Genomic DNA, 57,671 nt, shown 5'->3' with positions numbered 1-57,671 from the left:
CTGGCCCTGGCCCCGGTGCTGCCCGACCACGCGGTCGCCGGCTCCTCGGCGGCGCTGTGCGCGATCGCCTACTCCGGCCTCGCCGAGGACGGGGAGTCCTACTGGGTCTACATCGAGATCAACGAGGGCTCCTACGGCGGCCGCAACGGCCGCGACGGCATGGACGCCGTCGACGCCCTGATGGCGAACACCCGCAACAACCCGATCGAGGAGCTGGAGCTCAACCACGCGATGCGGGCGCTGCGCTACGAGCTGCGCGACGAGCCGCCGGCACCGGGCAAGTGGCGAGGGGGCATCGGCAGCGTGCGGCACTGGCTGATGGAGACCGACACCTTCCTCGGCTCCGAGGCGGACAACCGCTCGGACGCCCCGGCCGGTGTCCTCGGCGGCGCCGACGGCGTGTCGGGCTCGTTCGTCCGCAACGCCGGCACCGACCGCGAGGAGGTGCTGTACTCGAAGGTCACCCAGGAGATGATCAAGAGCGGGGACACCCTCGAGATCAAGATGCCGTCCGGTGGCGGGTTCGGCGACCCGTTCGAGCGCGACGCGTTCGCGGTGCTCTCCGACGTCTGGGACGAGTACCTCACCGCCGAGGACGCGGCGCGCGACTACGGCGTCGTCGTCGACACCGAGGCCTGGATCGTGGACGAGGAGGCCACCACCCGGCTGCGAGCGGCGCGGGCGGGGGCCTGAGCAGTCACGGGGGAGGGAGCCCGCAGCGGGCTCCCTCCCCGCAGGACCTGCGCGTCGAGGAGGTCCTCCACAGCGTGATCTCGTGGGTTCCTCCGGTCCGGAGCGACCGGGGACCGGTCGCGGGGCCGCTGGCCGGCCTGACGGCCGGTGTCAAGGACAACATCGAGGTCGCCGGCGTCCGCTCGACGTGCGCCTCGGAGTTCTTCGCGGACCGGGTCGCCGACGCGGACGCGACGGTCGTACGCCGGCTGCGGGCGGCGGGGGCCGACGTCGTCGCGACGCTGAACCTGGCGGAGTTCGCCGTCGGGGTGACCTCGCAGAACTCCGCCGCCGGCGGGGCCCGCAACCCGTGGGACCCCCGGCGGGTGCCGGCCGGCTCCAGCGGGGGCTCCGGCGCCGCGGTCGCCGCCGGCCTGGTCGACGTCGCCCTCGGCACCGACAGCGGGGGATCGGTGCGGCTGCCGGCCTCGGCCTGCGGCGTCGTCGGCCTGCGCCCGACCCCGGGGCTCGTCGACGTCACCGGGGTGTTCCCGGTCAGCGCCGACTTCGACACGGTCGGACCGATGGCCCGCTCGGTCGACCTGGTCGCGCGGGTCTTCGACGTGCTGACCGATCAGCCGCGCCGCCCGCGGGCGGCGCCGGTCCGGATCGGGGTGCCCCGACGCTTCGTCACCGACGACGTCGACCCGGCGATCGCGGCAGCGGTCCGGGCCTGCACCGCCACGCTGGCCGACATCGGGTTCGAGGTCGTCGAGGTGGAGGTCCCGCACGCCGAGGACGCGCAGGACCACGTGTACACGCTGCTGTACGCCGACGTCGCCGAGATCCACCGGGAGCGGCTGCACCGGGCGCCGGAGCGGTTCCAGCCGGCCACCCTGCAGCGGATCCGCCAGGGGCTGGACATCGGGCCCGCCGCGCGGCGGGCCGCCGCGCACGCGCGCAGCGACTTCCGGGCCGGGCTGCGCGGAGTCTTCGAGGAGGTCGAGGTGGTGGTGACCCCGACGCTGCCGGTCGACGTGCCGCTCGCGGCCGACTGCGGGTCGGTGCTGGACCAGTCCCGGCGCCTCGGGCAGCTGTCCTACCCCTGGTCCCTGCACAACGGGCCCACGCTGTCGCTGCCGGTCGGCTTCCACCCGTCCTCGGGGATGCCGGTCGGGGCGCAGCTCAGCGCGGCCCGTGCCGACGAGGAGGCGCTCTTCGCGGTGGGCCGTGCCTACCAGGCCGCGACGGACTGGCACACCCGCCGGCCGCCGGTCCGGCGCTGAGCGCCGGCCGGGCTCAGTCGGCGTCCGGCTCCGGGTCCAGCGTGCGCAGCAGGTCCATCTGCTTGTAGGCGTCGCCGATCCGGTCCAGGTGCCGGCGCATCTGCGTCATGGCCGCCATCGAGTCCTGCTCCTCGATGGCGGTCAGGATGCGGCGGTGGTCGTCCTGGGAGGTCTCCCAGAAGCGGCTCCCGGTCCGCTCGCTGACGAACCGGCCGCTCAGCACGCCGAAGACCGGGGCGCACACCAGCTCCAGCATCGGGTTCCCGGCGGCGTGGAGCACCAGCATGTGGAACTCCTGGTTCGCCTCGTAGGTCGCGGTCGCGTCCGGCTCCTCGACGCTGCAGCGCATCTGGGTCAGCTGCTCCTCGGTGCGCAGGTGCGCCGCGGTCCCGGCGGCGTGCACCTCGGTGAGCGTCCGCACGTCCATGAGCTGGTCGACGGTGACGGCGTTGGCCGCCGCCATCAGCGCCACGCTGTGCTCGACGCGCGCGGTGATCCGGGCGATGTCCGGGACCGCCACGAACGTGCCGCCGGTGGTCCCGCGGGTCGTGTAGACGAGGTTCTCGCTGGCGAGGGTCCGCATCGCCTCGCGGATCGTGCTCCGGCTGAACCCGAAGTCCTCGATGAGCTCGGCCTCGCTCGGCAGCCGCTGACCGGGCCGCAGCTCGCCGGCGAGGATGCGCCGGCGCACGCCGGCGGCCACCGCCTCGTAGGCCGGCACCTTCACCGAGTCAGACATGGGGCCCCTTCGCATCGCCGAGAAGTCAACCAGTCTGGCGGCTGTGGGGCGGCACGCCGTCCCGCGCTCAGCCAGCGAGCCGGGACCGGACGTCGAGCAGCGCCGATCCCAGCCCGGCCACCGGGTCGGTGAACAGCGGCTCCAGGGCGCTCTCGGCGGCACCCATCAGCACCGAGTCGGTCCCGAGTCCGGGCAGCGCGAGCGTGACCGACTCCAGCGGGGCGGGCAGCGCCCGGTCGGCCAGTCCGGCGTTCACCTCGGCGCGCACCATCGTGTAGAGCGAGCGGAAGTAGCCGCCGAGCACGACCATCCGCGGGTTGAACGCGTTGACGATGCTGGCCAGGCCATGGCCCAGGGCGGTGCCGGTGGCCCGCAGCTCCCGGGGGGTCTCGACGAACGCGTCGAGGACCTCGCCGAGCTGGGCCACCCGGTCGGCGGGGCAGCGGATCGCCTCCGCGATCGCGAGCGCGCCCACCTCGGTCTCCCAGCAGCCCAGGTTGCCGCAGTGGCAGGGCCGCCCCGCCGGGTTGAAGCGCAGGTGGCCCACCTCCCCGGCGTACCCGCTGGCGCCCTCGAGCCGGTGCCCGCCGGTGATCACCCCCGCGCCGACGCCGACGTTGCCGGAGACGTAGATCAGGTCGTCGATCCCCACGCCCGCGCCGCGCTCGTGCTCGGCCAGGGCGCCGAGGTCGGCGTCGTTGGCCAGCGAGACCGGCACGTCCAGCCCGAGGGCCGCCAGCACGATCGAGCCGAACGACACGTCGTGCCAGCCGAGGTTCGGGGCCAGCCGGACCAGTCCGTCGCTGCGCCGCACCAGGCCGGGGACGCTGATGCCGATGCCGACCAGCGCCGCGCTGGCCGGGGCGTCGGCGACCACCCGGCGCACCAGGGCGGCGACCGAGGCGCCCACCTGCCACGCCTCGGCCTGCGGGTCGATCGTGCAGGCGGCTCGCTCGGCGATCTGGCCGCCGAGGCCCACCCGGGCCACGACGGTGCGGTCGACCCCGAGGTCGACGGCGACGACGAACGGCCCGCACGGAGCCACCTGCACCCCGGCCGAGGGGCGGCCGGCCCCCTGGCGGGCTCCGGACGGCGACGCGTGCTCGATCAGCCCGAGCAGCTCCAGCTCGCCCACCAGCCCCGCGATCGTGCTGCGGTTCAGACCCATCCGGGTGGTGAGGTCGGCGCGGGAGAGCACGCCGGCCCGGTGGACGTGGCGCAGCAGGGTGCCGAGGTTGTGCCGCCGCACGGCCTCCTGGTTGGCACCCAGGCCGGTGCGGTCGGTCCGGACCACGCCGGCGGCCTAGACGCCCGCCGCGGAGCGTCGGCGCCGCGAGATCGCGTCGACGCTCGCGGCGAGCAGCAGCACGCCACCGGTGACGATGTAGTTGATGTAGCTGGCCTGGTTGAGCAGCCCCAGGCCGTTGGTGATCGTCGCGATCACGACGCCGCCGATGACCGCGTGCACGGCGCGGCCGCGGCCGCCGAAGAGGCTGGTGCCGCCGATGACCGCGGCGCCCACGGCGTAGAGCAGCACGTTGCCGCCGCCGGAGCCGGGCGAGACCTTGCCGGCGTACGACGCGGCGAGGATGCCGCTGACCGCGGCCATCGAGGAGGCGATCATGAACGCGCTGATCCGGATCCGCTGGACGTTGATGCCGGCGCGGCGTGCCGCCTCGGCGTTGCCGCCGACCGCGTACAGGTGGCGCCCGTAGGCGGTGCGGCCGAGCACGAAGGTCCAGAAGATCAGCAGCACGGCGACCACCGGCAGCACCCAGGGGATGCCCTGGATCGGGAAGACCGGGTTGAGGCTGCGGTTGGTGTTGAGCAGGGCGGTGATCCCGAGCACGACAGCGGCGAGGGCCACGATCTTGATGACGACCAGGGCGATCGGGGGGCGCTGGAGGTCGCGCGCCACCCGGGTCCGGTACCGGACCAGCGACAGCACCGCGTAGCCCAGCACCAGCGCGACCGCGGCGATCCACCCGGCCGTGACCGGGACGTTCTTGATGGTCAGCCCGCGCAGCACCTCGTCGTCGATGCCGATCGAGCCGCCGGCGCCGATCAGCTTCAGCGGCACGGCCTGGAGGCCCAGGAAGAAGGCCAGCGTGACCACGAACGACGGGATGCCGAGCATCGCCACGAGGACGCCGATCACGGCGCCGATGACGGCGCCGACCGCCAGGGCGGCGAGCACGCCGACCCACCAGCTCTGGCCGTGGTCGACGATCAGCAGCCCGGCGATCGAGGCGCAGGCGCCGCCGGCGACGCCCGCCGACAGGTCGATCTCGCCCAGCAGCAGCACGAAGACCAGGCCCATCGCCAGCACGCAGATCGAGCCGGACTGGGTGATCAGGTTGGCGAGGTTCAGCGTGGAGAGGAACCTGTCGTGGGCCAGGCTGAAGACGATGAACAGCACCACGAGCCCGAACAGCGCCGGCAGTGAGCCCATGTCGCCGCTGCGCACCCGGGTGACGTAGTCGCGGGCGGAGTCGAGCAGCGTGGGGTTGTCGTTGTGGCGGTCGCCGGCGAAGCCGGCGTCCGGGGATCCGGGGGCTCCGGGGACGCCCGGGTTCCCGGGGTCGCCCGGGTTGCCCGGCGTGCCCGGGGTGCCCGGGGTGCCCGGGGTGATGGTGGGGTCCGACCCGACGGTCATGGTGGCGCTCGCTTTCCGAGGACTGCGCAGACGGTGGAACTAGACGGTGACGACGGCGGGGTTCTCGGCGATGCCGAGGTCCCCGGAGCGTCCCGCGGTGATCAGCTCGACGACCCGGTTGTGGTTGACGTCCTTGGTGGGGACGTCCGCGGCCACCCGGCCCAGGTAGAGGGCGGTGATGCGGTCGGAGACCTCGAAGACGTCGGTGAGGTTGTGGGAGATCAGCACGACGCCGAGCCCGCGGTCGGCCAGCCGGCGTACCAGGTCGAGGACCTGGCGGGTCTGGGCGACGCCCAGCGCGGCGGTCGGCTCGTCGAGGAGCACGATGCGGGAGTTCCACAGCACCGCCTTGGCGATCGCGACGGTCTGCCGCTGACCGCCGGAGAGGCTGGCCACGCTCTGGCGCACCGACTGCACGGTCCGCACCGACAGCGAGGCCAGGGTCTCCCGGGCCCGGGACTCCATCGCGACCTCGTCCAGGGCCAGGCCGCGCTTCGTCTCCCGGCCCAGGAACATGTTCTCGACGATGTCGAGGTTGTCGCACAGGGCGAGGTCCTGGTAGACGACCTCGACGCCCAGGTCGGCGACGTCGCGCGGCCCGTGCACGGTGACCGGGTTGCCCTCGAAGAGGTAGTCGCCGGAGTCGCGGCCGTAGATGCCCGCGATGATCTTCACCAGCGTGGACTTGCCGGCGCCGTTGTCGCCGACGAGCGCCGTCACCTGTCCGGGATAGACGGCGAAGTCGACGTCGTGGAGGACGTGGACGACCCCGAAGGTCTTGTTCACTCCTCGCAGCTCGAGCAGTGGCTGTGTCATGTCGACCCTTTCGAGACGTTCGAGACCCACGTGCTGCGTGGGTCGGGGGAGGGGTGCCCGGGTCGCGCAGCCGCGACCCGGGCACCACAGCCCTAGGAGATGCCGGCCTCGGCGCAGAGGTCGGCGAACGCCCCGGCGCAGACGTCCTCCTTGGCCTGACCGCCGTCGGTGATGACCTCGGAGACGTTCTCCTTGGTGATCATCTGCGGGTCGAGCAGGATCGAGGGCACCTCGCGCCCGGACTCGGAGTCCTCGGTCGTGCCGGTGGTCTCGGCCTCCTCGCCCTGGGCCAGGGCGATGGCGGTGTCGGCCAGCGCGCCGGCCTCGAGCTTCGCGGACTTGTAGACGGTCATGCACTGGTCGCCGGCGAGGATGTTCTGCAGACCCTCGGCGGTCGCGTCCTGTCCGGTCACGGGCACCTTGCCGTTGCGCCCGTTCTGCTCCAGGACCGAGATCACCGAGCCGCCCAGGCCGTCGTTGGCGGCGAGCACGCCGTCCACCTTGCCCCCGGCGCCGGTGTAGAGCTGCTGGAAGATCGTCACGGCCTGGTCGTTGTCCCACTCGGGGACCGCCTGCTCGCCGACGACCTGGTAGTCGGCGATCTCGTCGAGCACCGAGTGCGCGCCGGCCGCGAACAGCGTGGCGTTGTTGTCGGTCGGGGAGCCGTTGAGGAAGACGATGTTCTTCGCGCCCTCACCGAGGCAGTCGGCCAGACCCTGGCCCTGGAGCTCGCCGACCTTGGTGTTGTCGAAGGAGACGTAGTACTCCGCCGACCCGCCGAGGGTGAGCCGGTCGTAGTCGATGGTCTTCACGCCCTGGGAGGCGGCCTTCTCCTGGATGGCCTTGCCGGAGTCCGAGTCGAGGTTGACGATCGCCAGCACGGTCACGCCGTCGGCGATCATGCTGTCGGCCATCGTCGTCATCTTGTCGGCGTCGCCCTCGGCGTTCTGGATGCTGTACTCGACGCCGGCCTCCTCGAACGCCGACTCCAGGGCCGGCCGGTCGGCGCTCTCCCACCGCACCGAGGACTCGGTGTCGGGGAGGATCACGCCGATCTTGCCCTCGGCGCTGGCGCCGCCGCTGTTGTCGGTGTCGCTGCCCGATCCCGAGTCCGAGTCGTCACCGCACGCGGTGAGCGCCAGGGCTGCCCCGAGCAGACCGACGACCACCAAGCTCTGCTTTCGCTTCATGCGAAACCGCCTCCTAGCTCTTCGGTGATCCGCATCCGCCGCTGATCGGGGGCCGCCACCGTTTGTTGTTCGCCACAACATATAAGGTGATGTACGTCACGTCTATGGTTCGCCGCGGGGTTTCCCAATTCGTCGCGAGGCGCCCGAAAGGCCTCAGTCGCGGTCCTCGCGCAGCCGCACGTGCGGCAGGGCGTCGGGGTTGTGCTCGCGCAGCCACACGACGAGCTGCTCGCGCACGAAGCAGCGCAGGTCGAAGAGCGTCGGCGCGTCGTGGGAGGTCACCAGCACCCGGACCCGGACCCACCCCTGCACGGCGTCGGTCACCTGGAAGTGCGCGACCCGGCCGTCCCACATCGGGCCGGCGTCCGCCATGATCGCGGGCAGGGCCTGACGGATCCGGACCGTGTCGACGTTCCAGTCCAGGTCGAGCTCGACGGCGCCGAGCAGCTCGGAGTTGCGCCGGGTCCAGTTCTGGAACGGCGTGGTGATGAAGTACGTCGACGGCAGGATCATCCGCCGGTCGTCCCACAGCCGGACCACCACGTAGCTGAGCGTGATCTCCTCGATGCGCCCCCACTCGCCCTCGACGATGACCGCGTCGTCGACCTTGATCGCGTCGCTGAACGCCAGCTGGATCCCGGCGAAGAGGTTGGCCAGCGCCGACTGGGCGGCGACCGCGGCGATCACCGAGAGCAGCCCGGCCGACGCCAGCACGCTCGCTCCCAGGGCGCGCACGCCGGGGAAGCTGAGCAGGATCGAGCCGGCGGCCATCACCACCACCCCGGCGATCGTCAGCCGCCGCACCAGCAGCACCTGGGTGCGCAGCCGGCGGGCCAGCCGGTCGTCGCGCGTCTCGGCGCGGGGCCGGCCCAGGCCGAGGTCCTCGATGAACAGCAGCACCACGCAGATCAGCCAGGCGACGACGGCGATCATCGCGATCCGGGCCACCAGCGCGGCGGCGTCCCAGCCCGCGTCGTCGGCGCCCCACAGGCGGACGGCGGCGATCCAGCCGGCCGCGGCGATGATCAGCAGCAGCGCGCGGAACGGCACCCGGAGGTGCCGGAGCAGCCGCCGGCTCGCCGGCCAGCGGAGTACGGCGCGCCGGGCGAGGAGGTGGGCCAGGACCACGACGAGGAGCGTCGACAGGAGCGCGGCCGCAGCCCCGGCCAGGGCTTGGACCACCGAGACAGCCATGGAGGCCGGTGACCGGTAGCCCCGGCCGGATGCGTCGCCTGCTCGTCGGCCTGCCGCGGTCGGAGGGGTCAGCCGGTGGCTGGCTCCGGGTCGCGGCGTACCGCGTCGTAGAGCGTGGTCCGCTCGCGGACCGGGCGGCCGATCCCGGCCCCGATCTCGACCAGCTCCGCGACGGTCTTCGCCGAGCCGTGCTCGGAGCCGGCCATCCGGGAGATGGTCTCCTCCATCAGCGTGCCGCCGAGGTCGTTGGCGCCGGCGTTGAGCATCGCCCGGGTGCCGTCGGTCCCGAGCTTGACCCAGCTGGTCTGGATGTTGTGGATCCGCCCGTGCAGCAGGATCCGCGCCATCGCGTGCACCGCGAGGTTGTCGCGCAGGGTCGGGCCGGGCCGGGCCACGCCGGCGAGGTAGATCGGCGCGCTGGTGTGCACGAACGGCAGCGGCACGAACTCGGTGAAGCCGCCGGTCTCGTCCTGGATCCGGGAGAGCACCCGCAGGTGCCCGACCCAGTGCCGGGGGTGGTCCACGTGGCCGTACATCATCGTGCTGGTGGTGGGGATCCCCACCCGGTGGGCGGTCGAGACGATCTCGACCCAGGTCCGGGTGGGCAGCTTGCCCTTGGTGAGCACCCAGCGCACCTCGTCGTCGAGGATCTCCGCGGCCGTGCCGGGCAGCGACCCGAGGCCCGCCTCGCGCGCCTTGATCAGGAAGTCCTCGATGGAGAGCCCCGTGCGCGCGGTGCCGTTGACGACCTCCATGGGGGAGAACGCGTGCACGTGCATGCCCGGCACCCGCTGGCGGACCGCGGCGGCCAGGTCGAAGTACGCCGTGGCCGGCAGCTCGGGGTCGATGCCGCCCTGCATGCACACCTCGGTGGCGCCGAGGTCCCAGGCCTCCGCGGCCCGGTCGGCGACCTCGTCGAGGGAGAGCGAGTAGGCGTCGGCGTCGCTGCGGCGCTGGGCGAACGCGCAGAACCGGCAGCCGACGTAGCAGACGTTGGTGAAGTTGATGTTCCGGTTGACGACGTAGGTGACCTCGTCGCCGACGACCTCGCGGCGCAGGTCGTCCGCGAGCCGGCAGACCTGGTCGAGCAGGTCGCCCTCGGCGGTCATCAGCGTCAGCGCGTGCTCGTCCGAGAGGCCGCCGGGATCGGCCTCGGCGGCGGCCAGCGCCTCGCGGCCCTCGGCGTGCAGCACCGCCGGGGCGCCGGTGCTGCCGGCGGCCTCGCGGACCGCGTCCCAGTCGCCGTAGACCGAGGCGAAGTCACCGCGCCGGTCGGCGGTGCGCCCCTCGGTGTCGACAGCTGTGTGCAGGTCGGTCCGGCCCGTTCCCGGTCCGGCGGCGGCGAACCCGCCGTCGGGCTCCTGCCACGGCAGCCCGCTCGGGCGTACGCCGGGGCGCGCCAGGCCGGCGCGCGGCCCGTCCAGCAGCGCCAGGGCGGCGACGTGCTGGTGCAGCCGGGGGTCGATCCAGGGCGTGCCGCCGGAGAGCGAGGCGACGACGTACTCCGGGTGCACGGTCAGTCGCGGCGCCAGGTCGAGGCCGCACTGCTCGGTGATCGCGCGCAGCCGGTCCAGCGAGGGCCAGGGCCGCTCGGGGTTGACGTGGTCGGGCGTCAGCGGGGAGACCCCGCCCCAGTCGTCGACCCCGGCGCCGAGCAGCGCGCGGCACTCCTCGAGGTCGACGAGGTTCGGCGGCGCCTGGATCCGCGCCTTGGGGCCCAGCACCAGGCGGGTGACCGCGATCGCGGCGCGGTACTCGTCCAGGTCGAGGTCCCCGGTGTGCCGCATCGCGGTGTCGGGCTTGGCCCGGAAGTTCTGCACGATCACCTCCTGGACCGCGCCGTAGGCCCGGGAGGTCGCGCGCAGCGCGAAGATCGTCTCGGCCCGCTCGGCGAGGGTCTCGCCGATGCCGACCAGCAGCCCGGTCGTGAACGGCACCGAGAGCCGGCCCGCATCCTCGAGCACCCGCAGCCGCACGGCGGGGTCCTTGTCGGGGGAGCCGAAGTGGGCCTCGCCGCGGGTCTCGTGGAGCCGGGCCGAGGTGGTCTCGAGCATCATCCCCATCGACGGGGAGACCGCCTGGAGGCGGTTCATCTCCTCCCACGACATGACGCCGGGGTTGAGGTGCGGCAGCAGCCCGGTCTCCTCGAGCACCCGGACCGCCATCGCCCGCACGTAGGCCAGCGTGGAGTCGTAGCCCTGCTCGTCGAGCCAGGCGCGGGCCTCGGGCCAGCGGTCCTCGGGCCGGTCGCCGAGCGTGAACAGCGCCTCCAGACAGCCGAGCTCGGCGCCGCCGCGGGCGATCTCGAGGATCTCGTCGGGCGAGAGGAACATCGACTCCCCGGCCCGCTCGAGGTGCCCGGGGGTGGTCACGAACGTGCAGTAGTGGCACCGGTCCCGGCACAGCCGGGTCATCGGGATGAAGACCTTGGGGGAGTAGGTCACGACGCCGGGCCGCCCGGCGGCGGCCAGGCCGGCGTCCCGGACCTTCGCGGCGGCGGCCGTGAGCCGCTCCAGGTCGGGCCCGGAGGCCGCCAGCAGGACGGCGGCCTCGGCGGGGTCGAGCGCCGCGCCTCGCTCCGCGCGGGCCAGCGCGCGGCGTACCTGCTGGGGGGTGGGCGTCTCGCTCATCCTCAGCAGGCTATCCGGACGGCGGCCGCCGCGGTGGACGGGTCCGCCCGTGGACGCGGCTCGGCCCGGGCCCCGAGGGCCCGGGCCGAGCGTGGGCGTCAGTTCCGGCGCGACTTCTTCGCCTTCTTCTTGGCCTTGGCCTTCTGCTTGGCCTTCTTCGCCTTCGCCTTGGCCTTCTGCTTCGCCTTCTTGGCCTTGGCCTTGGCCTTCTGCTTGGCAGTGGGGGCGGCGGCGACCTTGGTGCTCGGCGCGCTGGCCGCCACCGTGGCCCGGTGACCGGCGAGGGTGCCGGTGACCTGGACGGCGATCCGCTTGCCCTGCAGGGCCTTGGTGACCTTCAGCGTCCTGCCGGTGGCGCCGGCGACGGTCTTGCCGTCAGCGGTCCAGCGGTAGCTCAGCGCGGTGCCGGCGGGCCAGCTGCCGGCGGTGGCGGTGAGGGTCTTGCCGACCTGGGCGGTCCCGCTGATCCGCGGGGTGCCGGCCGGAAGCGCGGGCAGGGTGGCGGATGCGACAGCGCCGGGGCGGGCGTCGAGCGTGACGCCGGCCGCGTCGGGGTGGGTGCCGGTGACGACACCCGTGATGGTCATGCCCAGGTGCTCCGCGGTCAGGGCGAGCGTCTGGCCGCGGCCGATGGCGCCGCCACCCTCAGAGGTCGAGCCGTACCACTCGTAGGAGAGCGTGGTGCCGGGCTCCCAGGTGCCGGGGTTCAGCGAGACCTGGCTGCCGACGGTGAGGCTGCCCTGGACGGTGACGGCCGCGGGGGCCTGGACGAACCGGGCGTGGGTGGTGACCGTGGTGGTGGACACCGGGCTGGCGAACGCGCCGTCGACGGCGGTCACGGTGACCGTGTACGTCTGGCCGGCCGCCAGGTCGTCGGTCGAGAAGACCTGGTCCCAGGTGGTCTCGGTGGCAACCAGGTTCCCGGCGGCGTTCCGGACCGTGACGACGTAGTCCGTGGGGGTCTCCTCGTCGAGCTCGAAGGAGTGCTTGCCCTCGTTCCACGACGCATAGATTCCGGTGGTCGACATCGAGTCCGGTGCGGCCGTCAGGTTGGCCGGCGCTGCGGGCGTCGTGAGGGTGGCCACGCGCTTGCCCTGGGAGTCCGCGAGGTGCACGGTGCCGTTCGCGCCGAGCAGGATCGAGTCGGGCTCGAGGTCGTCGAACCAGCTCGACGGCGCCGGGTTGTCGTCGTCGTAGGAGTCCAGGGCGTCGGTGGCGTACGCCTCGACCGTGTCGGAGGCCGTCGTGGCGTACAGCGTCTCGCCGTCGGCGGAGAGCGCCAGTGCGGTCGCCGGCGTCTCGAGCTCCACGAAGGTCTGGTCGTCGCCGTCGAGGACGGTGATGCCCGAGTTCTCGTACCAGTTGGGTGCATGGCTGGCGACGTAGGCGACGTCGGAGTCGACGTCGACGACGAGGTCACTCACCCAGGAGTGCTCCTCCTCGAGTGCCACGGGCTGCGCACCGTCCTCGGTGACCTCCCACGCGGTGGCGATGCCCTGGCCGTCGTCGTCCCACGTGACGCCGGCGGCGAACACGGCGTTCCGGCCGATCGCGACGACCTGCGGGGCCACGCGCCCGAGGCTGATCCGCTCTTGTCCGGTGGAGACCCAGCCGTCGTCGCTGGATGTCCCGACGATGGCCGAGGTGGTGCCACGCGTAGCCACGTCGTTCAGCTGGTCCGTGAGGGTCTCCATCTCGGGCTGGCCCTGCAGGTCCGCGTCGACGGTCCAGATGGCGCCCACGGTGGCCGGCTCGCTGTCCTCGTCCTCGCCGGAGACCTGGGTGCTGCCGACCACGATCAGCGTGCCTGCCGCGCCGCCGGGTGCCGCGGCGACCGCGGTGCTGCCGTCGCCGAGGTCGAGCGGCTCGCCGACCGGATTCCCGTCGGCGCCGAAGCGGGCGACGTAGCCGTGGGAGGACTCGACCTCGTCGCCGTCCTCGGACCAGACGGTGTCGGACCCGACGGCGAAGACCGCGTCACCGACCGCGACGAGGTCGTTCGGCTCGAAGCCGAGCTCGGTGGTGGGCACGGCGGCGTCGGCCGCGGTTCCGATCGTGGTGAGGCCGGTGACGAGCAGGGCGGCGGCGGCGAGGCCGGCGGAGCTGCGGAGGCCGGTGCGGCGCAGGGGGCGCGGTGCGTGGTGCATGTGAGGGGTTCCCTTCGAGATCGGGCCCGCTCTGGACCCGAACCGGATCCTGGCGGCGACCGGGGCCGGATCCCGGTCCGGAACCGGCCATGGCAGCGGTCGGTCGTGGCCGACCTCGGTCATGGCCGGTCCCGGACACGAGGAGTGGGGAGGATGGCGCGGTTCGGCCCGGTTCCGGCGTTCGCCTGGGACGGCGCCCGCGGCGTGCGACGATGCCCTCCGTGCCCGGATCCGCCGACCCGCCGTTCGAGCTTCTCCGCATCGCCCTGCGGTCCCGGGCCGCCACCGTCGCCGAGCTCGCCGGCCTCGCCCTGCGCAGCGAGCCCGAGGTCCGTGCCGACCTGGTGGAGCTGGCCGGCGAGGGCCTGCTGGTCCTCGACGGGGACCGGATCCGCTACCGGGCCCCGGCCGAGGGGGTCGCCGAGGCGGTCCGGCACCGCGTCGAGGACCTCGGTGCCGAGATGGACCGGCGGCTCGCGGCGCTGGCCGCGCTCGTCGACCAGGTGCCCGGCCTCGCGCGCGAGTGGTCGACCGGCGCCGAGCTGCTCCAGCCCCTCGACGTCGAGATCTTCCACGGTCCGGAGGCGGTCGTGGACCTGTGGCACCTGCGGCAGGGCCGGGAGCCGTCACGGCGCACCGACGTGATGCTGCCGGACGCCTCCCGCCTCTACGTCGCGGACCCCGACATGCAGCAGGTGTGGCACGACGCGATCCGCGGCGAGGGCCGGCACGCCCGGGTCCTCGCCGCGCTCGAGGACGCCACCCACCCCGAGGCCCAGGAGCGGATCGCGCAGGAGCTGGCCGGCGGGGTCCAGATCCGGCTGATGGCGGCTCCGCCGAGCTGGTTCTGGATCACCGACGCGAGCACTGTCGCGCTGCCGCTGGTCTGGGGCGAGCGGTGGCCGACGTCGGTGATGGCGGTGCGCAGCCACGTCGTCGCCGACCTGGCCGGCTGGCTCTTCGAGCGGCTCTGGGAGCAGGCGGTGCCGGTCGACGTGGAGTCCGACGGCTGGGACTCCCTGCTGGTGCTGATGCGCGGCGGGGCGACGCTCGAGGCCGCGTCTCGGCTCCTCGGCATCTCCGAGCGCACCGGCCGCCGCCGGTTGGCCGCGGCGATGGAGCACTACGGGGCGGCCTCGATGCTGGCCCTCGGCGTCGCCTGGGGGGCGGCCCGGTCCCGCTGAAGGCCGGCCGCGCCCGCTCCCGGGCGGCGGCGACCTACCCGCGCACCGCCGACCCCGGGACCACCGCCGGCTCGCTCGGCGCCGGTCCCCGGTCGAGGCTGCTGGGCCACCACATCCGGCCGCCCAGGTCGAGGTTGAGCGCGGTGACGAGCACCGAGCGCACCACCAGCGTGTCCAGCAGCACGCCCAGCGCCACCGCGACCCCGAGCTCGGCGAGGAAGACCACCGGGATCGTGCCGAGCATCAGGAACGTCGCGGCGAGCACCACGCCCGCCGAGGTGATCACGCCGCCGGTCGAGGCCAGCGCGACCAGTGCCCCCTCCCGGGTGCCCCGGGTGGCGGTCTCCTCCCGCACCCGGGTCATCAGGAAGATGTTGTAGTCGATGCCCAGCGCCACCAGGAACACGAACGCGAACAGCGGGAACCCGGGGTCGGAGCCGGCGAACCCGAAGACGTACTCGAAGAGCAGCGCCGAGATCCCGAGCGCGGCACCGAAGGACAGCACCACGGTCCCGATCAGGATCAGCGGGGCCGTCACCGCGCGCAGCAGCAGCACCAGGATCAGCAGCACCACGAGCAGGATCACCGGGATGATCACGAGGTTGTCCCGGTTCGCGGCCTCCTTCGTGTCCAGGTACGTCGCCGACCAGCCGCCCACGAGGGCGTCGGCGCCGTCCACCGCGTGCACCGCGTCCCGGGCGCGTTCGACGATCTCGAACGCCGCCGGCGAGGAGACGTCGGCGCCGAGCCTGGCCTGGACGAAGGCCACCCCGTCCTGGACCACCGGGTCGGGGCCCGGCTCGAGCCCCTCGACCCCGGCCAGGGCCTCGGTGACCGCGTCGGCGGACTCCGGGTCGGTGACGACGTCGAGGGTGTTGGACTGGTCGACCAGGCCGTGGTCGGCGAGGACCTGCTGGCCCGTGATCGACTGGAACTCCTCGGTGTAGGTGTCCTCGGTGGACAGGCCCTGGGTGTCCAGGCGCAGCATGCCCAGGCAGGCCACGGCCAGGACGATCGCGGTGACCACCCAGACCGCTCGCGGGCGGGGGCGGATCGCGTTGCCGACCCGGGCCCACAGGCCCCGTGTGGTCGGCTCGGGGGAGCCGAAGGTCGGCCGCTTCGGCCAGAAGATCCACCGGCCGACGATCACCAGGAGCGCGGGCAGCAACGTGCTCATCACCAGGAACGTGACGCCGATCCCGATCGCGGCGACCGGGCCCAGCCCGGCCGTGGAGTTCAGGTCGGCGAGCAGCAGGCACAGCATTCCGGCGCAGACCGTGGCGGCGCTGGCCAGGATCGCCGGAAGGGCGCGGTGCAGCGCGTAGGCCATCGCCTCGTGCCGGTCCTCGTGCCGGCGCAGCTCCTCGCGGTAGCGCGCGACCAGCAACAGCGCGTAGTCGGTGCCGGCCCCGATGACCAGGATGCCCAGGATCGCCTGGCTCTGCCCGTTGACGGTGAGGTCGGCGTACCTGGCCAGCAGGTACACGACGCCACCGGAGACCGTGTAGGCGACCACCGCCCCGATGATCGGCAGCAGCCACAGCACCGGACTGCGGTAGGTCAGCAGCAGGATCACGATCACCACGCCCAGCGTGAGCAGGATCAGCCGGGTGTCGATGCCCTCGAACGCCTCGGCGGCGTCGGCCGCCTGGCCGCCCGCGCCCGCGATGTAGAGCTCGAGGCCGTCGGCGGCAGCGGCCTCGCGCAGCTCCGCCGCCGCGTCCGGCATCTCGTTCCAGCCCTCGGCGCCGAAGTTGAACGTGACCAGCGTCTGGGCGACCCGGCCGTCCTCGGACAGGATCGGGCCGACCACCTCGCCGCTCACGCCGTCGAGGTCGGCGTACTCGGCGTTGCGCTCGCCGAGCTCGGCCAGCTGCTCGGGACTGATGGCGCCGGAGGGGGACTCGTGGACGACGATCGTCGGGATCTGGTCGGGATCCTGGAAGGACGTCATCCGCTCCAGGGCCTGCGTGGACTCGGCCGACTCCGGCAGCCAGGAGGACGCCTCGTTGTTCTGGACGTCGACGAGCTTCGCGGAGAGGCTGCCGAAGACCACGAGGAGCACCACCCAGGCGGCCGCGACGACCCACTTGGTGACGGGGCCGGTCAGTCGACCGGCGATCTGACGGTGCATGCTCTCGACTCCAGCACTCTCGGGTCCCGGACGTCATCCGGATTTCCCCCGAACCGACCCTGAGGGTCGCCGCGTCTCACCGGCTACCCGCCATTGGTCTAGACCAGTTGTGCGGCGGGCTCCTCGGCCCGGGGGAGCACCCGGCGCCGCTCCCAGAGCGTGCCCAGCGCGATCGCCGCGAGCGCGGCGGCCGCCCCGGCCACGGCATCGATCACGTAGTGCTCGGCGAAGTAGACCAGTGCCGTCGACATCGCCAGCGGATAGGCCAGCAGCAGCCACCTCCAGCGGGTCTGCAGCCGCCAGATGGCGTAGAACGCGATGAGGAACGCGAAGCCCGCGTGCAGGGATGGCATCGCCGCGACCTTGTTGGCCATCCCGTGCAGCACGATGTTCTGCCGGTGCAGGTCGAGCTCGGACCAGCCGCGGCCGGTGATCCGGGCGACCTCCCCGAGGAAGCCGTCGCGCGAGGCCATCCACGGCGGCGCCATCGGGTAGGCCGCGTAGCTCGCCAGCCCGAGGAAGTTCAGGGTGACGAAGCGGCGCATCCACCGCCGCCACTCGCTCATCGGGCCGCTGTGGTCGCGCACCCAGAGCACCGCGCCGAGAGTCAGTGCGGCCACGAAGTGGGAGGCGTAGACGGTGGTCAGCACTGTGTCCCACCACCGCGGCGGCAGCGCCTTCGCGCACGGCTCGGCGCACCAGGCGGCCTGCAGGACCTCGGTCGGGGTGCGGTCGGCGCCGACGAGCCCCGCCAGCCACTCGTCGGCCCGGATCGGCATCGTGACGTGCACCGGCGTCCCGATCTGGTCGGCCAGCCCGCGGCCCAGCCAGTAGACGACCAGGGCCAGCACGAAGGGCCACCAGTCCCGCCAGAACTCGCGGTGGTCGACCCCCGGCTCGCCCGCGCGCCAGGCGACGGTGCCGAGCCAGAGCCACCCGATCACGCCGACTGTGTCGTTCGGGATCCCGATCACCAGGCTCCACAGGAGCAGGGCGAGGGCGTAGAGAGGCAGGGCGGCGCGGCGGTTCACGGGCGGTCCCGTCGGCGGTGGATGACGAACGTCCCGGTCGTCGCGACCGGTGTGTAGTACTCCTCGACGAGCGCGTCGGCATGCCGGCCGTCGATGCCCCAGGTGTCCAGGGAGCGGCCGTAGACGATCAGCCAGTCCGGCCGGTCGGGCCCGGTGAGCACCGCGCCGAGCCGGTCGAGCTGTGGGTCGCGGACCCGGACCGGCAGGCTCCACAGGTCCGGGTAGGGGCTGGTGAGCCCGGCGGCGTGCAGGATGTTCGGCGCGCCGAAGGCGACCACGCCCGTCTCGCCCGGCCGGGCGTGGTCCGAGATCCAGGCGGAGGCCCGGTCCTCGGGACGCTCGAAGGGGGCGAGGGTCGCCGAGGCGACCGCGACCAGCAGCGAGGCCACGGCCAGGGCGAAGGCGGTCCGCAGCACTGGCAGCGTCCGGCCGGGCGCGTCCAACCCGCTCCCGGCGGCGGCGGCGAGCAGCACGATCCCCGGGACCAGGCCGACCAGGTAGTGCAGCCAGTAGCTGCCGCCCGAGACCACCACCAGCAGCTCCCAGGCGAGCAGCGCGTACGCCGCCCGGCGCAGCCCGGCGCCGCGACCGGAGTGCCGGCCCAGGCGGGCCAGCGCGACCGCGAGCAGTGGCATCCCGGTGCCGACCAGTGCCAGCAGCACCCTGGCCAGCCGGTCGCGGGTCGCGTCGGTCGCGGACTCCAGGATCACCCGGGTCGCCTCGCCGCGGAAGCCCACGACGGCGTCCCACAGCGCGCCGGGGCCGGTGCCGCGGCTGTACGCCAGGAGCACCACGGCCCCGGTCAGGGCGAGTGCGCCGGCCACGCCGCTCGCCGCGACGGCAGCCACTCGGGCGCGACTCCGGTGGCCGGTGACCAGGTCGGCGACCAGCACGACCGCGGCCAGCACGAAGACGTCGACGAGGCTCTGCTTGATCAGCGCGGCCGCCGCGCCGGCGACGCCGGCGGCTCCCGCCCAGGCGACCGCCCGGCCCGGGGTGGGCGCGGACCTCGCGAGCAGGATCGCGGCGAAGCCGGCGAGCAGGAACGGCAGGCCGAGGAGCTCGCCGTTGACGCCGCCGGAGCCGGTGAGCGGGGTGGCCAGCAGCAGCGCGGCGCTCGCCGCCGGCAGCAGCGCGGCCCGTTCGCTGTGCGGCGCGACGATCCGGCCGAGGAGGCCGGCCAGCAGGACCGAGGTCGCCACGGCCAGCAGGCCGAGCGCCCGGACCGCCCAGTCGCCACCGGCGAGGTCGGCGAGCGCGAAGAGGGCGACCAGCCCCGGGGGCCGGTCGACCCAGTAGTCGCCGTACAGCGAGTCGCCCGGCTGCCACTGGCCGGCGACCATGAGGAAGCCCGCCTCGTCGGGGCTCAGCGTGTGGGCGAGGAAGGGGGTCCAGGCCAGGCAGGCGCCGGCGGCCAACAGCCCGACGCCGGTCCGCGCGGACGGGACGCGACGACCGGGCGGGGGGTCCGCGACACGGACGACCGGTCGTGCGGTCATCTGCCTCCTCCCGCCGTCGAACCCTCCCAGCGGACGCTACCAACCCCGGTCGGGGGCCGCGCCAGGCAATTTCGCGGCGCTCAGATGCCGAGGCTGCGCCCGATGATCTCCTTCTGGATCTCGGTGGTGCCCCCGTAGATCGTCTGGATCCGGCTGTCCATGAAGGCCTTCGCGATCGGATACTCCGTCATATAGCCGTAGCCGCCGTGCAGCTGCACGCCGGCGTCGACGACCTTCTTCTGCAGCTCGGTCGTCCACCACTTGGCCATCGACGCCAGCGCCGTGTCGACCTTGCCCTCGTTGAGCTTGAGCACGCAGTCGTTGAGGAAGACCCGGGCGATGTGGACCTCGGTGGCCATCTCGGCGAGCAGGAAGCGGTTGTGCTGGAACTTCCCGATCGGCCGGCCGAAGGCCTCGCGCTCCTTGGCGTAGGACAGGCACAGCTCCAGCACGTGCTCGCAGGCCGCGACCGCGATCGCGGCGATCGAGATCCGCTCCTGGGGCAGGTTGACCATCAGCGAGATGAATCCGGACCCCGCCTCCCCGAGCAGGTTCTCCTTGGGCACCGCCACGTCGTCGAAGAAGAGCTCGGCGGTGTCCTGGGCCTTGAGGCCGACCTTCTCCAGGTTCCGGCCGCGCTCGAAGCCCGGCATCCCACGCTCGACCACGAGCAGGCTGATGCCCTGGTGGCCGGCGTCCGCGTCGGTGCGCGCGACCACGATGACCAGGTCGGCGAGGATGCCGTTGCTGATGAAGGTCTTCGACCCGTTCAGCACGTAGTGGTCGCCCTTGTCTACCGCCGAGGTGCGGATGCCCTGCAGGTCGGAGCCGGCGCCCGGCTCGGTCATCGCGATGGCCGAGATCAGCTCGCCGCTGACCAGTCCGGGCAGCCAGCGCTGCTTCTGCTCGGGGGTCCCCAGCTGGCTGATGTAGGGGACGATGATGTCGGTGTGGACGGGGAAGCCGAGCCCGCTCGCGCCGACCCGCCCGATCTCGTCGGAGACGACCATGTTGTAGCGGAAGTCGGCGATGCCGGCGCCGCCGTACTCCTCGGCGACGTCGAAGCAGAGCAGTCCCTGCTCCCCGGCCTTGCGCCACACCTCGCGGTCGACCTGGCCCGCGCGCTCCCACTCGTCGTGGAACGGCACCACCTCGCGCTCCAGGAAGGCCCGCACGGTGCCGCGGAAGTCCTCGTGCTCCTGCTCGAAGATCGACGGGGTCTCGGGCATGGGGGCTACCTCCGGGATGTGGGCTGAACCACAACTGTGACAGTGGCACTGTCACATTCGCAAGGGTTCCCGACCGCCGGTCTCAGTCGGCGGTCCCGGCCCGCTTCCGGGCGGGCAGCAGCCCCAGGGCCCGGCCCAGTGGCTTGGTCAGCCGAGTGGCGTACGCAGTGGTCAGGTGGCTGCGGTCGCGCATCGTGATCGTGGAGCCCACCACTGCTGGGCACACGTCGACGGCGCACAGCCACGGGGTGGTGTCGACGAACTCCACGCCCGACGCGGCGGCCGCCTGCCGACTGGCCTCCAGGACCCGCTGGGCGCGCCCGGTCGGGGGCCCCGCGCAGCTGCCGAGGGTGGCGTCGCGGGTGCCGAGGCACTCGGAGGGCTCGAACGGCAGCCGGGGGGTGTCCCCGAGCAGCACGGTCCGGGCGGCGGAGCCCCCAGGTCGGCCAGGAGCGCGTCGAATCCGCCGCGCATCTGCGCCACGACCGTGTCCTCGTCGCTGGTCGCCGACCCGTCCACCACCAGGTGGGCGGGGGCACTGGTGCTGATCACCAGCAGGTCCGGCCGCAGCTCGCCCACCTGCTCCTGTGCCCAGGTGTTGAACGCCGCGCAGTCCTCCCACGCCTCGTCGGTGCCCTGCTCCACGGTCACCACGTGGGCCGGGGTGCAGGCCGGCTTCACCAGGTAGTACGCCGTCCAGCCGGCGCGGTCGGCGATCCGCTCCAGCGCGGGGATCCAGTGCCGGCCGTGGGAGTCGCCGAGCACCACCAGGGTGCGCTCCGCGTCGTCCGCCCCCCGCGGGCACAGCGTGAACGGCGGCCCGCCGTAGTCGCAGTCGCCCAGGTCTGCCTTGTCCTCGCGCAGGTCGAGCAGCGCCGGGGTGAGGTCGGTCGGGATCGGCGCGTCCTCGCGGGCCGCCTCCGCGGACGCCTCGACGAGGGCGATTGTGGGGTCCACGGCGAGCTCGTCGCCGTCCGGGGCCTGGCTGAACTCGCTGGTCGCGATCGCGGGGACGTCGGGCCCGCGGTGCTGGTCGACCCAGGTCGCAGACGCCAGGCAGCCGGCCAGCACCACGGCCACGGAGACCGGGTAGAGCACCAGCGCCCGGCCGATCGGGCGCGGGGCCGCGCGCCGGAACGGGGTCTCGACCCACCGGAAGCTGGCCCAGGACAGCGCGGCCAGGGCGACCAGCATCAGCGCGGTCTCCCCGGGGCCGAGTCCGCGCCCGAGGTGCCCGGTGAGGATCACGTACAGCGGCCAGTGCCACAGGTAGATCGAGTACGACGCGTCGCCGATCGCCCGCATCGGCGCGGTGCCCAGCAGCCGCTGGACCGCCGCCGGTCCGGACCGCTGCTCGGCGCCGGCGACCATCAGCGCGGCCGTGCCGAGGACCGGCAGCAGCGCGGCGTACCCCGGGAAGGCGGTGGTGCCGGTGTAGCGGACGGCGGCCAGCGCGACGGCGGCGAGGCCGAGCGCCCCGAGCAGGTTGCGGGCCCGGGTGGTGAGCATCCCGGCGAAGTGCGGCGTCCCGATCGCCAGCAGTGCCCCGACGCCGAGCTCCCAGATCCGGGTGAAGGTCGAGAAGTACGCCGTCTGCGGGCTCTGCGCCGTGGCGTACAGCGACCAGGCGAAGCTGGCGAGCGTCAGCACGCCGACGGCTGTCGCGATGGCCCGGGTGGGCGAGCCGGGCCCCCGGGACGGCTGCGCTCCGCGCCGGCCCCGGGCGGCCCAGGCGAGGCAGCCCAGGATGAGCAGCGGCAGCACGACGTAGAACTGCTCCTCCACCGACAGCGACCAGTAGTGCTGCAGCGGCGAGGGAGCGGAGTCCAGGGCGAAGTAGTCGGTCTCCTCGTCGGCGAAGCGCACGTTCGCCACGAACAGCGAGGCCCACAGGGCGTCGTACGCCGCCTCGCGCGCGTCGATGAGGTTGAGGAAGTACCAGGCGCCGGCGACCGTCACCAGCGACACGAAGGTCGCGGCGGGCAGGATCCGCCGGGCCCGGCTGGCGTAGAAGCGCACCAGCGAGACCCGCCCGGTGCGCTGCTGCTCGCGCAGCAGCAGGGAGGTGATCAGGAAGCCCGAGACGACGAAGAAGACGTCGAGGCCGACGAAGCCGCCGGGGAAGGGGCCGACTCCGGCGTGGTAGGCGACCACCGCCAGGACGGCGATCGCCCGGACGCCCTGGATGTCGTCGCGGAACCCGCTGGTGCGCACGCGGGAGCCCTCCCTCCGAGTCGAGGCAGGAAGAACCTAACAACCGGGGTGCCCGGTTCGGGGACGCGGGGCTAGGACACCCATTCCTTGATCTGGGCGATGGTCGCCGCCGGGTCGGCCGAGGCGGGCGTCACCGAGAGGCTGGTCACGCCGGCCGCCCGGAAGGCGGCGATCCGCTCCTGGACGTAGGACGCGGGGCCCACCAGGTTGCCGGCCTCGAGCCACTCGAGCGGGACCTTGGCCTCGGCCTCGCGCTTGTGGCCGTCGAGGTAGAGGTCCTGGATCTCCCGGGCCTCCTGCTCGTAGCCGTACTGGCAGGCGAGCTCGTTGTAGAAGTTCTTGCCGCGCGCGCCCATGCCGCCGACGTAGAGCGCGTACATGGGGCGCATCAGGTCGAGCATCCCCTTGACGTCCTCGCCGATGGCGACCAGGCCGCCGGCGCTGATCTCGAGGGGGCCGAGCTCGGGGGAGCGCTTGGCCGCGCCCTGGGCCAGCGCGTCGCCCCACACGTCGGCCGCCTTCTCGGGGTGGAAGAGGAACGGCAGCCAGCCGTCGGCGACCTCGGCGGTCATCGCGACGTTCTTGGCGCCCAGGGCCGCGACCCAGAGCGGGACCACCGGGCGCTCGGGCCGGTTCAGCAGCTTCAGCGGCTTGCCGAGGCCCAGGCCCCGGTCCGCGGGCAGCGGCAGCTGGTAGATGCCGTCGTGGATCAGCGGGTCGCGGCGCAGCCCCATCCGGATGATCTCGATGACCTCGCGGGTGCGGCCCAGCGGCTTGTCGTAGGGCAGGCCGTGGAAGCCCTCGATGACCTGGGGGCCGGAGGCACCGAGGCCGATCACGGCCCGGCCGCCCGAGACGTTGTCGAGCCCCGCCGCGGTCTGCAGCAGCGCGCCGGGGGTGCGGGAGTAGACGTTGAGGATGCCGGCGCCGATCTCGACGGTCTCGGTCTTCGCGGCGAGGTAGCCCATCAGGGTCGGGGCGTCGAAGCCGTACGGCTCCGCGACCCAGATCGTGTCGAGGCCGGCCTTCTCGAGCCCGGCCACCTGGTCGGCGGTCTCGCGGGGGTTCCCGGCGTAGACCAGGGGCATCGACAGCTTCATGGGTTCCCTCTCGAGCGCAACGACCGTGACAGTGCTTTTGTCACGATAACAGGGCGCCCGGATGGTGGCCGCGTGGCTGGCGCCGAGGGGTCCGGTGCGATCATCGCCGGAGCCGGCCGACCCGTCGCCGGCTCCCGGAACCACCCAGAGGAGCGCATGTTGACGTCGTACACGATCGCCGTGATCGGTGGCACCGGCCCGCAGGGCAAGGGGCTCGGATACCGCTTCGCCCGCCACGGGCACACGGTGGTGCTCGGCTCGCGCTCGGCCGAGAAGGCCGTCCCGGTCGCCGAGGAGGTGGCCGCGCGGCTCACCGGTGTCGACGGCGCCGGCGCGGTCTCGGGCGCCGCGAACGCTGAGGCAGTCGCCCAGGCGGACGTCGTCCTGCTGGCGGTGCCGTGGGACGGGCACGACGAGCTGGTCGGCTCGCTGGACCTGGCCGGCAAGACAGTCATCTCCTGCGTGAACCCGCTCGCCTTCGACAAGCGCGGCGCGCACGGCGCGGTGGTCGACGCGGGCGAGGGCTCCGCGGCCGAGCACGCCCAGCAGCTGGCGCCGGAGGCCACCGTGGTCGGGGCCTTCCACAACGTCTCGGCTGTCCACCTGTGGGGCGAGTACGACTACCTCGACGAGGACGTCCTCGTGGTCGGGGACGTCGTCGAGGCCAAGCAGGTCGCCCAGGACCTCGCCGTCGCGGTGACCAGCCGCCGCGGCATCGACGCCGGCAAGCTCCGCCTGGCCCGGGTGCTCGAGCCGTTGACAGCAGTGCTGATCTCGGTCAACCGCAAGTACAAGGTCAACTCCGGTCTCCGGATCAGCGGTCTGGAGGGCATCGAGCGCTGAGCGCTCCGCTCACCGGGTCGTGTGCCCCTGGACGCGCCATGGCGCGTCCAGGGGCACACGACCGCATCATCCGTCGGAGCCGCGGCCGTGCCAGCTCTCCCAGAGGGCTGCATAGGAGCCGCCGGCCGCGACCAGCTCGTCGTGCGAGCCGAGCTCGGTGATCCGGCCGTCCTCGACGACAGCCACCCGGTCCGCGTCGTGGGCGGAGAAGAGCCGGTGCGCGATCGCGATCACCGTGCGGCCCTCGAGCACGGCGGCCAGCGAGCGCTCCAGGTGCCGGGCCGCGCGCGGGTCGATCAGCGAGGTCGCCTCGTCGAGGACCAGCGTGTGCGGGTCGGCGAGCACCAGCCGCGCCAGGGCGATCTGCTGGGCCTGGGGCGCGGTCAGCGACCGGCCCCCGGAGCCGACGACCTCGTCCAGCCCCTGCGGCAGGGCCGCCACCCAGGGCAGGGCGTCGACGGCTTCGAGCGCCTCGCGGACCGCGTCGTCGGAGGCGCCGGGCCGGGCCAGCACCAGGTTCTCGCGCAGCGTCCCCGCGAAGACGTGGTGCTCCTGGGTCACCAGCGCGACGTGGCCGCGCAGGTCGTCCAGCGGCAGCTCGACGAGGGGGACCCCGCCCACCGTGACCGACCCGGTCCGGGGCGGGTGGATGCCGGCCAGCAGCCGGCCCAGGGTGGACTTCCCGGCCCCGGAGGGCCCGACCATCGCGACCCGCTCGCCGACGCCGACCGCGAGGTCGATGCCGTGCAGCACGTCCCGGCCCTCGCTGTAGGAGAACCGCACGTCGGTGGCCTCCACCTGCTCGCCGTCGGGGATCCGGCCGCTGACCTCGCGGTCGTCGGGGACGTGGGCGACGCCGAGCAGGCGGGCCAGCGAGGCCGCGCCCAGCTGGAGCTCGTCGAGGATCGAGACGATCCGGTCGACGGGGTCGATCAGCATCTGCACGTAGAGCACGGCAGTGGTCACGTCGCCGAGCGACGCCTGCCCCTGGGTGTTGAGGTAGCCGCCGAGCAGCAGCGTGGCCACCGTCGGCACCAGGTAGGACAGCTCCATGCTGGGGAAGAAGACCGTGCGCAGCCGCAGCGTGTACCGCTCCGCGGCGTAGGAGGCCGCGATGTCGTCGTCGATCGAGCGGATCCGCTCCTGCTGGAGCCCCAGGGCCTCGACGGTGCGGGCGCCCTCGACGGTCTCGGTCAGCGTCGCGTTGATCTGCGAGTACGACGCGCTCTCGCGCAGGTAGCCGTCCTTGGCCCGGGCCAGGTACCACCGCAGCCCGGCCACCAGCGGCGGCAGGCCGAGCAGGCACGGCAGCGCCACCCACCAGCCGACGCTGATCGCGGCGGCCAGCGTGATGACCGCGGTGACGACCGCGATCGTCCACTCCGGCAGCGCCCAGCGCACCGACCAGCCGAGCTGGTCGACGTCGCGGGAGGTCCGGGTGAGCAGGTCACCCGAGCCGGCCGACTCCACCACGCCGACCGGCAGGGCCAGGGTGTTGCCGACGAAGTCCTCGCGCAGCTCCGCGAGCACCTGCTCGCCGAGCACCTGACTGAGGTAGCGGGCGTAGCGGGTCAGCACTGTCTGCAGCACCAGGAAGCCGGCCAGCAGGGCGACCACCCGGTCGACGTGCCCGACGGTGGTGCCCTGCTCGGCGGCCTCGACCAGGTCGCCGAGGAGCCGGGGGGCGGCGAGCGCGGCCAGCGCGGCCAGTACGTGCAGCGAGAGCGCCCCCAGCAGCAGCCGCGGGTGCCGGCGGGCCAGGCTGGCGGCGTACGAGCGCAGGGCGCGGCCGTCGGCGACCGGCAGTGCGGTGGTGGCGCTCACGCGCGTGCTCCTTCGGGCTCGCTGTGTCCGCTGGGCTCACCGGGCTCGCCGGGCTCGCTGTGCCCGCTTGGCTCGCCGGGCTCGCTGGGCTCCCCGGTCTCGCGGACGACGACGGCGCGGTACTCCGGGCACCCGTCCAGCAGGTCGGCGTGCCGGCCGGTGGCGACCACGACGCCGTCGCGCAGGAACGCGACCTCGTCGACGGCGTCGAGCAGCAGCGGGCTGGAGGTGCTCACGACGGTCGTCCGGCCGGCGCGGTGCCCGCGCAGCCGGGCCGCGATCCGCGCCTCGGTGTGGGCGTCGACGGCCGAGGTCGGCTCGACCAGCACCAGCACCTCCGGGTCGCTGGTCAGGGCCCGCGCCAGGACCAGCCGCTGGCGCTGGCCACCCGAGAAGCTGCGGCCCCGCTCGGCCACCTGGGCGTCCAGGCCCCCGGGCAGGGCGAGCAGGATGTCATCGGCGGAGGCCGTGTCCAGGGCCCGGGCCACTCGGTCCGGGTCGGCGGCGCCGGTCACGTCCAGCCGGTCGGCCAGCCGCCCGGAGAACAGCACCGAGGCGGTGTCCGAGACCACGATCCGGCTGCGCACCTCGGACCGGGCCAGGTCCGGGAGGGGTACGCCGCCGAGCGTGACGTCGCGGTCGACCTCGGCGGCGCACATGCCCAGCCGGTCGGCCAGCGCCGAGGACTCGTCGGGCCGCTCGCTGACCACCGCCAGCAGGGTGCCCGGCCGCACCCGCAGGCCGCTGCGCCGGTCGGCGAGCTCGCCGCCGGGTGCGGGGGAGGGGACGGGGACCGCAGGGTCGGTGTGGTCGGGGGCGATCGCCAGGACCCGGACCACCCGGCGGGCGGCCACCTGGGCCCGGACGAACTTGTTGGCGAACTCGGTGGCGGTCCGCAGCGGGATCATCAGGAAGGCCGCGTAGCCGTAGAACGAGACCAGCTCGCCGGGGCTGATCCGACCCTCCACGGCGTACCGGGCGCCCAGCCAGATCACCACGACCACGAAGAACCCGGGCAGGAAGACCTGGAGCGCCTCGATCACGGACTGGACCCGGGCGACCTCCACGCCGGCCCGCCGGGTGGTCTGCGACTGGCGGACGTAGCGGTCGTGGAAGACCTGCTCGCCGCCGATGCCGCGCAGCACCCGCAGCCCGCTGACGATGTCGCTGGCGGTGTTGGCCAGCGTCCCCATCAGCTCCCGCTGGTGGGTGCTGCGCCGCTGCAGCGGGGCGAGCAGCGGCCCGACCAGCAGCATCAGCGTGGGCACGCCGATCAGCACCAGCAGCCCGAGCGGCACCGAGGTCTGGAGCAGGATCACCGCGACCAGGACGAACGAGGCGACCGCGCCGGCGAACCGGGCGGCGACGTCCATGACGCCGCCCAGGTGGCTCAGGTCGCTGGTGCCGATCGCGACGACCTCACCGGTGGAGACCTTGCGCGGCAGGGTCCCGCCCAGGTGGACGCTGTGCCGCCCCACCAGCTGCACGGTGCGGTACGCCGTGACCAGCCAGTTCGTGACCGCGAACCGGTGCCGCATGATGCCGCTCGCCGCCTGGATCAGGCCGATGGCCAGCATCACCGCGGCGTAGCCGAGCAGCGCGTCCCGGTCCCGGTCCGCCACGCCCTGGTCGATGGCCCGGCCGATCACGGCGGGCATCACCGCCTGGCTGCTCATCCAGACGACGCCGAAGAGCATGCCCATGACCAGGCTGCGCCACTGCCCGAGGGCCAGCCACCACAGGAACCGGCCCGGCGACCGGTGGTCGGCGGTGCCTGGGTGGGCGAGGGGAAGTTGGCGCACCCGCCCACGTTACGGACCGGACCGAGCCGCGATCCAATCGTTATCGCCGCACGCGAAGTCCTCAGCCGAGGTCGAGGGCCAGGGCGAGGTCCGCCACCACCTCGGCGCCCGGCAGGTCGCCGACCAGCGCGCCGGGGACCAGCAGCTTGGAGCGGCGCAGGCCGGAGCCCAGGACCGCGACGTCGGCAGCGAGCACCCGGGCGTCGACCAGCACCCGCCACGGGGCGGGCAGCCCGATCGGCGTGATCCCGCCGTACTCCATCTCGGACTCGGCGACGGCGCGCTCCGTCGGCAGGAACGAGGCCTTCCGGACGTGCAGCAGCCGCTTGACGCGGTTGTTGACGTCGGCCCGGGTGTCGGCCCGCACCACGCACGCGGCGACCCGCTCCTCGCCGTCGCGACGCCCGGAGACGACTACGCAGTTCGCGCTCGCGTCCAGCGGTACGGCGTACGCCTCGGTCATCGCCGCGGTGTCGGCCAGGGCCGGGTCGATCTCGACGACCGCGACCCGGTCTCCGTGCGGCCAGGCGGCGAGCGCAGCTGCGACGGGGGCGGCGAGCAGGTCGGTGCGCTCGAGCGCGGGCAGCGAGGTCAGCGACGGGAAGGCGGGCAGGTCCACCGGCTCATCATCTGCCATTCATCCGCCGCGCGCGGCGCGGCCACCCCGCCGACACGCCGACCTGGCAGAACCGGACCGTGAGCCTCCTCCCCTCGCTCCGCCCCCCGCTCCGGCCCGCTGCTCCGGCTCCCCGGCTCGTGGTCACGCCGGCGGTCGTCGCGCACCGGGGCGCGAGCGGATACCGCCGCGAGCACACTCTCGACGCCTACCGCACGGCTGTCGCGATGGGCGCGGACGCCGTCGAGCTCGACCTGGTGCCGACCGCCGACGGCGTCCTGGTGGTGCGCCACGAGAGCGAGCTGAGCCGCAGCACCGACGTCGCCGAGCACGCCGCGCTGGCGCCGCTGCGCACGACCAAGGTGATCGGCGGTCGCCCGGTGACCGGCTGGTTCACCGAGGACCTGACCCTCGACCAGGTCCGGACGCTGACCGCGCGGGAGCGGCTGCCGGGCCTGCGGGCCCCGCGCCCGGACCGGTCCGCCGCGGGCGTGCCGACGTTCGCGGAGGTGCTGGCCGTCCTGGGCGAGGAGTCGGCCCGGCACCGCCGGGCGGTCGGGGTGCTGGTCGAGCTCAAGGACCCGGCGTACTTCGCCGGCCTGGGGCTGCCGCTGGAGGATCCGCTGCTGGCCGACCTGGCCCGACACGGGCTCGACCGGCCCCGCTCCGGGGTCACGCTGATGTCCTTCGACCCCGGCGTCCTGCGCCGGCTCGCGGCGCGCACGACACTGCCGCTGGTGCGGCTGCTCGACGTCGGGGACGACGTGGGTCCCGCGGCGCTGGACGCGGTGGCGGCGTACGCCGAGGGGGTCGGCGTGCACCAGCGGCTGGTGCTGCCGCGCACAGCCGGAGGCCGGCTCGGCGCGCCCACCCGGCTGGTCCACCAGGCCCACCGGCGCCGGCTGACAGTGCACGCCTGGACGCTGCGTGCGGAGAACGCGTTCCTTCCGCTCGAGCACCGGCGTGGGGACGACCCGGCCGTGCTGGGGGACCACCGGGCTGCCGTCGGGACCCTGCTCGACGCCGGGGTCGACGGGATCATCACCGACCACCCCGACCTGGTCCTCGACGCGGTCCGGGCCCACGGGCGCCGGACCTGAGCCGTCACTCGGCCCGGGGCCGGTCGTCCTTCCGGGCCTCGCGCCGCCCGCCGAGCGTGGTGGCGAGCAGGCCGGCGAGACCCGCGAGCACCCACGGCAGCGGCATCAGCCAGCGGACGGAGCCGAGGCTCACCACGTCGCCCTGGACCAGTCCCCAGATGCCGACCAGGCCGAGCAGGGCCACCCCCAGCACCAGGTGGGCGACGTTGACCGGGTGCCGGCCGGCCGGCAGCCGGCGGAAGGGGTCGGTGCTCATCGGGCGATCTCCTTGCTCTGTGCTTCCGGGCTCTCCGGGCTCTCCGGGGCCGCCGGGGCCGCCTGGCGCACCCGCACCTCGCCGATGCCGAGGTCGGCCTCGATCACGAGGGCGCCGGTGATCGAGGAATCGGTGCCGTCGAGGCCGGCCCCGCTGCTGACACCGAAGCCGCCGTTGTCCTCGCCGAAGAGGCGCACGTTGCCGATCCCGACCTCGCCCTCCGCCCGGACGGCGAGCCCGGCCGGCACGATCACCTCGAGCTGGCCGATCCCGGCCTCGACGCGCACCCGGCGACCCGCGAGCTCCGCCGGGTCCGCGACCTGCGAGAGGTCCAGGACCAGCTCGCCGGAGCGGATCTCGTAGCCGCTCTCGACCTCCGCAGCGGTCTGCGGGGTCTCCAGGACCGAGCGCTGCTCGACCTGGTCCACGGCGGTGTCGGCGGCCATCGCGAACGCCGCCAGGAGCCCGACCAGGATCAGCCCGCCGGCCCGGCCGTAGAAGGCCCCGACGACCAGGAGCACGCCGCAGACGGCCACGACGACGGCGGGATAGGCGCCCTCGGCGACCTCGGTGCCCGTGCCGTCGAGCAGACCCAGCACGCCGAGCCCGAGGAGGGACAGGGCGAGGGCGGCCCAGAAGAGCAGCGGGCCACAGCGCCGGGGGTTGCGGGGGGCCGGCGCGACGGGGCCGGGCTGGGCCGGTCCGTAGCCGGGGGCCCCGGGGGCCGGGGGCCCGTACCCCGGGGCAGGTGGCCCGTAGCCGGGGGCGGGTGGCCCGTAGCCCGGGGCCGGGGGGCCGTAGACCGGCGCGGGCGGCTTGCGCCGGGTCAGCGCCACGGCCGCGACCACTGCCAGCAGCGCCAGCGGCCAGGGGTAGCCCCAGCCGCCGAGGGTGTCGCCGAGCAGGCTCAGCCCGGCGACGGTCCCCACGATGACCAGCGCGACGGTGCGGCTGCGCTCGTCGAGCGGCACGATCGGCGGGCGGCCGTCGTCCTCGGGCACCAGCAGCCAGCAGCCGGCGTACACGATCAGGCCGGCCCCGCCGAAGAAGATCAGCACGACCAGCGCGACCCGAAGCACGACGGGGTCGACGTCCAGGTGCCGACCGAGCCCGCCGGCGACGCCGGCGACCCGGCGGTCGGTGGTGCTGCGACGCAGGCGACCCAGGTCGCGGACGTCGTCGCGGGAGACCCGGGGCCCGCCGTCGGGCTCGGTGGGTGCATCGGGAGGGCTGCTGGTCATGGCACCAGCCTGCTGCCTCGAGCCGCCCGCGACCATCGGGGACGCCCCTGAGTCCGACCTGATCGGGACCGGGGTCTGCGGTGGTGGCGGGTCAGGGTCGGGCCGGGGTCGGACCCGATGCCCCGCGGGCCCGCGCTGTGTGACGATGAACCGGTCATGACCACCACCAGCGCCCCCGCCGGCTCCCGCGAGGTCCGCAAGGCCTACCGCGACACCCAGGACGTGGTCATCGGCGGCGTGGCCGCGGGACTGGCCCGGCACCTGGGAGTGCAGGTGCTGTGGGTGCGCGCCGCGTTCGTGCTCACCTCGGTGCTCGGCCTGCTGGGCGTGGTGATGTACGCCGCCCTGTGGATGGTGCTGCCCGCCGAGGCCCACTTCGAGACCCAGGCGCCGGGCCTGGAGAGCGCGACCCGGTCCGGGCGCCGTCCCGGCCGGCGCCGGCGCCTGCTGGACGTCGGGCCCTCGATCGCGCTGGCCGCGCTGGGCCTGGGCGTGCTGCTGATGGTCGAGGCCGCGCTGGGCCGGGGGGCGATCCTGTGGCCGCTGTTCATCGGCGTCCTCGGGCTGGCCCTGCTCTGGCGGCAGGCCGACGAGGCCCAGCGTGAGCGTTGGCGCGACACCACCGACCGCATCGACCCGTTCAGCATCATCTTCGGCAGCGGCGGCTGGCCAGCGATCGCCCGGATCGTCACCGGCGTGCTGCTCGTGCTCTCCGCGGCCCTGATCGTGGGCTTCGACGGTCGCTCGCTCAGCGACGCCCGCGGGGTCCTGGCCGGAGCGGTGCTGGTGCTCGTCGGCGTCGGGGTCGTGGCTGGTCCGTGGATCCACCGGCTGGCCAGCGACCTCTCGGCGGAGCGCGAGGAGCGGGTCCGCACCCAGGAGCGCGCCGACGTCGCCGCCCACCTGCACGACTCGGTCCTCCAGACGCTGGCGCTGATCCAGAAGAACGCCGACGACGCTGCCACGGTGGCGCGGCTGGCCCGCTCCCAGGAGCGCGACCTGCGGGCTTGGCTCTATTCGGGGGAGTCGACCGACCAGAGCACGATCGCGAGCGCCCTGCGCGGCGCGGCGGCGGAGGTCGAGGACGCCCACGGCATCTCGGTGGACGTGGTCACGGTCGGCGACGCTCCCGTCGAGGAGTCCCTGCGCCCGCTGCTCGCCGCGACCCGGGAGGCCCTGACCAACGTCGCCAAGCACGCCGGCACCGGTCGCGCCGACCTGTACGCCGAGGTCGTCGACGCGCAGGTGGACGTCTTCGTGCGCGACCGCGGCCGGGGGTTCGACCCCGACGCCGTGCCGCCGGACCGCTACGGCGTACGCCGCAGCATCGTGGACCGCATGGAGCGCCACGGCGGGACCGCGCAGATCCGCTCGACCCCGGGCGAGGGCACCGAGGTGCACCTGCACCAGCCCCGCCCGCACCACCAGGAACCACGAGGAGACGACGATGAGTGAGCCCGACGCCCCGGTGCGGGTGGTGGTGGTCGATGACCACGCGATGTTCCGCCGCGGGGTGCGCGCGGAGCTGGAGGCCGCCGGTGCCGGCGTCGTGGAGGTCGTCGCGGAGGCCGCGGACGTCGACGAGGCGGTCGCCGCGGTCGCCCAGCACCGGCCCGACGTGGTCCTGCTCGACGTACACCTGCCCGGGGGCGGGGGCGTGGAGGTGATGCGGCGCGACTCCGCCCCCGGGACCTGCTACCTGGCGCTGAGCGTCTCCGACGCCGCCGAGGACGTCATCGGCACCATCCGCGGCGGCGCCCGCGGCTACGTCACCAAGACGATCACCGGACCGGAGCTGGTCTCCGCGATCCGGCGGGTCGCCGACGGCGACGCCGTGTTCTCGCCCCGGCTGGCGGGCTTCGTCCTGGACGCGTTCGCCGGCTCCATCGAGGTCGCGGCCGTCGACGAGGACCTGGACCGGCTGACCGAGCGGGAGCGGGAGGTGATGCGGCTGATCGCCCGTGGCTACGCCTACAAGGAGGTCGCCAAGGAGCTGTTCATCTCGATCAAGACCGTCGAGACCCACATGTCGAACGTGCTGCGCAAGCTCCAGCTCTCCTCCCGGCACGAGCTGACCCGCTGGGCCTCGGACCGCCGACTGCTCTAGCCCGCCTGCCCGGACCGATCGTTTCGCGCTCCGGCGACCCGGGTACCCCCGGTCGTTTCGCCGGGTCCGAGCCGGTCGTCCACCCCGAGCAGGAGGCAGCCGTGAGCGAGACGCAGGAGGTCGGCGAGGGGGTCGACGACGAGGGCCTGAAGCAGGGGATCACCGGACGGCTGCTCTACTTCTACGTCCTCGGGGACGTGCTCGGCTCCGGCATCTACGTGCTGATCGGCTCGGTCGCCCTCGCGGTCGGCGGGGCGTTCTGGATCGCTTTCGCGGTCGGCATCACGGTCGCCACGATCACCGGGCTGGCCTACGCCGAGCTGGTCACGAAGTACCCCCAGGCCGCCGGCGCGGCGCTGTACGTCAACAAGGCGTTCCGCAACCCGGTGCTGACCTTCCTGATCACGATCTGCATGCTCTCCGCGACGTACGCCGCGGCCGGGTCGCTCGCGACCGGCTTCGCGTCGTACTTCCAGGAGGTGTGGGCGCTGCCGCCCGAGCTGCTGCTGACCGTGGCCTTCATCATCGCGCTGGCGATCGTGAACTTCATCGGCATCACCGAGTCCGCGGTCGCGAACATGCTGATGACCTTCGTCGAGATCGCCGGCCTGGCCATCGTGCTGCTGATCGGGATCTGGTACATCGCCCAGGGCGACGCCCGGTTCACGACGCTGGTGGAGTTCGAGACCACCGAGTCCAACGCGGTGCTCGGGGTGATCGCCGGCGTGGCGCTGGCGTTCTTCGCGATGACCGGCTTCGAGAACGCCGCCAACGTCGCCGAGGAGACCATCGACGCGCCGCGCACCTTCCCGCGCGCCCTGATCGGGGGCATGGTCACCGCCGGCATCATCTACGTGCTGGTGGCGATGGCCACCGCGCTGACCGTCGAGGTCGGGGTGCTCCAGGATGCCGGCGCCGCCGGCGACCCGGCACTGCTGGAGGTGATCGAGGAGGGGATCATCCCGGTGCCGGTGGGGTTCATGACCATCCTCTTCGCGATCATCGCGATGGTGGCGATCACCAACACCACGCTGGTCGCGCTGGTCACCCAGTCCCGCATCCTCTACGGGATGGCCCGCGAGGACATCGTTCCCGGGATCTTCGGCAAGATCCACTCCACCCGGCGCAGCCCGTGGGTGGCGCTGATCTTCTCCGCGCTGGTCGTCATCGGCCTGCTGATCTCCGGCGCCGACATCGCGCGGCTCGCGACCGTCACCGTCGTCTTCACGCTGTTCATCTATGCGCTGGTGATCGTCTCCGCGCTCAAGCTGCGTGGCCACGACGAGGACGAGCGGACGTTCACCGCCCCGCGGGCCCTGCTGCTCCTCGGCATCATCGGCAACATGGTCCTGCTGGTCTACGTGGTCTACGACGACCCGGCCTCGCTGCTGTGGTGCGCCGCACTGCTGGCCATCGGCCTCGTCCTGTACATCCTGGAGTCGATCTTCGGGGACCGCGGCGGCAGGCAGGGGACCCCGGATCCGGACGCCTCGCCGCAGACCCAGCCGCACACCGCGTCCCCGACCGAGGAGGGCTGAGCCGTGCACGTCGTCATCGCCACGGACGGATCGCGTCAGTCGCTGACCGCCGCCCGCTACTTCAAGTCCTTCGCCGACCCGGAGCGGATCACGGCGATCACGGTGGTCGCGGTGATCCGGCCGCTGGCCGCGGTGTCCTTCGCCGACGAGCTCTCCGCGATGGGTACCAAGCGCCCCGACCTGGAGTCGGCGACGTTCCGGGAGGCGGCCGAGGGTGCCCTCGAGGTCGTCTCGGAGGTCTTCGCCGACTGGGGCCCGCGGGTCCAGCGGCGGATCCGCTCGGGCTCGCCGGCCAGCGAGATCATCAAGGTCGCCAAGGTCGTCGGCGCCGGCCTGGTGGTCGTCGCCAGTGGGAGCCGCGGGCTCAGCGAGACCGTGCTGCTCGGTAGCACCGCCCAGCGGGTGCAGCACTCCGCACCCTGCCCGGTGCTGGTCGTCCGGCCCGCCCCCCGGCCGCCGAAGCCCAAGGTCGCGAAGGCCAAGACCCCCCGGGCCGTCGCGAGCAAGCCCGCGACCTAGGATCACGGGCGTGGAGACCCTGCGCCTGATCCTGCTGTTCGTGCACATCCTCGGCTTCGCCGCGCTGCTCGGCGGGCTGCTGGTCCAAGCCCGGGAGTCGGGCCCCAAGCGGGTCAACGCGCTGATGCGCGACGGCGCCGGCACCGCCTTCCTGACCGGTCTCGCCCTGGTGGGCGTCCTCGAGGCCACCGACGGCGTCGACGTCAACCACGCCAAGATCGCTGTCAAGCTCGTGATCAGCCTGGTGATCCTGGTCCTGGTGATGGCCAACCTGCGCAAGGAGCGGATCCCCCAGGGCCTGTGGCTGGGCCTGCTCGCCCTCACGGTCCTCAACATCGGCGTCGCGACGTTCTGGACCTCCGCGCACCTCTGAGCTGGGCGCCCCCGCCGCGGCTTGTAACGCGACGTTCGCTGCTCTGGGCGCCTGCTGCAACGGGCGCCTAGTGGTGCGAACGTCGCGTTACAAGCAGACGATCGGCCCTGCAGCGTCCCCCGCGTCCGGCCGGCCGGTCAGGCCGTACGGCGCGCCCGGCGGCGTACGACGTACGGCGACAGGTCCTCGATCGAGGTGCCGAAGCGTGCGTCGGTGTCGGCCAGCTCCCGCTCCAGCCGGGCCGCGGCGGCCTCCCGGCCAGGGCCGAGCACGTCGGCGACGGTCAACCGGCTCATTCCCAGCTTGAAGCCGCACAGCCAGTCCTGGCGCTTCTTCTCCTCCCAGACCACGTCCTCGGCGGGACGGTCGGCGAGTCCACCGGCCTCTCGGCGCCGGTACTTCACCTGCCCGTCGAACTCGATCAGGTGACGTCCCAGGCGCAGGTCGACGAAGGCGGTGCGACCTTCCCGCGACAGCCCGAACTGGGTCTCGGGGCGGCCGCGCCCGAGACTCTCCACCAGCAGCCGGGCGAGTGTCTCGCCCCACGACTCCGCGCCCGCGTCGGCCAGGTCGACGGCCTGCCGGGCAATCGTGACGTGCGGCCAGTTCCTCATCCGGTCCAGCACCGCAGTGAACTCCGCCGGGCCGGAGCCGGCGTGGAGCGCCGCGTCGACCGTGACCACGCCGGGCAGCAGCCCCCGGTCCCGGGCGATGTCGAGCGCGGTGCGCGCCCGTCCGAGGACCCCGATGCCGTCGACGACCGTCGGCAGGTCCGCCGGGCCGTACGGCGCCCGGTGGTGCTTCACGCCGTGGCGCCGCCGGGTCCGCTGCGGCGCCGGCGGGGCGTCGGGGGGCACCGGGACCGTCAGGTGGGTCCAGGAGACCTTGGGCAGCAGGATGGGCAGGCCCCACACGATCGCGGCGCTGTCGTGGCTGCGGACGTGCCGCACCCGGGTGGTCAGGCAGGCCGCGTCGTCACGCAGGCGCTGGCGCTCGGCGCGGGTGGCGAGGGTCGCGACGTACGCCCGCTCGGCGTACACGCCGCGGCGTACGGCGACCCAGTCGCCGTCCCGGACCAAGCGGTCGATCGCCTGCGGGGCCAGCCCGGCGGCGCGGGCCGCGGCGCGGGTGATGAGGTGGTGGCGGCGGAACGCCCCCTCGAGCATCGGGTTCATGACCCGACCGTCGTCGCCACCGGCCCCGGCCCTGCCGGGCCCGCCGTACGGCTGGGGACGAGGCGTGCCCCGGGTCCGGCTGTGGACGGTGGCCGGTCGCCGCTGGGGGCCCCGAGCTGTTGTAACGCGACGTTCGCTGCTCTGGACGCCTGCTGCAGCGGGCGCCTAGTGATGCGAACGTCGCGTTACAAGGGTCGGGGCCCCGACTCCGCCCCCGCCGACCCCGGCTCCGGGGGTGGCCGGACGTAGGCTTGCGGACAGCATGAGCACCCTTCCTGGCTTCGAGCACCTGACCGACGCGCCCGCTCCCGAGGCGCCCCGCACCCAGCGGCGCGGGCCCTCCCGCGAGGAGCTGCTGGAGGGGCTCAACGACCCCCAGCGCGCGGCGGTGGTCCACGAGGGGACGCCGCTGCTGGTCGTGGCCGGCGCCGGCTCGGGCAAGACCCGGGTGCTGACCCGCCGGATCGCCTGGCTGATCTCCGAGCGCGGCGCGCACCCCGGCTCGATCCTGGCCATCACCTTCACCAACAAGGCGGCGGCCGAGATGAAGGAGCGCGTCGAGGCCCTGGTCGGCAAGCGCGCCCGGATCATGTGGGTCTCGACGTTCCACTCGGCCTGCGTGCGCATCCTGCGCAAGGAGATCGAGCGGCTCGGCTACAAGTCGTCGTTCTCGATCTACGACGCCGCCGACCAGAAGCGGCTGATGGGGATGATCATCAAGGACCTCGACCTCGACGCCAAGCGCTACCAGCCCGGCCCGCTGCTCAACTGGGTCTCCAACCACAAGAACGAGCTGCGCGACGCCGAGGCCGCCGCGAAGGAGGCCGGCAACAAGCTCGAGGAGACGTACGCCGCGGCGTACACGATCTACCAGCAGCGGCTGCGCCAGGCCAACGCCCTGGACTTCGACGACCTGATCATGCACACGGTGCACCTGTTTCAGGCCTACCCCGACGTGCGCGAGGTCTACCGGCGCCGGTTCCGGCACGTGCTGGTCGACGAGTACCAGGACACCAACCACGCCCAGTACGCCCTGATCCACCAGCTGTGCGCCGACGTCCCCGGTGCCGACGAGGAGGCCGAGCACAGCGGCGGCGAGCGGATCGAGCCGGCCGAGCTGATGGTGGTCGGCGACGCCGACCAGTCGATCTACGCCTTCCGCGGCGCGAACATCCGCAACATCCTGGACTTCGAGCAGGACTTCGCCAACGCGACCACGATCCTGCTGGAGCAGAACTACCGCTCCACCCAGACCATCCTCACCGCTGCCAACTCCGTGATCACCAACAACGCCGGCCGCAAGCCCAAGCGGCTGTGGTCCGACGCCGGGGACGGCGAGCGGATCGTCGGGTACGTCGCCGACGACGAGCACGACGAGGCGCGCTTCGTCTCCTCCGAGATCGACAAGCTCGTCGACCAGGGCGCGCGCGCCGCCGACATGGCCGTCTTCTACCGGACCAACGCCCAGTCCCGGGTCTTCGAGGAGGTGTTCATCCGCACCGGCCAGCCGTACAAGGTGGTCGGCGGGGTGCGCTTCTACGAGCGCCGCGAGGTCCGCGACGCGCTGGCGTACCTGCGGATGCTGGCCAACCCCGACGACGAGGTCTCGCTGCGGCGGATCCTGAACACCCCCAAGCGTGGCATCGGGGACCGCGCCGTCGCGTGCGTGACGGCGCTGGCCGAGCGCGAGCGCACCACGTTCTGGGAGGCGCTGCGCCGCGCGGACCAGGCGCCGGGCCTCGCCACCCGGTCGCTGAGCAGCATCACCGGCTTCGTCGCCATGGTCGAGGAGCTGCAGTCGATGGTGGCGGCGGGGGAGCGGGCCGACGTCGTGCTCGAGTCCGTGCTGGCCCGGTCCGGCTACCTCGCCGAGCTCGAGGAGTCCGACGACCCCCAGGACGCCACCCGGGTGGAGAACCTCGCCGAGCTGGTCGCGGTGGCGCGCGAGTTCAGCGACGACCCGGTCGCCGGCCCGTCGGCCGATCCCTCCGACGTGGAGGCCGGCACCGTGCGGCCCGGCCTCGTCGACTTCCTGGAGCGGGTGGCGCTGGTCGCCGACACCGACCAGATCCCCGAGGGCGAGGAGGGGGTCGTCACGCTGATGACCCTCCACACCGCCAAGGGGCTGGAGTTCCCGGTCGTGTTCCTCACCGGCCTCGAGGACGGCGTCTTCCCGCACGCGCGGGCCCTCGGCGACCAGACCGAGCTCGAGGAGGAGCGGCGCCTGGCGTACGTCGGGATCACGCGCGCCCGCGAGCGGCTCTACATCTCCCGGGCCGTGGTCCGCTCGGCCTGGGGTGCGCCCTCGCACAACCCCGCGTCCCGGTTCCTCGACGAGCTCCCGATCGACCTGGTCGACTGGCGCCGCACGGAGGCCTCCCAGACCCGTTGGGGCCGGCCCAACCTCGCCGAGCAGTCCGGCAACCGGCTGGGGACCCCCACCGCGGCCGGTCGTCGCAACTTCTCCTCCGCGGCGCTGCGCGCGGACGCCGCCGCGAAGGCGAAGCCGGGCCGCGAGGTGCCGTCGCTGGAGCCGGGCGACCGGGTGCTGCACGACTCGTTCGGCATGGGGACCGTGGTCGCGCTCGAGGGGGTCGCCGACAAGGCTGTCGCCTCGATCGACTTCGGGTCCGAGGGCGTCAAGCGGCTGCTGCTGCGCTACGCCCCGGTGGAGAAGCTGTAGCGACACCCGGGCGCGACCCGGTGCGGGGCGCGCCCGGGCGACGCTCAGCCGCGCGTCAGTGGGTGGTGATCAGCGTCAGGGCGTGATGCCGTGGTGGCTGAGGGCGGCGTACGGGTCGACCGGGTCGCCGGCGCCCGGGCGCACCTCGAGGTGCAGGTGCGGGCCGGTGACGTTGCCGGTCGAGCCGACCGTGCCGATCTGCTCGCCGGCGCGGACCTGGTCGCCGACCGAGACGTTGACGGTGGTCTGGTGGCAGAGCCACACCTCGGTGCCGTCCTCGAGGGTGAGCACTGTCTTGTTGCCGTACGCGCCGTCGTAGCCGGTCTCGGTGATGGTGCCGTTGGCGACAGCCAGGATCGGGGTGCCGGTGGGGGCGGCGAAGTCGAGGCCGGTGTGGTAGTTCGCCCACAGGCCGTAGTCGCCGAACTCCGCGGTGAGGCGGTAGCCGTTGATCGGCAGCACCCACTGGTTGAGCTTGATCTTCTCGGCCTGCTTCTCGGCCTGGGCCGCGAGCTCGCCCAGCGCGTCGGCGCGCAGCCGGTTCTGCTGCTCGGCGGCGGCCACCAGCTCGGACTCGGCGGTGTCCGCGAGGGCCTGCCGGGAGTTGTCGCTGCGGCTGACGACCGCGCGGCGGTCGACGGTCTCGATGGTCGCGCTGCTGCTGAACCCGCTCAGGGCGCTCGCCTGTACGGGCACCTCGGTGGTGGAGCTGGACCGGACGGTCTCGCCCACGGTCAGTGCGGCGCCGCTGGCGGACACGGCGAGCGCGGCGACGCCGAGCAGGACCGGGACCGGGGGAAGCGCCCGCAGCCGGGAGCCGCGAGTGGGCTTGACGGCCTTGCGTCGCCCCGGCTGGGCCTGGACGAGCGGGAGCTGCTCGGTGCGGTCGTCGTCGCCGAACAGCGTCGTGCTGTCCAGCGCGGCGGCCGGCTCGTCCTCGACGCGTACGACGGTCTCGGCGAGGCCGAAGCGCGCGGGGTCGAGCGGCCGGGCGGCCGGCACGACCGGGGGAGTGGTCACCTCGACGGCGACGTCGAGCACGGCGTCGAGCACCGGATCGGTGCTGCGGTCGAGGACGGAAGTGTGGGGACCGGCGGAGGTGGGTACGGATCGACCAGCGACTCGGCGGCCGTCGTACCTGTCCTGACGGGTCTCCGAGGGGCGACGGCGAGGGCCGCGGCGTTCCGCTCGGTGGTTACCCATGAATCATTGACTCCGGAGGATCGGCTTCGTTGAAGATCGGTCAGCGGCTGTGACTGTAACGGAACGATGACGGCCACTGAAACTCGCCTGGCCCCGATTCGACCACGACTCCCGGGCTTGCGGTGTCGTTATCCCCAGACTTGATGGGAACTTGGCGGTCTGGACCGGGCGAACGCGTGAGCGGGCTCACCTCGCGGGGCTGTTTTCGGCGCTTGCGCCTGGATGGCTCCGGTTACCGGGTCGGGTATGCCGTGCGTCACGAACGCCGCCCTGGCACTCGTGGCGAGCGGCGTCCGGCACTAGGGTGCCGGAGTTGTGCCGAGCCGCAGTGCTGCTCCACGCGGGCCACGCGACTCGCATCCGTGATCACACGCGACTACAGACTGGTGGACTCAGTGGACCTGATGGAGTACCAGGCGAAGGAGCTCTTCGCCAAGCATGACGTGCCGGTGACACTCGGCATCGTCGCCAACACCCCCGCCGAGGCTCGCGAGGCCGCCGAGAAGCTCGGTGTCGTCGTCGTCAAGGCGCAGGTCAAGGCCGGCGGCCGGGGCAAGGCGGGCGGCGTCAAGCTCGCCAAGACCCCCGACGAGGCGCAGGCCCACGCCGAGGCGATCCTCGGGATGGAGATCAAGGGCCTCACCGTCAACCGCGTCCTGATCGCCCCGGCCGCGAGCATCGAGGAGGAGTACTACTTCTCGTTCCTGCTCGACCGGGCGAACCGTCGCTACCTGTGCATCGCGAGCGTCGAGGGCGGTGTGGAGATCGAGGAGGTCGCCAAGACCAACCCCGACGCCGTCAAGCAGATCCCGATCGACCCGGGCACCGGCGTCGACGAGGAGAAGGCCAAGGCGATCGTGGCCGAGGCCGGCTTCCCCGAGGCTCTGGTCGACCAGGCCGTGCAGACGGTCCTGACGCTGTGGAAGGTCTTCGTCGAGGAGGACGCCACGCTGGTCGAGGTGAACCCGCTGGCCCGTCTGGCCGGTGACAAGCTCGAGGCGCTGGACGGCAAGGTCTCGCTCGACGAGAACGCCGAGTTCCGCCACGCCGACCACGCCGCGTTCGAGGACAAGGCCGCGGCCGACCCCCTCGAGGCGAAGGCCAAGGAGAAGGGCCTCAACTACGTCAAGCTCGACGGCGCTGTCGGCATCATCGGCAACGGCGCGGGTCTCGTGATGAGCACCCTCGACGTGGTCGCGTACGCCGGTGAGGCGCACGGCGGCGTGAAGCCCGCCAACTTCCTCGACATCGGCGGCGGCGCCTCCGCGCAGGTGATGGCGGACGGTCTCGACGTGATCCTCAACGACCCGCAGGTCAAGAGCGTCTTCGTCAACGTCTTCGGTGGCATCACGTCCTGCGACGCGGTCGCCAACGGCATCGTGGGCGCGCTGGAGATCCTCGGTGACGAGGCGAGCAAGCCCCTCGTCGTACGCCTCGACGGCAACAACGTGGAGGAGGGCCGCCGCATCCTCGCGGAGGCCAACCACCCGCTGGTGACGCTGGTGGACACCATGGACGGTGCGGCCGACAAGGCCGCCGAGCTCGCGAACAAGGCAGGGGTCTGAGAATGTCGATCTTTCTGAACAAGGACTCCAAGGTCATCGTCCAGGGCATCACCGGCGGTGAGGGCACCAAGCACACCCGCCTGATGCTCAAGGCCGGGACCAACGTCGTCGGCGGCGTCAACGCCCGCAAGGCCGGCACCACCGTGACCCACCAGGACGCGGACGGCAACGACGTCGAGCTGCCCGTGTTCGCCTCGGTCGCCGAGGCGATCAAGGAGACCGGCGCCGACGTGTCGGTCGCGTTCGTGCCGCCGGCGTTCACCAAGGACGCCGTGATCGAGGCCATCGACGCCGAGATCGGGCTCCTGGTGATCATCACCGAGGGCGTGCCGGTGCAGGACAGCGCCGAGTTCTGGGCCTACGCCCAGGGCAAGCAGACGCGCATCATCGGCCCGAACTGTCCCGGCATCATCACGCCGGGGGAGGCGCTCGCGGGCATCACCCCCGCCACGATCGCCGGCAAGGGCCCGGTCGGGCTGGTGTCGAAGTCGGGCACGCTGACCTACCAGATGATGTTCGAGCTGAAGGACTACGGCTTCTCGACCGCCATCGGCATCGGCGGCGACCCGATCATCGGGACCACCCACATCGACGCCCTCGAGGCGTTCGAGGCGGACCCCGAGACCAAGGCGATCGTGATGATCGGCGAGATCGGTGGCGACGCGGAGGAGAAGGCCGCGGCGTACATCAAGGAGCACGTCACCAAGCCGGTCGTCGGCTACGTCGCCGGCTTCACCGCTCCCGAGGGCAAGACGATGGGCCACGCCGGCGCCATCGTCGCCGACGGCGCGGGCACGGCCCAGGGCAAGAAGGAGGCCCTCGAGGCCGCCGGGGTCAAGGTCGGCAAGACGCCGTCCGAGACCGCCGCGCTGATGCGGGAGATCCTGCAGGCGCTCTGAGCCCAGCACCACGAAGGCCCGCTCCCGTCCGGGGGCGGGCCTTCGTGCGTCCCGACCCGGGACTCCTCGGGCACTCCCCGCGCTTCTGGGGGCTTGCAATCCCCGAGAACCCTGGGGATCCCCGGTGTACCGGGGATCCTCGACCCCCGCCCGCTCACCCCCGCGGCGGCGGGAGGTACTGCAGCCGCTGGAGGGCCCGCTCGGCGAGGGCGACGAACTCCGGGTCGGAGATCTGGACCCGGCCGGAGGGCACGAAGCCGACCTGGGAGACCGCCGTGCCGTTGCGGACCAGGGCCACCAGGTAGCGGATCGAGCGGTCGTCGGAGACCTCGGTGGTCACGTCCCACACCGACAGGTCGGTACGCCGGCCGCTGCGGTCGGCGATCTCCTCGACCTCGCTGCCGAGGTCACGGTCCGGGCAGCGGGCGATCCGGGCGCGGATGTCCTGGACGAACCGGCGGGCGCGCCGCTCGCTGGTGGACCCGACGGTCTGGGTGATGCCGAACTCGGCGGGCAGCTTCGCGCCGGGGATCACGAAGGTGCGGGTCAGCGTGTTCGACCAGGTCCGGCCCCGGAAGGAGGCGTCGTCGCAGGTGGTGGCCGCGTAGTTCTCCCGGGCCCGTCGGGGCTCGGTGCCGACCCACGGCTTGGCGACGCCGCTGGCCGGCGGCAGGTCGACGGCCGAGAGCATCGCCGGGACGGTGCCGGTCCGCGGCGGTGTGGCCGCGCGGACGGTGGGCCGGGGCTCGGCGCAGGCGCCCGCCTCGGGCAGGTCGCACAGGTCTCGCACCGCGTCGCCGAGCAGGCGGGCGGCGGGCTTCACCTCGGCCGGGCCGGACCCGGCCGCGGTGGTGGCCACCGTGGTGGTGACCCGTCCGGTGCGGGCCACGCCGGCCACGATCGTCGTCACCGGCCGGCTCCAGTCGCGCAGCACCAGCAGCGAGGCGCGGTCGCCGGCCCCCTGGACCCGGTAGGTCGCGAGCAGCTGGGTGCGGTCGGTGGTGCAGCCGGCGAACCAGTCGACGGAGGTGCGGAACGCCCGCCCCGCTGCCCGGTCGGTGGTCGAGGCCTCCGCGAGCTGCACGGTGCTGCGGGCCGGGGCCTTGCGGCGGCCCTTCGCGACCGAGGTGGCCGCGAAGGCCCGGGCCCGGGCGGTGAGGCTGCGGGAGTCGGCGTACCGCGTCGTCTGGCAGGGGAGGATCAGGCCGTCCCCGGCGGTGTTGTCGTCGGTGCGCTCCGCGGTCCAGGTGCTGTCGGGGAACCGGGCGCCGACCTGCTCGGGGGTCAGCAGGTTGTCGTCCCCGAGCTCCGGCGGCTCGGTGTCGGCGGGTGCGGAGGAGGACGAGTCGTCGCCGCTGCCGGTGAGGCCGGCGCCCTCCAGGCTCGGGCGGACACCGCCGGTGTCGGTGACCACGAGGCCGCTGACGACCACCGCGGCGACGGCGACCAGGGCCCCGAGCGCCGCCTGGGTACGCCGGCGGCGGGTGCCCGCGCGCCGCAGGATCCCGGGCTGGGGGAACCGGACCCGGGACACGACCTCGGCCAGCGGGGAGAGCAGGGTCCGGACCTCGGCGGTGGTGACGCCGGTGGCCATCGACACCTGGGCGGTCGCGATCTGGAGCTGGCGCTCGGCCTCGTCGCGGGTGATGCCGATCTCGCGGGCGTGGTCGGCGAGGGTGCCGTTGGCCAGCAGGGTCAGCAGCAGGATCCGGCGCTGCTCGGTGGTGAGAGCGGCGAGGGCGTCCAGGGTCGCGCGGGCGTCCTCGTCGAGGTCCTTCTCCCGGTGCCAGGGACGGGCGGAGTGCCGGCGCTGGGCGTGCGCCCACGCCTGCGGACGGGTCCACGCCTCGGGGTCCTCGGACCGGCTCACCTTGGCCCAGTGGTGCCAGGTGATCACGAACGCGTCCCGGACCGCGCCGCGCGCGGCCGGCAGGTCGCCGGTCAGCGCGAAAGCCTGCAGCAGCAGGCGCTCGCGGGCGTCCTGGTAGAACGCGTCGAAGTCGGAGGGGTCCTTCATGGCGCCCTCCAAGGTACGCGACCGGTCCCCGGCTCGGCGTGGGAGCCACCGGGTCCCGGACCCGCGGGCGATGATGTCCGGGTCATGACGTCCCTGCTCCCCGCCTCGGCCCGGGTCCGCGTGGACCTGCGGCACCGCCGACCGCTGCTGGCGGTCGCCACGCTCGGCGGCGCGGTCGCTGCGCTGACCACGCTCCTGGGCTGCCTCGCGCTCGGCGTCGTGGGCTGGTTCCTCACCGACGCCGGCGCCCACGGCACACCCAGTGACGGGCTCCGGGTCGGTGCGCTGGGCTGGCTGCTCGGCCACGGCTCCGGCCTGCGGGTCGGCGGGGTGCCGATCGAGGCGGTGCCGCTCGGGGTCACGCTGGTGTGCGCCTGGGTCGTGTGGCGGGTGGGCGAGTGGGTCGGCGACGCTGTCTCCGGCCACGGACCCGACGCCGACGCGATCGCGGACGGCGCCCGGGACTGGACGGTGCCCGGCGCCAGCGCCCTGCTCGCCCTCGGGTACGCCGCCGTCGCGGCGCTCACCTGCGCCGTGGCCGGCACCGCGGCGACGGCGCCCGACACCGGCGCCGTCGTGCTCTGGTCGCTGGGGCTGTGCCTGACCTTCGGCGCCTGCGGGGTGGCTGTGGGGTCCGGCCGGGCGGCGATCTGGACGGCGCTGCTGCCCGGCACCATCCGCGGCGCCGCCCTCGTCTGCCGACGGGTGCTGCTCACCTGGCTGGCCGTGTCCCTGGCGGTGCTCCTGGTCGCGCTGGTCGTCGACGCCGGTACGGCGGTCAACGTCACCGCCCAGCTGCACGCCGACGCCGGCGACGCCACGCTCTTCACGCTGCTGACCACCGCGGTGCTGCCGAACGCGACCGTCTTCTCCGGCTCCTACCTGCTCGGGCCCGGCTTCACCGTCGGGCTCGGGACCCTGGTCTCGCCCACGGCGGTGACGATCGGCGCGCTGCCGATGTTCCCGCTGCTGGCGGCGCTGCCCGACAACGGCGCCCCCGCCGCCTGGACGGCGTACCTCGTCGCGCTCGGTCCGCTGGTCGCGGCCTGGGCCGCGTACCGAGCCCTGCGCCGGCTCCCGGCCACCGGCTGGCTCGAGGGCGCGGTGCGCGGCCTCGCCGGCGGGGTGAGCGCCGGCGTGCTGTTCGGCCTGCTGGCGGCGCTCTCCGGCGGCGCGGTGGGCCCCGGCCGGATGACCGACGTCGCGCCGCTCGCGCTCGACGTCACCGTGCACGCCGTCACCGCCCTCGGCGTGGGCGGGCTCGTCGGCGGGCTGCTGGCCACCTGGCTGGGGCGCCGGGCGGAAAACCGGGAGCGCCCCGGCCGCTAGGGTGTCCGCCGTGCCGCACCCCGCCAGACCCGCCCAGCCCGCCAGGCCAGCCAGGCCAGCCAGAATCGTCGTGCTCGTCTCGGGGGCCGGCACCAACCTCCAGGCGCTGCTCGACGCCTGCGCCGATCCGGCGTACGGCGCCGAGGTGGTGGCGGTCGGGGCCGACCGCGACGGCATCGAGGGGCTGGCCCGCGCCGAGCGGGCGGGGATCCCCACGTTCGTGCACCGGGTCTCGGACTTCGCTACCCGCGAGGAGTGGGACGCCGCGATGGCGCAGGCGTGCGCGGACCACGACCCCGACCTGGTCGTCTCGGCCGGGTTCATGAAGCTCGCCGGACCGGCGTTCCTCGGGCGCTTCGGCGGCCGCTACCTCAACACCCATCCGGCCCTGTTGCCCGCGTTCCCCGGCATGCACGGCGCCGCCGACGCCCTGGCGTACGGCGTGAAGGTGGTCGGCGCGACGCTGTTCGTCGTCGACCCCGGCGTCGACACCGGCCCGATCGTGGCCCAGGCCGCGGTGCCGGTCGAGGACGACGACACCGTCGAGACCCTGCACGAGCGGATCAAGGTGGCCGAGCGCACCATGCTCGTCGCCACGGTGGGCCGGCTGGCGCGCGAGGGCTTCGCGGTCGAGGGCCGGCGGGTCCGCATCGGGTCCTGAGCCGCCGCTATGCTGGCGCTCACACGACTGGCGCAGGTGGGCAGACCACCGGGGAGTGGCCCCTTCGGGGGATCAGGGAGCATCGACCGCCTGGGTGCTCCTCCACATGATCCGTATGTCAAGCACCCCTGAGCAGGAGTTGGTCCCGTGCCCGACAACCGCGTCCCGATCAAGCGCGCGCTGGTCTCCGTCTACGACAAGTCCGGCCTCGACGAGCTCGTCCGCGGGCTCCACGAGGCGGGCGTCGTCCTGGTCTCCACCGGCGGCTCCGCGGCCCTGATCGAGGGCCTCGGCCTTCCGGTCACCCGGGTGGAGGAGCTCACCGGCTTCCCGGAGTGCCTGGACGGGCGGGTGAAGACGCTGCACCCGCGCGTGCACGCCGGCATCCTCGCCGACCGGCGCCTGGACTCCCACGTGGCGCAGCTCGCCGAGCTCGACGTGGAGCCGTTCGACCTCGTGGTGTGCAACCTCTACCCGTTCTCGCAGACCGTGGCCTCGGGCGCGGCGCCCGACGAGTGCGTGGAGCAGATCGACATCGGCGGCCCCTCGATGGTGCGCGCCGCCGCCAAGAACCACCCCTCGGTCGCGATCGCCACCTCCCCGGCGATGTACGCCGAGGTGCTGCGCGCCGCGCAGGAGGGCGGCTTCACCCTGGCCGAGCGGCAGCGGCTCGCCGCCGCCGCGTTCGCGCACACCGCGGCGTACGACGTGCAGGTCGCGAACTGGTTCGCCCACACCCTCGGGGCCGACGAGGACACCCCGTGGCCGGCGTTCCACGGCCAGGCGTTCGAGCGGAAGGCCGTGCTGCGCTACGGCGAGAACGCCCACCAGCCGGCCGCGCTCTACACCGAGATCGGCGCGGAGCCGGGCCTCGCCCACGCCGAGCAGTTGCACGGCAAGGAGATGTCCTACAACAACTACGTCGACGCGAGCGCGGCGCACCGGGCCGCCTACGACTTCGCCGACCCGGCGGTCGCGATCATCAAGCACGCGAACCCCTGCGGCATCGCCGTCGGCGCGGACGTGGCCCAGGCGCACCGCCGCGCCCACGAGTGCGACCCGGTCTCGGCGTTCGGCGGCGTGATCGCCACCAACCGGCCGGTCAGCGTCGCGATGGCCGAGCAGGTCGCGGAGGTGTTCACCGAGGTCGTCGTCGCCCCGGCGTACGAGGACGGCGCCGTGGAGGTGCTGGCCGCGAAGAAGAACATCCGCTTGCTGGTGTCCCCGCCCCCGGGCGCCGACCCCACCGAGGTCCGGCAGGTCCCGGGCGGCTCTCTCGCCCAGGTCACCGACCGGTTCCAGGCGCCCGGCGACGACCCGTCCGCGTGGACCCTGGCCACCGGCGAGGCGGCCAGCCCGGACGTGCTCGCGGACCTGGCCTTCGCCTGGCGCGCCTGCCGCTCGGTGAAGTCCAACGCGATCCTGCTGGCCAAGGACGGCGCCTCGGTCGGGGTCGGGATGGGCCAGGTCAACCGGGTCGACTCCTGCCGGCTGGCCGTGGAGCGGGCGGGGGAGCGGGCCGCCGGCTCGGTCGCCGCCTCCGACGCCTTCTTCCCGTTCGAGGACGGGCCCCAGATCCTCATCGACGCCGGGGTGAGCGCGATCGTGCAGCCCGGTGGGTCGATCCGCGACGAGCTGACCATCGAGGCGGCCAAGGCCGCCGGGGTGACGATGTACTTCACCGGCACCCGCCACTTCTTCCACTGACCAGGACGATCGGGAGCCCTGCCATGACTGCACAGAAGCTGGACGGAACCGCCACGGCGGCCGCGATCAAGGACGAGCTGCGCGTACGGGTCGCCGAGCTGGCCGAGCGGGGCGTGCGCCCCGGCCTGGGCACGGTCCTGGTCGGTGACGACCCCGGGTCGCGCTGGTACGTCAACGGCAAGCACAAGGACTGCGCGGAGGTCGGCATCGAGTCGATCCGGGTGGACCTGCCGGCCAGCGCCAGCCAGGACGAGATCGAGGACGCCGTCCGCACGCTCAACGCCGACCCGGCCTGCACCGGCTACATCGTGCAGCTTCCGCTGCCGAAGGGCCGCGACGAGAACCAGGTGCTGGGGCTGATCGACCCCGCCAAGGACGCCGACGGGCTGCACCCCACCAACCTCGGGTGGCTGGTCCTGGGCAAGGAGGCGCCGCTGCCGTGCACGCCGTTCGGGATCGTCGAGCTGCTGCGCCGCCACGGGGTCGAGATCGCCGGTGCCGAGGTCGTGGTCGTCGGTCGCGGGGTCACGGTCGGGCGGCCGCTGGGCCTGCTGCTGACCCGCCGCTCCGAGAACGCCACCGTGACCCTGTGCCACACCGGCACCCGCGACCTGGCCGCGCACGTGCGTGGTGCCGACATCGTGGTGGCCGCCGCGGGCGTGCCCGGCATCATCACGGGCGACATGGTCAAGCCCGGGGCCGCGCTGCTCGACGTCGGCGTCTCCCGGGTCGACGGCAAGCTCGCCGGGGACCTGGCCGCCGATGTCTGGGACGTCGCCGGCTGGGTCTCGCCCAACCCCGGCGGCGTCGGCCCGATGACCCGGGCGATGCTGCTGTCCAACATCGTCACGGCGGCCGAGAAGGCACTGGTCTGAGCGCCGTGGACCCCGCGCCGGAGACCCCTGGCGAGCCGGTCGCCGTACCCTCCGAGGAGGAGGTGGCGGCCGAGCTCGAGCAGGCCCGGGCCGAGGCGGACGCGCGGCGTCGCTACCCCTCCACGATCGGCGGGATGTTCTACATCCTGATCATGGTCCTGGCCGCGATCGGGCTCGCGGTGGCGGCCACCGGCAACTGGCGCGCCGGCGTGCGCTGGATCGCCGTCGCGCTGGAGGCGGGTGCGCTGCTGCGGCTGGTGCTGCCCGCCCGGGACGCCGGGATGCTGGCGGTGCGGCACCGGATCTTCGACGTCCTCGCCCTCGCGCTCGTGGGCGGCGTGCTGTTCTTCCTGGCCCAGACCATCCCGGACCAGCCGGTCTGAGGACGGCCGGGGCGAGGTCCCCGGACGTGTCCTCCCCAGAACGACGACGGCCCGCCCCCACCAGGGGACGGGCCGTCGCTACGTCGAGGCTCAGATCAGGCCGAGCTGACGGACCGCGTCGCGCTCCTCGACCAGTTCGGCGACCGAGGCGTCGATCCGGCCGCGGGAGAAGTCGTCGATCTCCAGGCCCTGCACGATTTCCCAGTCCCCGCCCCGGGTGGTGACCGGGAACGAGGACACCACGCCCTCGGGGACGCCGTACGAGCCGTCCGAGGCGACGGCCATCGAGACCCAGTCGCCGGCGGCGGAGCCGTGCAGCCAGTCCCGGGCGGCGTCGATGGTCGCGGAGGCCGCCGAGGCGGCCGAGGAGGAGCCCCGCGCCTCGATGATCGCCGCGCCCCGCTTGGCGACGGTCGGGATGAAGTCGTTCTCCAGCCAGTCCTGGTCGCCGACGACCTCGGCGGCGTTGCGACCGCCGACCTCGGCGTGGAACAGGTCGGGGTACTGGGTGGCCGAGTGGTTGCCCCAGATCGTCATCTTGGTGATGTCGCCGACCGGGGCGCCGGTCTTCGCGGCGAGCTGGGAGATGGCCCGGTTGTGGTCGAGCCGGGTCAGCGCCGAGAACCGGTCGCGGGGGATGTCAGGGGCGTTGCTCAGCGCGATCAGCGCGTTCGTGTTCGCCGGGTTGCCGGTGACCCCGATCCGGACGTCGTCGGCGGCGACCTTGTTCAGCGCCGCGCCCTGGGCGGTGAAGATCGCCCCGTTGGCCTCCAGCAGGTCCGCGCGCTCCATCCCCTTCGACCGGGGGCGGGCACCGACCAGCAGGGCGAGGTTCACCCCGTCGAAGATCCGCTCGGCGTCGTCGCCGATCTCCACGCCCGCCAGCGTCGGGAACGCGCAGTCGTCGAGCTCCATGACCACGCCCTCGAGTGCCTTGAGCGCCGGGCTGATCTCCAGCAGCCGCAGCTCGACCGGGCGGTCGCCGAGGGCGCCGCTCGCGAGCCGGAACAGCAGGCTGTAGCCGATCTGGCCGGCAGCACCGGTCACGGCCACCTTGAGTGGGGTTGAGCTCACGTCGACTCCTCGTCCAAAGCGGGAACGGTCCGGGCTCGACGCTAGCAGCGCAGCGGGGCGGGTGCGGGTGATCGCGGCGGGCGGGGATCCCCGGTTCAGCGCGGAGTGACCGAGGAGTGCGCCGCGGTGGCGGCGGGGGCCGGGCGCGCCGGTCGGGGAGAATGGCGCCATGCCCGCCCGTACGCCGCTCGCCGCGGCCCTGCTGCTCGTGGCCGGCCTGACCGGCTGCGCGTCCTCACCGGGGACGGTGCCGCCCAGCGGGGTGGACCAGCTCGTGGTCCCGACCCCCACGCCGGACCCGGGGGACTTCGTCGACGTCGTCGACAACCCCTGGTTCCCGCTCGAGCCGGGCAGTCGGCAGCGGTGGACGATCGACGGCGAGCCCGAGGGCGGTCTGCGCGTCGAGGTGCTCGCCGGGCCCCGGACGGCGGGCGTGGCCACGACGGCGGTGCGCACGACGGCGACTCTCGACCCGGCCGGGGGAGAGGGCTGGTCGGCCGACCTGGGCACCGACTACTACGGCCAGGACCGGGACGGCAATGTCTGGTGGTTCGGCCACGAGGGCGAGTGGCGGGCCGGCGTGGACGGCGCCGAGGCCGGCCTGGTGGTGCCCGCCCGGCCGCGGACCGGCGACGGCTACCGGATGGCGTTCCTGGCCGGGGTGGTCGAGGACCGGGCGGAGGTCCTCGCCGCCGGGGCCGACCTGCTCGAGATCGAGCGGATCCCCGAGGACGGGGCCCGCAGCGTCACGCACTACGAGCGCGGGCTCGGTCCGGTCCGGGTCGAAACCAGCGACGGGGTCGCCGAGAGAATCTCGGACGACCCCGTCAGCCGGTGACCCGGCGCTGACTACCTGCGGATCTGGGTCTGGCCGTCGTCGTCGGGCCACTGCCCGTGCTGACCCGGCTGCCCGGGCTGGCCGGGCTGACCCGGCTGCCCGGGCTGACCCGGCTGCCCGTACTGGCCGTGCTGGCCGGGCTGGGGCTGGCCGGGCTGGGCCTGGCCGTACTGGCCCTGCTCCGGCTGGGTGCCCTGCTGCGGGGCCTGCGGAGCCGGCGGCTGCTGCTGGGCCGGGATCCACTGCTGGGACTGCGGGTCCCACTGCCAGCCGTCCTGGATGATCGGCTCCGGGCCCCACTGCTGGGTCGCGGTGCCCTGAGCGCCCTGGGCGGCCTGCCCCTGGTTCCAGTTCGGCTGCTGGTTCCACTGCTGCTGGTACTGGTCCTGGCTGCTCCCCGGGGCCGAGGCCCGAGCGGAGCGCTGCGCGAAGGTCAGGCCGGAGCCGGGCACCGGGTCGGTGTCGCGGCCGAACAGCGCCGGGTAGGCGAGGCCGGCCACCGCGGCACCGAGCAGCGGGGCGAGGATGAACAGCCACAGGTCGGCGAGGGCGTCGGTGCCGGCGAACAGGGCCGGGCCGATCGAGCGGGCCGGGTTCACCGAGGTGCCGGTGGCGGAGATCGCCACCAGGTGCACAGCGGTCAGCGTGAATCCGATCGCGAGCGGGGCCAGGCCGGGGTGCTCGTTGCGGCCGTCGGTCACGGCGAGGATCACCAGGACGAAGATCGCGGTCAGGAGCAGCTCCAGGAACAGCGCCGCCCACCAGGCGTAGCCGCCGTCGCCGAAGAAGTTCTGCCCCATGTTGTTGGTGGCGTCGTAGCCGTCGAAGCCGTGCAGCAGCGCGAAGAGCGCCGCGGCGCCGAGGATCGCACCCACCAGCTGCGCGACGATGTAGATGCCGGCGTCGCGCCAGGCCACCCGGCCGCTGAGCGCGGCCGCGACCGAGACGGCCGGGTTGAAGTGGCCGCCGGAGACGCGGCCGAACGCATAGATCATCACCAGGACGGCGAGGCCGAAGGCCATCGCGATGCCCAGGATGTCGAACTCCCCGCCGCTCGCGGCGTACACGGCGCTCCCGCAGCCGATGAAGACCAGGACGAAGGTGCCGATGGCCTCGGCGGCGATCTTCTGTCCCAGGGTCGGGGCCGCCGGTTCGGCGGCTTCGGTCGTGACGCTGGCGGCGTTGGCGCCGGTGTGTTCGGTCAAGGCTGCTCCTCGGAACGGGCCCCGCGGTCCGGGGGATCGCCACTCTAGTGGACCTGGGGCGCGTTGCCGAGCGCCCCGCCGGGTGCGAGGGTGAGGGAATCGCCGCCGTCAGGTATCTTGACGTCGAGAAACTTTTTTCCAGTGCTCAATCCCAGTGCTCAGGAGCAGCCGTTCATGGCCAAGATCATCTACACGCACACGGACGAGGCGCCGCTGCTGGCGACGTACTCCCTTCTCCCGATCATCCAGGCGTACGCCGCGAAGGCCGGGGTCGAGGTCGAGACCCGCGACATCTCCGTCGCCGCGCGCATCCTGGCCCAGTTCGGCCTCGCCGACGACGCGCTGGGTGAGCTCGGCCAGCTGGCCACCACGCCCGAGGCCAACATCATCAAGCTGCCGAACATCTCCGCCTCGATCCCGCAGCTCAAGGCCGCGATCGCGGAGCTGCGGGGCAAGGGCTACGACATCCCGGACTACCCCGAGCACCCCACGACCGACGAGGAGCGGGACGCCCGCGCCAAGTACGACACGGTCAAGGGCTCCGCGGTCAACCCGGTCCTGCGCGAGGGCAACTCCGACCGCCGCGCGCCGGCCTCGGTGAAGAACTACGCCAAGGCCCACCCGCACCGCATGGGTGCCTGGAGCGCCGACTCGAAGACCAACGTCGCCACGATGGGCGAGCGCGACTTCTTCGCCAACGAGAAGTCCGTGGTGATCCCGGCCGACGACACACTCACGATCAAGCTGGTCGGCGCCGACGGCACCGAGACCGTGCTCAAGGACGGCCTGAAGGTCCTCGCCGGCGAGGTCGTCGACGCGACGTTCATGGACGTCGCCGCGCTGCGCCGCTTCCTCACCGAGCAGGTCGCCCGGGCCAAGGCCGAGGGCGTGCTGTTCTCCGCCCACCTCAAGGCCACGATGATGAAGGTCTCCGACCCGATCATCTTCGGCCACGTGGTGCAGGCGTTCTTCCCGACCCTCTTCGAGCAGTACGGCGAGCAGATCAAGGCCGCCGGCCTGTCCCCGAACGACGGCCTCGGCGCGCTGCTCTCCGCCGTGGAGAAGCTCCCCGAGGGCGAGGCCATCAAGGCAGCGGTCCAGCAGGGCCTCGCCGACGGCCCCGCGCTGGCGATGGTCGACTCCGACAAGGGCATCACCAACCTGCACGTGCCCTCCGACGTCATCATCGACGCCTCGATGCCGGCGATGATCCGCACCTCGGGCCACATGTGGGGCCCGGACGGCGAGGAGCACGACACCCTCGCGGTCATCCCGGACTCCTCCTACGCCGGCGTCTACCAGACCGTTCTCGACGACTGCCGCGCGAACGGCGCCTTCGACCCCTCGACCATGGGCTCGGTCCCGAACGTCGGGCTGATGGCCAAGGCCGCGGAGGAGTACGGCTCCCACGACAAGACCTTCGAGATCCCGGCCGCCGGGACCGTGCAGGTCGTCAACTCCGCCGGCGAGGTGCTGCTCTCCCACGACGTGCAGCCCGGCGACATCTGGCGCGCCTGCCAGACCAAGGACGCGCCGATCCGCGACTGGGTCAAGCTCGCCGTCTCCCGCGCCCGTGCCACCGGCTCCCCGGCGGTCTTCTGGCTCGACGAGAACCGCGCGCACGACGCCAACCTGATCGCCAAGGTCAAGGAGTACCTCCCCGAGCACGACACCGAGGGCCTGACCATCGAGATCATGGCGCCGGCCGCGGCCTGCGCGTACTCGCTGGAGCGGATCCGCAAGGGCGAGGACACCATCTCGGTGACCGGCAACGTGCTGCGCGACTACAACACCGACCTGTTCCCGATCCTCGAGCTCGGCACCTCGGCGAAGATGCTCTCGGTCGTCCCGCTGATGAACGGTGGCGGGCTCTTCGAGACCGGCGCCGGCGGCTCGGCGCCCAAGCACGTCCAGCAGCTGGTCAAGGAGAACTACCTGCGCTGGGACAGCCTGGGCGAGTTCTTCGCGCTGGTGCCGTCCCTGGAGCTGTACGCCGAGCAGGCCGGCACCCCGGGGGCAAAGGTCCTCGCGGCCGCCCTGGACCGGGCCACGGAGACCTTCCTCAACGAGGACAAGTCCCCGACCCGGCGCGTCGGCGGGATCGACAACCGCGGCTCGCACTTCTACCTGGCCCTGTACTGGGCCGAGGAGCTGGCGAACCAGACCGAGGACGCCGAGCTGGCGGCCGCGTTCAAGCCGCTGGCCGAGAAGCTGCGCGCGGCGGAGGAGACGATCGTCGCCGAGCTCAACAGCGTGCAGGGCAGCCCCGTCGACATCGGCGGCTACTACCAGCCGGACGACGCCAAGGCCGAGGCCGTGATGCGGCCGAGCGCGACCCTGAACGAGGCGCTCGCCTCGTTCTGACCGGCTGACGCCTGAGCCCGGGCCCCCGCACCGACCGGTGCGGGGGCCCGGGCCGTCTGTCTGCGGGGCGGGCGCGCACGTGACAAAACGGGTGCGTGAGGTCGGTGCCGGCGCGTAGCGTTTCCCCCGATGAGCGCGCCCACGGCCGGGCGGCCGGGTCCCGTGCGGGACCGCGGGCCGGACGGGCCTCCCGATGCCCCTCGCCCCGACATCGATCCCCGGCGACGCGTCGACTGGCGACGCCTGCGCGGGCCGGTCGGTGCTGTCGCGATGGCCGCCTCCCTGCTGGCCGCGGTCGGGCAGGCGCTGGGTGCCGTCGTCGCGGGCCGGCTGGCCGGGGACGGGACCTGGTCGCTGGTCGGGGTGCTGGCCCTGTGCGTGGTCGGGGCCGCCGTGCTCGACGCCGCCGGCCGCACCGCCTGGGCCGGGGTCGTCGACCGTGCCGAGGGCCGGCTCCGGGCTGACCTGCTCGAGGCCGCCCTGCACCAGCCGCTCGACGCGCTCTCCGAGCAGGCCGTGGGCGAGGTGCTCGACCGGGTCGACGACGACACCCACGAGGTCGGGGTGCTGGTGCGCCGCCAGGTCTGGGAGGCGCTGCGCACGGTGTTCGCCAGCGGCCCCATGTGGATCGTCGCCGGCCTGACCTGGTGGCCGGCGTGGCTGCTGTTCCCGCTCGTGGCACTGCTGACCCTGGTCGTGGTGCGGCCGCTGCTGGCCGAGATCACCACCCGGAAGGTCGCCGAGGAGATCGCCTGGACCGACCACTCGGCTGCGCTCGAGGAGGGCATCACCGCCCGCGACGACCTGCGCACCAGCCTGGGGCAGGCGCACGTCGTACGCCGTTGCGCCGAGCTGTCCGCGCGCATCCACCGGCGGCTGCTGCGGGTGCTGGCGGTCGAGACCCGGCTGACCCGCCGCGCCGGCCTGCTCCTGCACGGTCTGCTGGCAGTGGTCGGGGTCGCCGGGGTGCTGCTGGTCGCCGACGGTGACATGTCGGTGACGCAGCTGGTGACCCTGTTCCTGGTGACGAGCACCTTCGTGGGCCAGGTCGACATGCTCGCCAGGCACCTGCCCGAGCTGCAGGAGGGCCTCGGGGCGCTGGTGCGGCTGCGCTCGATGCTGGCGGTCGAGCCCGAGCCGAGCGGCGGCAGGGAGCTGCCGGAGGGTCCCCTGGACCTCGCCTTCGAGGACCTGCACTTCGCCTACCCGGGCGGCGGCTTCGCGCTGCGCGGGGTCGACCTGCGGGTGCCGGCGGGGCACACGCTGGCGCTCGTCGGCCGCACCGGGTCGGGCAAGTCCACCCTGGCGGCCCTGCTCTCGCGTGCGGTCGACCCCGAGCCGGGGACCGTGCGGATCGGCGGCGTCGACGTCCTTGAGCTCGACCTGCAGCGGCTGCGGGCCGCCGTCGGCGTGGTCACCCAGCGCACCGAGATCCTCGCCGGCACCCTCGCCGAGAACCTCACGCTGTTCGCTCCCGTGGCCCGCGAGCGGGTCCAGGCGGCGGTCGCCGAGCTGGGGCTGGCGGAGTGGGTCGCCGGCCTGCCGGCCGGCCTGGACACCCCGCTCGGCCCGGGCGGCACCACGCTGTCGGCGGGGGAGGAGCAGCTGGTCGCCTTCGCCCGCCTGCTGGTCCGCGACGTCCGCGTCGTCGTGCTCGACGAGGCGACCGCGCGGATGGACCCGGTGACCGAGTCCCGGGTGGTGCGCGCCGCCGACCGGCTGCTGGCGGGGCGGACGGGCGTGCTGGTCGCCC

Annotated in this window: 44 protein-coding genes, 2 pseudogenes and 1 riboswitch (2 of these 47 running past the window's edge); of the genes and pseudogenes, 21 read left to right on the top strand and 25 right to left on the bottom strand. The window is 73.5% G+C overall.

What is annotated here, in order from left to right; genetic code table 11:
* Together EBO35_RS15750 and EBO35_RS15745 are read left to right on the top strand one after the other, a co-directional pair.
* Positions 1-693, top strand: partial view of a hydantoinase B/oxoprolinase family protein gene (locus EBO35_RS15750; RefSeq protein WP_122818559.1) — the final stretch only. The gene continues 1,128 nt to the left of window position 1, outside the view; the window shows 693 of its 1,821 coding nt (coding positions 1,129-1,821); its start codon lies beyond the left edge, outside the window; it ends in the stop codon at positions 691-693.
* A 74-nt stretch (positions 694-767) separates the two neighbouring features.
* On the top strand, positions 768-1,958 hold the full coding sequence (locus EBO35_RS15745) for an amidase (protein ID WP_206422583.1): 1,191 nt from the start codon (positions 768-770) through the stop codon (positions 1,956-1,958).
* 13 nt (positions 1,959-1,971) lie between these two features.
* Here EBO35_RS15745 and EBO35_RS15740 read toward each other — a convergent pair whose 3' ends face one another.
* The 8 genes from EBO35_RS15740 to EBO35_RS15705 form a co-directional block, all read right to left on the bottom strand.
* Positions 1,972-2,697 carry a FadR/GntR family transcriptional regulator gene (locus EBO35_RS15740; protein ID WP_122818558.1) on the bottom strand — a complete coding sequence of 242 codons (726 nt, stop codon included), beginning with the start codon at positions 2,695-2,697 and terminating at the stop codon, positions 1,972-1,974.
* Positions 2,698-2,764: 67 nt separating this feature from the next.
* Complete coding sequence (locus tag EBO35_RS15735; protein ID WP_122818557.1) at positions 2,765-3,991, bottom strand: ROK family protein; 1,227 nt, start codon at positions 3,989-3,991, stop codon at positions 2,765-2,767.
* 9 nt (positions 3,992-4,000) lie between these two features.
* Positions 4,001-5,353, bottom strand: coding sequence for a sugar ABC transporter permease (locus EBO35_RS15730; RefSeq protein ID WP_122818556.1), 1,353 nt, complete (start codon positions 5,351-5,353; stop codon positions 4,001-4,003).
* A 39-nt stretch (positions 5,354-5,392) separates the two neighbouring features.
* Positions 5,393-6,169, bottom strand: a complete 777-nt coding sequence (locus tag EBO35_RS15725; protein ID WP_122818555.1) for an ATP-binding cassette domain-containing protein — start codon at positions 6,167-6,169, stop codon at positions 5,393-5,395.
* 92 nt (positions 6,170-6,261) lie between these two features.
* The gene (locus tag EBO35_RS15720; protein WP_122818554.1) at positions 6,262-7,359 is read right to left on the bottom strand and encodes a sugar ABC transporter substrate-binding protein; all 1,098 of its coding nucleotides are present in this window, start codon (positions 7,357-7,359) and stop codon (positions 6,262-6,264) included.
* 153 nt (positions 7,360-7,512) lie between these two features.
* Entirely contained in the window at positions 7,513-8,553 is a 1,041-nt protein-coding gene (locus EBO35_RS15715; RefSeq protein ID WP_122818553.1) for a mechanosensitive ion channel family protein, read from the bottom strand.
* A 68-nt stretch (positions 8,554-8,621) separates the two neighbouring features.
* Entirely contained in the window at positions 8,622-11,183 is a 2,562-nt protein-coding gene (locus tag EBO35_RS15710; protein WP_122818552.1) for a bifunctional FO biosynthesis protein CofGH, read from the bottom strand.
* 98 nt (positions 11,184-11,281) lie between these two features.
* Positions 11,282-13,330, bottom strand: a complete 2,049-nt coding sequence (locus EBO35_RS15705) for a fibronectin type III domain-containing protein (RefSeq protein ID WP_122818551.1) — start codon at positions 13,328-13,330, stop codon at positions 11,282-11,284.
* A gap of 221 nt (positions 13,331-13,551) precedes the next feature.
* On the opposite strand from EBO35_RS15705, the gene EBO35_RS15700 reads away from it, so the two are divergent.
* The gene (locus EBO35_RS15700; RefSeq protein ID WP_122818550.1) at positions 13,552-14,514 is read left to right on the top strand and encodes a DeoR/GlpR family DNA-binding transcription regulator; all 963 of its coding nucleotides are present in this window, start codon (positions 13,552-13,554) and stop codon (positions 14,512-14,514) included.
* Positions 14,515-14,548: 34 nt separating this feature from the next.
* Here EBO35_RS15700 and EBO35_RS15695 read toward each other — a convergent pair whose 3' ends face one another.
* The 7 genes and pseudogenes from EBO35_RS15695 to EBO35_RS15670 form a co-directional block, all read right to left on the bottom strand.
* A complete protein-coding gene (locus EBO35_RS15695) occupies positions 14,549-16,648 on the bottom strand; it encodes an MMPL family transporter (protein WP_122818549.1) in 2,100 nt (699 codons plus the stop codon).
* A 98-nt stretch (positions 16,649-16,746) separates the two neighbouring features.
* The gene (locus EBO35_RS15690) at positions 16,747-17,679 is read right to left on the bottom strand and encodes a phosphatase PAP2 family protein (protein ID WP_122818548.1); all 933 of its coding nucleotides are present in this window, start codon (positions 17,677-17,679) and stop codon (positions 16,747-16,749) included.
* The gene (locus tag EBO35_RS15685; RefSeq protein ID WP_122818547.1) at positions 17,676-19,178 is read right to left on the bottom strand and encodes a hypothetical protein; all 1,503 of its coding nucleotides are present in this window, start codon (positions 19,176-19,178) and stop codon (positions 17,676-17,678) included. The genes EBO35_RS15690 and EBO35_RS15685 overlap by 4 nt, the downstream gene beginning before the upstream one ends.
* Positions 19,179-19,258: 80 nt before the next feature.
* Positions 19,259-20,407, bottom strand: coding sequence for an acyl-CoA dehydrogenase family protein (locus EBO35_RS15680; RefSeq protein WP_122818546.1), 1,149 nt, complete (start codon positions 20,405-20,407; stop codon positions 19,259-19,261).
* A gap of 202 nt (positions 20,408-20,609) precedes the next feature.
* Positions 20,610-20,825, bottom strand: a pseudogene (locus EBO35_RS20375) (hypothetical protein); the annotation flags it as partial.
* Between the two features lie 32 nt (positions 20,826-20,857).
* Positions 20,858-22,621 (bottom strand): annotated as a pseudogene (locus EBO35_RS20250) (acyltransferase family protein); the annotation flags it as partial.
* 71 nt (positions 22,622-22,692) lie between these two features.
* Positions 22,693-23,721, bottom strand: a complete 1,029-nt coding sequence (locus EBO35_RS15670) for an LLM class F420-dependent oxidoreductase (RefSeq protein ID WP_122818544.1) — start codon at positions 23,719-23,721, stop codon at positions 22,693-22,695.
* 156 nt (positions 23,722-23,877) lie between these two features.
* On the opposite strand from EBO35_RS15670, the gene npdG reads away from it, so the two are divergent.
* A complete protein-coding gene (npdG, locus tag EBO35_RS15665) occupies positions 23,878-24,564 on the top strand; it encodes an NADPH-dependent F420 reductase (RefSeq protein ID WP_241153731.1) in 687 nt (228 codons plus the stop codon).
* 66 nt (positions 24,565-24,630) lie between these two features.
* On the opposite strand, the gene EBO35_RS15660 is transcribed toward npdG, so the two are convergent.
* From EBO35_RS15660 to EBO35_RS15650, 3 genes are all read right to left on the bottom strand, one after another.
* Complete coding sequence (locus EBO35_RS15660; RefSeq protein WP_122818543.1) at positions 24,631-26,388, bottom strand: ABC transporter ATP-binding protein; 1,758 nt, start codon at positions 26,386-26,388, stop codon at positions 24,631-24,633.
* Positions 26,385-28,190 (bottom strand): ABC transporter ATP-binding protein, encoded by a 1,806-nt coding sequence (locus EBO35_RS15655; protein WP_206422582.1) that lies wholly within the window; start codon positions 28,188-28,190, stop codon positions 26,385-26,387. The genes EBO35_RS15660 and EBO35_RS15655 overlap by 4 nt, the downstream gene beginning before the upstream one ends.
* A gap of 61 nt (positions 28,191-28,251) precedes the next feature.
* Positions 28,252-28,809 (bottom strand): YbaK/EbsC family protein, encoded by a 558-nt coding sequence (locus tag EBO35_RS15650; RefSeq protein ID WP_396954353.1) that lies wholly within the window; start codon positions 28,807-28,809, stop codon positions 28,252-28,254.
* Positions 28,810-28,886: 77 nt separating this feature from the next.
* On the opposite strand from EBO35_RS15650, the gene EBO35_RS15645 reads away from it, so the two are divergent.
* Complete coding sequence (locus EBO35_RS15645; RefSeq protein WP_122818541.1) at positions 28,887-29,906, top strand: glycerophosphodiester phosphodiesterase family protein; 1,020 nt, start codon at positions 28,887-28,889, stop codon at positions 29,904-29,906.
* A 4-nt stretch (positions 29,907-29,910) separates the two neighbouring features.
* Here EBO35_RS15645 and EBO35_RS15640 read toward each other — a convergent pair whose 3' ends face one another.
* Positions 29,911-30,162 carry a hypothetical protein gene (locus tag EBO35_RS15640; protein WP_122818540.1) on the bottom strand — a complete coding sequence of 84 codons (252 nt, stop codon included), beginning with the start codon at positions 30,160-30,162 and terminating at the stop codon, positions 29,911-29,913.
* A complete protein-coding gene (locus EBO35_RS20245; protein ID WP_164477994.1) occupies positions 30,159-31,403 on the bottom strand; it encodes a PspC domain-containing protein in 1,245 nt (414 codons plus the stop codon). The genes EBO35_RS15640 and EBO35_RS20245 overlap by 4 nt, the downstream gene beginning before the upstream one ends.
* A gap of 156 nt (positions 31,404-31,559) precedes the next feature.
* Between EBO35_RS20245 and EBO35_RS15630 the strand changes: the two genes are divergently transcribed.
* From EBO35_RS15630 to EBO35_RS15610, 5 genes are all read left to right on the top strand, one after another.
* Positions 31,560-32,858, top strand: coding sequence for an ATP-binding protein (locus EBO35_RS15630; RefSeq protein WP_122818538.1), 1,299 nt, complete (start codon positions 31,560-31,562; stop codon positions 32,856-32,858).
* Positions 32,851-33,510 (top strand): LuxR C-terminal-related transcriptional regulator, encoded by a 660-nt coding sequence (locus tag EBO35_RS15625; protein WP_122818537.1) that lies wholly within the window; start codon positions 32,851-32,853, stop codon positions 33,508-33,510. The genes EBO35_RS15630 and EBO35_RS15625 overlap by 8 nt, the downstream gene beginning before the upstream one ends.
* Positions 33,511-33,611: 101 nt before the next feature.
* Positions 33,612-35,048 (top strand): APC family permease, encoded by a 1,437-nt coding sequence (locus tag EBO35_RS15620; RefSeq protein ID WP_122818536.1) that lies wholly within the window; start codon positions 33,612-33,614, stop codon positions 35,046-35,048.
* A gap of 3 nt (positions 35,049-35,051) precedes the next feature.
* Positions 35,052-35,567, top strand: a complete 516-nt coding sequence (locus EBO35_RS15615) for a universal stress protein (RefSeq protein ID WP_122818535.1) — start codon at positions 35,052-35,054, stop codon at positions 35,565-35,567.
* A 10-nt stretch (positions 35,568-35,577) separates the two neighbouring features.
* Entirely contained in the window at positions 35,578-35,940 is a 363-nt protein-coding gene (locus EBO35_RS15610) for a hypothetical protein (RefSeq protein ID WP_122818534.1), read from the top strand.
* 137 nt (positions 35,941-36,077) lie between these two features.
* On the opposite strand, the gene EBO35_RS15605 is transcribed toward EBO35_RS15610, so the two are convergent.
* Positions 36,078-37,115 carry a type IV toxin-antitoxin system AbiEi family antitoxin domain-containing protein gene (locus tag EBO35_RS15605; RefSeq protein ID WP_122818533.1) on the bottom strand — a complete coding sequence of 346 codons (1,038 nt, stop codon included), beginning with the start codon at positions 37,113-37,115 and terminating at the stop codon, positions 36,078-36,080.
* Between the two features lie 262 nt (positions 37,116-37,377).
* Here EBO35_RS15605 and pcrA point away from each other — a divergent pair, with 262 nt between their 5' ends.
* A complete protein-coding gene (gene pcrA / locus EBO35_RS15600) occupies positions 37,378-39,798 on the top strand; it encodes a DNA helicase PcrA (protein ID WP_122818532.1) in 2,421 nt (806 codons plus the stop codon).
* A 75-nt stretch (positions 39,799-39,873) separates the two neighbouring features.
* Here pcrA and EBO35_RS15595 read toward each other — a convergent pair whose 3' ends face one another.
* Entirely contained in the window at positions 39,874-40,851 is a 978-nt protein-coding gene (locus EBO35_RS15595; protein ID WP_164477993.1) for a M23 family metallopeptidase, read from the bottom strand.
* Between the two features lie 545 nt (positions 40,852-41,396).
* On the opposite strand from EBO35_RS15595, the gene sucC reads away from it, so the two are divergent.
* Together sucC and sucD are read left to right on the top strand one after the other, a co-directional pair.
* Positions 41,397-42,566: an ADP-forming succinate--CoA ligase subunit beta gene (gene sucC, locus EBO35_RS15590; protein ID WP_122818530.1), complete on the top strand. Its 1,170-nt coding sequence runs from the start codon at positions 41,397-41,399 to the stop codon at positions 42,564-42,566.
* A 2-nt stretch (positions 42,567-42,568) separates the two neighbouring features.
* The gene (gene sucD, locus EBO35_RS15585) at positions 42,569-43,465 is read left to right on the top strand and encodes a succinate--CoA ligase subunit alpha (RefSeq protein WP_122818529.1); all 897 of its coding nucleotides are present in this window, start codon (positions 42,569-42,571) and stop codon (positions 43,463-43,465) included.
* 154 nt (positions 43,466-43,619) lie between these two features.
* On the opposite strand, the gene EBO35_RS15580 is transcribed toward sucD, so the two are convergent.
* Positions 43,620-45,482, bottom strand: coding sequence for a SigE family RNA polymerase sigma factor (locus EBO35_RS15580; RefSeq protein WP_122818528.1), 1,863 nt, complete (start codon positions 45,480-45,482; stop codon positions 43,620-43,622).
* A gap of 84 nt (positions 45,483-45,566) precedes the next feature.
* Between EBO35_RS15580 and EBO35_RS15575 the strand changes: the two genes are divergently transcribed.
* From EBO35_RS15575 to EBO35_RS19765, 5 genes are all read left to right on the top strand, one after another.
* Positions 45,567-46,811 (top strand): cell division protein PerM, encoded by a 1,245-nt coding sequence (locus tag EBO35_RS15575; protein ID WP_122818527.1) that lies wholly within the window; start codon positions 45,567-45,569, stop codon positions 46,809-46,811.
* Between the two features lie 70 nt (positions 46,812-46,881).
* Positions 46,882-47,472, top strand: coding sequence for a phosphoribosylglycinamide formyltransferase (purN, locus tag EBO35_RS15570; RefSeq protein WP_241153730.1), 591 nt, complete (start codon positions 46,882-46,884; stop codon positions 47,470-47,472).
* Between the two features lie 13 nt (positions 47,473-47,485).
* A riboswitch (ZMP/ZTP riboswitch) is annotated at positions 47,486-47,575 on the top strand.
* Positions 47,576-47,619: 44 nt separating this feature from the next.
* Entirely contained in the window at positions 47,620-49,179 is a 1,560-nt protein-coding gene (gene purH / locus EBO35_RS15565; RefSeq protein ID WP_122818525.1) for a bifunctional phosphoribosylaminoimidazolecarboxamide formyltransferase/IMP cyclohydrolase, read from the top strand.
* Between the two features lie 23 nt (positions 49,180-49,202).
* Complete coding sequence (locus EBO35_RS15560) at positions 49,203-50,054, top strand: bifunctional methylenetetrahydrofolate dehydrogenase/methenyltetrahydrofolate cyclohydrolase (protein WP_122818524.1); 852 nt, start codon at positions 49,203-49,205, stop codon at positions 50,052-50,054.
* Positions 50,055-50,059: 5 nt separating this feature from the next.
* A complete protein-coding gene (locus tag EBO35_RS19765) occupies positions 50,060-50,437 on the top strand; it encodes a DUF3017 domain-containing protein (RefSeq protein ID WP_206422581.1) in 378 nt (125 codons plus the stop codon).
* 90 nt (positions 50,438-50,527) lie between these two features.
* On the opposite strand, the gene EBO35_RS15550 is transcribed toward EBO35_RS19765, so the two are convergent.
* Positions 50,528-51,511: a malate dehydrogenase gene (locus tag EBO35_RS15550; RefSeq protein WP_122818523.1), complete on the bottom strand. Its 984-nt coding sequence runs from the start codon at positions 51,509-51,511 to the stop codon at positions 50,528-50,530.
* Positions 51,512-51,680: 169 nt separating this feature from the next.
* Between EBO35_RS15550 and EBO35_RS15545 the strand changes: the two genes are divergently transcribed.
* Positions 51,681-52,349 (top strand): hypothetical protein, encoded by a 669-nt coding sequence (locus tag EBO35_RS15545; RefSeq protein WP_122818522.1) that lies wholly within the window; start codon positions 51,681-51,683, stop codon positions 52,347-52,349.
* An 11-nt stretch (positions 52,350-52,360) separates the two neighbouring features.
* On the opposite strand, the gene EBO35_RS15540 is transcribed toward EBO35_RS15545, so the two are convergent.
* Complete coding sequence (locus tag EBO35_RS15540; protein WP_206422580.1) at positions 52,361-53,554, bottom strand: MIP/aquaporin family protein; 1,194 nt, start codon at positions 53,552-53,554, stop codon at positions 52,361-52,363.
* Between the two features lie 174 nt (positions 53,555-53,728).
* Here EBO35_RS15540 and EBO35_RS15535 point away from each other — a divergent pair, with 174 nt between their 5' ends.
* Both EBO35_RS15535 and EBO35_RS15530 read left to right on the top strand, forming a co-directional pair.
* Positions 53,729-55,918, top strand: coding sequence for an NADP-dependent isocitrate dehydrogenase (locus EBO35_RS15535; RefSeq protein ID WP_122818521.1), 2,190 nt, complete (start codon positions 53,729-53,731; stop codon positions 55,916-55,918).
* A 129-nt stretch (positions 55,919-56,047) separates the two neighbouring features.
* Positions 56,048-57,671, top strand: the 5' portion of a protein-coding gene (locus EBO35_RS15530) for an ATP-binding cassette domain-containing protein (RefSeq protein WP_122818520.1). It continues 1,928 nt past the right edge of the window; 1,624 of the gene's 3,552 nt are visible here — the first part of the coding sequence; its start codon is at positions 56,048-56,050; its stop codon lies beyond the right edge, outside the window.

The organism is Nocardioides pantholopis (assembly GCF_003710085.1).
Classification (GTDB): domain Bacteria; phylum Actinomycetota; class Actinomycetes; order Propionibacteriales; family Nocardioidaceae; genus Nocardioides; species Nocardioides pantholopis.
The sequence above is the reverse complement of the archived record's forward strand: the minus strand, read 5'-3'. Positions and strand labels throughout refer to the sequence as shown.

Excerpts from the sequence above, each read along its gene's own strand:
- EBO35_RS15705 (WP_122818551.1), bottom strand. The coding sequence starts at position 13,330 with ATGCACCACGCACCGCGCCCCCTGCGCCGCACCGGCCTCCGCAGCTCC.
- EBO35_RS15710 (WP_122818552.1), bottom strand. The coding sequence starts at position 11,183 with ATGAGCGAGACGCCCACCCCCCAGCAGGTACGCCGCGCGCTGGCCCGC.
- npdG (WP_241153731.1), top strand. The coding sequence starts at position 23,878 with ATGTTGACGTCGTACACGATCGCCGTGATCGGTGGCACCGGCCCGCAG.
- EBO35_RS15545 (WP_122818522.1), top strand. The coding sequence starts at position 51,681 with ATGCCCGCCCGTACGCCGCTCGCCGCGGCCCTGCTGCTCGTGGCCGGC.
- EBO35_RS15725 (WP_122818555.1), bottom strand. The coding sequence starts at position 6,169 with ATGACACAGCCACTGCTCGAGCTGCGAGGAGTGAACAAGACCTTCGGG.
- EBO35_RS15730 (WP_122818556.1), bottom strand. The coding sequence starts at position 5,353 with ATGACCGTCGGGTCGGACCCCACCATCACCCCGGGCACCCCGGGCACC.
- EBO35_RS15630 (WP_122818538.1), top strand. The coding sequence starts at position 31,560 with ATGACCACCACCAGCGCCCCCGCCGGCTCCCGCGAGGTCCGCAAGGCC.
- EBO35_RS15715 (WP_122818553.1), bottom strand. The coding sequence starts at position 8,553 with ATGGCTGTCTCGGTGGTCCAAGCCCTGGCCGGGGCTGCGGCCGCGCTC.
- EBO35_RS15670 (WP_122818544.1), bottom strand. The coding sequence starts at position 23,721 with ATGAAGCTGTCGATGCCCCTGGTCTACGCCGGGAACCCCCGCGAGACC.
- EBO35_RS15575 (WP_122818527.1), top strand. The coding sequence starts at position 45,567 with ATGACGTCCCTGCTCCCCGCCTCGGCCCGGGTCCGCGTGGACCTGCGG.
- EBO35_RS15695 (WP_122818549.1), bottom strand. The coding sequence starts at position 16,648 with ATGCACCGTCAGATCGCCGGTCGACTGACCGGCCCCGTCACCAAGTGG.
- EBO35_RS15560 (WP_122818524.1), top strand. The coding sequence starts at position 49,203 with ATGACTGCACAGAAGCTGGACGGAACCGCCACGGCGGCCGCGATCAAG.
- EBO35_RS15680 (WP_122818546.1), bottom strand. The coding sequence starts at position 20,407 with ATGCCCGAGACCCCGTCGATCTTCGAGCAGGAGCACGAGGACTTCCGC.
- EBO35_RS15740 (WP_122818558.1), bottom strand. The coding sequence starts at position 2,697 with ATGTCTGACTCGGTGAAGGTGCCGGCCTACGAGGCGGTGGCCGCCGGC.
- EBO35_RS15685 (WP_122818547.1), bottom strand. The coding sequence starts at position 19,178 with ATGACCGCACGACCGGTCGTCCGTGTCGCGGACCCCCCGCCCGGTCGT.
- sucD (WP_122818529.1), top strand. The coding sequence starts at position 42,569 with ATGTCGATCTTTCTGAACAAGGACTCCAAGGTCATCGTCCAGGGCATC.
- EBO35_RS15625 (WP_122818537.1), top strand. The coding sequence starts at position 32,851 with ATGAGTGAGCCCGACGCCCCGGTGCGGGTGGTGGTGGTCGATGACCAC.
- EBO35_RS15720 (WP_122818554.1), bottom strand. The coding sequence starts at position 7,359 with ATGAAGCGAAAGCAGAGCTTGGTGGTCGTCGGTCTGCTCGGGGCAGCC.
- pcrA (WP_122818532.1), top strand. The coding sequence starts at position 37,378 with ATGAGCACCCTTCCTGGCTTCGAGCACCTGACCGACGCGCCCGCTCCC.
- EBO35_RS15640 (WP_122818540.1), bottom strand. The coding sequence starts at position 30,162 with ATGAGCACCGACCCCTTCCGCCGGCTGCCGGCCGGCCGGCACCCGGTC.
- EBO35_RS15580 (WP_122818528.1), bottom strand. The coding sequence starts at position 45,482 with ATGAAGGACCCCTCCGACTTCGACGCGTTCTACCAGGACGCCCGCGAG.
- EBO35_RS15535 (WP_122818521.1), top strand. The coding sequence starts at position 53,729 with ATGGCCAAGATCATCTACACGCACACGGACGAGGCGCCGCTGCTGGCG.
- EBO35_RS20245 (WP_164477994.1), bottom strand. The coding sequence starts at position 31,403 with ATGACCAGCAGCCCTCCCGATGCACCCACCGAGCCCGACGGCGGGCCC.
- EBO35_RS15605 (WP_122818533.1), bottom strand. The coding sequence starts at position 37,115 with ATGAACCCGATGCTCGAGGGGGCGTTCCGCCGCCACCACCTCATCACC.